Raw genomic sequence first — 56,663 nt, 5'->3', positions numbered from 1 at the left:
CGCTGGTGACAGCCCAGGCCGAGGGCAATCCCTTCCTCTCCTACGCCTTCCTGCATGCGCTGCACGAGAGCGGCAGCGCCAGTCCGGAATCCGGCTGGGAGCCACATTATCTGACGCTGTGGCAGGCCGATGGCGAGCAGGAGCAACTGGTGGCCGCCCTGCCCCTGTATCGCAAGTTTCACTCGTATGGCGAATACGTCTTCGACTGGGCCTGGGCCGAGGCTTACCAGCGGCATGGCGTGGACTACTACCCCAAGCTGCTCTCGGCCATCCCCTTCACGCCGGTACGCGGCGCGCGCCTGCTGGCCATCGACGAGACTGCCCGCGCGGCGCTGGTGAACGCATTACGGGCGCTGCAGGAGCGAAGTGAAGTTTCCTCCACGCATATCCTGTATCCCCCGCCGGAACAGGCGCAGCTGCTGGCGGACGACGGGTTCCTGCTGCGCAGCGGGGTGCAGTTCCACTGGCACAATGAAGGGTATGGCAATTTTGCGCAATTCGTCGATACGCTGGACCGCAAGAAGCGCAAGAACATCCTGGCCGAGCGCCGCAAGGTAGCCGAGCAAGGGGTGCGCTTCGTCTGGCTGCGCGGGGCCGAGATCACCGAGGCGCACTGGCGCTTCTTCAATCGCTGCTATCGGCACACCTATGCAGCGCACTACTCCACGCCTTACCTGAACCTGGATTTCTTCCGCCGTATCGGTGAGACCATGCCGCAGCATTTGCTGCTGACGGTGGCACTGCGGGACGATGAGCCAATCGCCTCTTCGCTGACGGTGCATGACGCCGATACGCTCTATGGTCGCTACTGGGGCGCGCTGGAACACGTGCCCTGCCTGCATTTCGAGACCGCGTATTACCAGCCGCTGGAATTCTGCATCGCCGAGAAGATCACCTGGTTCGAAGGCGGCGCCCAGGGTGAGCACAAGATGGCGCGCGGTTTCCTGCCGCAGAAAACCTGGTCGGCGCACTGGCTGGCGCATCCGGGGTTCTACGATGCGGTGGAGCACTTCCTGTCGCGGGAAAGCAATGGTATCGAAGGCTACATTTCCGAGCTGAACGAACATGATCCCTTCCGGGGTACGCCGCGCTGATTCGTCCTTCTCCCTCTGACATGAAAAAACCGGCCCGCGCATCACACGGACCGGTTTTCATCAAAACACCCAAACGATTTAAATCGTTTAAATCCTTTTAATTATTTATAGCCAACGCGATCCAGCATCTGCAACACCTTCTGCTGGTTGGCTCCCACCGCGCCCACATTGATGACTTCGGCCTTGAACGGCCCCATCTTCACCAGTGCCGGGTTCTCGGTCTTCACGCTCTTGACGGCAGGCCATTCGTTATTGCCTTCGGCGAAGTAACGCTGGGCCGAATCGCTGGCCAGGTATTCCAGGAACTGCACGGCTTCAGCCTTGTGCGGCGCGTTCTTGGCCACACCGCCACCGGCGATGTTGACGTGCGCACCGTAGCTCTTCTGGTTGGGCCAGACGATGCCGACCTTTTCCATCAGCGCCACGTCTTCCGGCTTGGTCGAACGCAGCAGGCGCGCCACATAGTAGGAGTTGGAAATGGCCACGCCGCACTCACCCGAACCGACCGCCTTGATCTGGTCAGTATCGCCACCGACCGGCTGGCGCGCCTGATTGGCGACCATGCCCTTCAACACGGCTTCGGTCTTGGCCGCGCCGTCATGCTCCAGCAGCGCGCCGAACAGCGACACGTTGTAGGGGTGCGAACCACTGCGGGTGCACAGCTTGCCCTTGTTCTTCGGATCGCCCAGGGCTTCATAGGTATCGACGTCTTCCGGCTTGACGCTGGCCTTGTTGTAGACGATCACGCGGGCGCGGGTGGAGAAGCCGAACCACTGCGTACCCTCGCCGCCTTCCTTGCTGTGCAGGTTGGCGGGAATGCGCTCATCGAGCAGCTTGGACTTGACCGGCTGGAACAGCCCTTCGCTCTGCGCCTTCCACAGACGGGCCGCATCCACCAGCAGGATCACATCGGCCGGGCTGGAAGCGCCTTCGCTCTTCAAGCGCGCCAGGATGCCGGCATCGTCACCGTCGACACGGTTGATCTTGATGCCGGTGGCCTTGGTGAAATCGGCGTAGAGGGCTTCGTCAGTCTGGTAGTGGCGCGCCGAATAGAGATTGATGACCTTCTCCTGCGCGAAGCTGGAAGCGGCAATGGCAGCCAGCACGGCGCCGACGGCGAGTTGACGGTGGAACATGGACCATCCTTTTCAAAAAGAGTGAACGACCGCCGTCATTGAAACGGCGTTTTCTTTTGGCGCGGAAGGCGGTCCGGGAAGGTGGGACTGGGCTGTCGCAGTGGGCAATCTCGGGATCGCCTCGTTGTGGACTCAAGGCGTAATGCCTGAGCGGTTCATGGACCGCTGACGACTATATCACAAACAAGAAGCATTATCATCTGCGCAAATCCATCCGGCGCAGCACGATACAAAACGCCCTTGCCGGCAGCCGCGCGGCAAGGGCGTGTTGGAGGCGATATGAAGCAATCAGATGAGCTTGACCGCAAAGTCCACACCGATGCCGGCCCACCATTCCTGCTCCTTCTGGAACCAGAAGGAAATGCTCGGATGTTCCCTGATGTAGTCGCGGCGGATCTCCAGGTCGATACGGCTCTTGAGCTTGACCCGCACCTTCTCCAGATCCAGCGTGATGTGTGCATGGCGGAACATCACCGCCAGCCGCAAGGCCAGCACCGCCTTGGCGAAATCGACATCGGCCAGCATCTCGCTGATCTTCTTGAGGTTGCCCTTCTGCCCGAGGATCAAGGTACTCATCAGACGCTGTTCGCGCGTGGTGAAACCGGGCAAGTCGGCATTGGCGATCATGTAGGCCGAATGCTTGTGGTAACCGGTGGGCGAAACGACCAGCCCGGTCTCGTGCAGCAGTGCGCTCCAGTAGAGATAGCGCGCGTAGGAATCGGTAGCGGGCTTGAGCAGTTGGAAGAAACCCAGCGCGGTATCGGCCACACCATGCGCACGGGCGGCATCGACGTGGAAGCGGCGGGCGAACTCTTCCACCGAACGGTCACGACGGTCGGCCTTGGTGGCGCGCAATTGCAGGTCCCACATCACGCCCATGCGCAGGCCGGCTTCCACCGGCGTGATCAGCGCAATGCCGAACTCCTGCATGAAGCCGATCAGTACCGCCAGCCCGCCCATGATCACGCCGGCGCGATCAGCCTTCATGCCATCGAGCGCGATCTGGCTGACGTGGCCAAAATCGATCAGGCGCTGCATCAGGTCGGCCAGGCTGGGCAGCGTGATACGGCCATCACCCATGTTGTTGCGACGGATGGTATCGGCGATGGCGCGCATGGTGCCGGAAGATCCGTAGACGTTGACACTGGTCGCATCAAAGCTGAAGAGATGCACCGCATCTTCCACATGCGAACGCGCCGAAATGATGGCGCGCTCGAAAGCGGCCGCCGTAATGGCGCCGTCGGGGAAGAAGGCCAGGCTCTGGTTGACTGTGCCGATGCCGAAGGATTCGACGTGACGGATATGTTCGCCCAGACCACGGATGACTTCAGTGGAACCGCCGCCAATGTCGATGACCATGCGTTCCTCGCCGCCATCGGCCAGCACCCCGGCCACGCCCATGTAGATCAGGCGCCCTTCTTCCTCACCGGAAATGATCTCGACCGGATAACCGATGGCGCGCTCCAGTTCGGGCAACAGTTCGGTGGCATTCCTGGCTACGCGCAAGGTATTGGTGGCCACTACCCGTACGGCCGTGAGCGGATAGTCACGCAGAATGGAGCGGAAACGGGTGAGCGAATCAATGGCACTCTGGCAGGCCTGCGGCGTCAGATTGCCGGTCTTGTCGATGCCCGCCGCCAAGCGGATGGGGTCACGGGCGCTCTTGATGACGCGTATGCCGTCGTCCTCGTACTTGCCGATATGCAAGCGAAAACTGTTGGAACCGAGATCTACCGCAGCAAACATTCATTTCCTTTCGCAAGGGCTGTACGCCGAACGGCACACAGCAATTGCTAAATAATTTAAACCGCATCCTGTCTCCCAGCCGACAAGATAATGGGCGCGCATTACACTTTGATGACAGCCTGCACCCTGTAAAATGGCGGGTCGGCGAAGTCGTGCTGCGTTGCAAATATTATTTTATACAATTTATCCCATTTCCCTTCCATGCCCGGCATTCTTTACCTGGTTCCCAACACGCTGGGAAGTACCGAACTCCTCACCGACGCTGGCGCCATGCACCCGCTGGAAGCCATCATCCCGCGCCAGGTGCAGGCCATCGCGGCGCGCCTGGATTATTTCGTGGCCGAAAACGCCAAGACCACGCGCGCCTTCCTCAAACTATTGGGGAGCAATACCCCGCTGGCCCAGCCCATCCAGGAAATCCAGATCAGCGAGCTCAACGTCAACACGCCCCCAGCCGCCCTGCCCGCCCTGCTGGCACCGCTACTGGCGGGCCGTGACGGCGGCCTGATCTCGGAAGCGGGCGTGCCGGCCGTGGCCGACCCCGGCGCCAACCTGGTGCGACTGGCGCATCAGCATGGCATCCAGGTGCGACCGCTGGTCGGTCCGTCTTCGCTCTTGCTGGCGGTGATGGCCAGCGGATTGAATGGCCAGAGCTTCGCCTTCAACGGCTATCTGCCCACCGATGCGGCAGCACGCACCAAGCGCATCGGCCAGCTGGAAGACCGTTCCCGCAAGGAGAAGCAGACCCAGCTGCTGATCGAAACGCCCTATCGCAACGGCGCCATGCTGGAGGCACTGGCGCAGTCCTGCCAGCCGGGCACGCTGATCTGCGTGGCCACCGATCTGTCGCTGCCTACCGAAGCGGTGCGCACGCAGACCGCCGCGCAATGGAAGGCGGCGCTGGCGGCGAACAAGGCACCGGACTTCCACAAGAAGCCCACGGTATTCCTGCTGCTGGCCGAATAAGCCCTCGCCCCGCCACAAAGACAAAGGCCGATTGCGTCAGCAACCGGCCTTTGTCATGGGGGCTGTGCAATGGCTTATCGCAAATGCGACAGCGGTGCCGACATCAGTGTCTTGGCAAACCCGGCACCGAAGGCCACGCCGAACTTCTTCAACACGCGTTCGGAGAGGTTCTCGGTCTGGGTGTAGTCCACCACGTCCTCGGCCTTGATGACGTCACGCGCCACGCTGTCGACCGTGCCATAGCCATCGGCCAGACCCAGCTCGACTGCCTTGGCACCGGTCCAGACCAGACCGGAGAAGGTGTCCGGGGTTTCCTTGAGGCGCGTGCCACGCCCCTGGCGCACCACGTCGATGAACTGCTGGTGGATCTCCTGCAGCATCGACAGCGCATAGTCACGCTGCTTCGGGCTTTGCGGGCTGAAGGGATCGAGGAAGCTCTTGTTCTCGCCCGCCGTGAGCAGGCGACGTTCCACGCCCAGCTTGTCCATCAGCCCGGTGAAGCCGAAACCGTCCATCAACACGCCCACCGAACCGATCAGGCTGGCCTTGTTGACGAAGATCTTGTCGGCGGCCACGGCGATGTAGTAGCCACCGGAGGCGCACATCTCCTCGACCACCACGTAGATAGGCTTCTTGGGGTACTCCTTGCGCAGGCGGGTGATCTCGTCGTTGATCATCCCGGCCTGCACGGGGCTGCCACCGGGGCTGTTGATCTTAAGGATCACGCCCACCGAATCGCTGGCGGCGAAGGCCTTGTCCAGCGCCGGAATGACCACCGCCGCCGAACCCTGGCCTTCGGACTCGATGGTGCCGCGGATTTCCACCAGCGCAGTATGCGGACCCAGCGGCTCGCTCTCGATCTTGTTGTAGGTAAAGGCCATCCAGCCGCCCAGCACGATCACCGCCAGGATGGCGATGCGGAAGAAAATGCCCCAGCGGCGGCGGGCGCGCTGTTCCTTGACGGCGAACAGGGCCAGCTTTTCCAGGACATCACGTTCCCAGCCGCTCTTCTTGTCCTCGCGCACGCTGGCGGGAATGGAGGAAGACGGCGACGGGGAAGACTGGGGAGGACGGTCTTGCGGGTTGTCAGATTGGTTGTTGCTCATAGGCTCACTCTAGGCAGCGCAGCCGCGCTGCACTGGTTTTCCGCGAAGCTCATGCCTCGACGGGCTGGACGATGTCATCCGGACGCCAGAACACCTGGCCGTCCCGTTCCACCGCCATGATCTTACGCAAATGCGCGCCGGTACAAGGTCCGCCTTCGCATTTTCCGGTATCGGGCGCATAAACCGCGCCATGTGTTGCGCACATGAGATACAGGCCGCTGGATTCGAAGAATTCGCCCTCGGCCCAGTCCAGTTCGATGGGTACATGCGCACAGCGATTCAAATAGCCATAGACCACTCCGCCGTAACGCACCACGAAGCCGGTGGTCTCATCCCCATGCAGCTGCACCGGGAAACGCTTGCCCAAACCGCCCTCCTGAAGGGCGCTGGAGGGGCAGATGAAGATTTCTTCTGGTGTCGTCACGGCCATGCGCCTCAGGCGTGCTCATTGAGCCACTGATGCAGCTCGCGGATGGAAGGGGCTGAATAAAGTGGCGACAACGCCTGCAACTGCTGCGGCGGATGCGCGCCAAACTCCACCGCCACGCCCCTGGCACCGGCATTGATGGCCATCTGCAGGTCATGGGTGGTGTCACCGATCATCAGGGTGCGGTGCATGTCCTGGCCCAGTTCGCGGGTCAGTTCCTGCAACATGGCCGGATGCGGCTTGGAGAAGGTCTCATCGGCGCAGCGGGTGGCGTCGAACTTGGAGAGCAGGCCGGTGGTATTCATGGCCCGGTTCAGCCCGACGCGGCTCTTGCCGGTGGCCACCGCCAGGAAGTAGCCCTGCTGTGACAGGTCGGCCAGCATCTCCGGCACGCCCTCGAAGAGCGTCAGATCCTTGTCCTGGCCAAGATAATGATGGCGATAACGCTCCACGATGCGCGGATAGTACTTCGGATCCACATCCGGAATGGCCGCCTGCATCGCATCCTGCAATCCCAGGCCGATCACGTAGGAGGCCGCGCTCTTGTCGGGAATGGGCAGACCCAGGTCGCGCGCAGCCGCCTGGATGCAGCGCACGATGGTGGAGGTGCTGTCCATCAGGGTGCCGTCCCAGTCGAAGACGATCAGGTCGAATTGCTTTCTTGCCATGTGTCGAGTTCTTTCTGCTGGCATGTCCTGGCGCTGCTTGCCGGATCGGCAATTGGCAGAGGGACATGCGATTGTGTCAATGCCGGGCAGAAAGTATCACATCCCGGACCGCTGCGTGCACCCCTTCACTGTTCTGTCCCGGCCAGCATGTTGTGAGGCAGCAGATCGCCCTCGGCACCGCCTTCGAGGCTGCGCAGGAAACGCGCGCATTCTTCGGGCAGCCCAGCCTTGAGAGTGACGGTCTCGCCGCTTTCCGGATGGCGGAAGCTGATGCGCCAGGCGTGCAGGAACATGCGCTTGAAGGCCACGCGGCTGCCCTCGGCCTTTTGCAGCGACTTGTTGAGGGTGAAGTCCCCGTACTTGTCGTCGCCCACGATGGGAAAACCGCTGGAAGAGAGATGCACCCGGATCTGATGGGTGCGACCGGTCTTCAGTTCAGCTTCCAGCAGGGCAAATTCACCGAAGCGGCGCAACAGCGAAAAGATCGTGTGCGAAGGCTGGCCGTCGGCCTGCACCCGCACGCGGCGCTCGCCATCGGGCGTGCTGTACTTGAACAGCGGCAACTTCACGTGCTGGCGGGCGTTCTTCCAGTCCCCCTGCACCAGCGTGAAATAACGCTTGTCGGTGGTGCCTTCGCGCATCTGGTCGTGCAGGTTGGTCAGGGCCGAACGCTTCTTGGCGATCAGCAGCACGCCCGAGGTATCGCGGTCCAGGCGGTGCACCAGTTCGAGGAACTTGGCCTGGGGGCGCGCCGCGCGCAACTGCTCGATCACGCCATAGCTCACGCCGGAGCCGCCGTGCACGGCCACCCCGGCCGGCTTGTCGATGACCAGCATGTGGCTGTCTTCCAGCAGGATGCGGAATTCGGCACCGGGCACGACCTGCTCTTGCTTTTCTGCAACTCGTATTGGCGGCACGCGCACCACGTCGCCTTCGGCCAGGCGGTAGGTCTGGTCGATGCGGCCCTTGTTGACGCGCACCTCGCCCGAACGCAGGACACGGTAGATATGGCTCTTGGGAACGCCCTTGCAGATGCGCAGCAGGAAATTGTCGATCCGCTGCCCCGCTTCCTCGTCGGAAATGGTCAGCAACTGCACCTGGGGAAGGTTCTGCGAGGCTGCTTCGCTCCGGGAGGCGGGCGCGGCTGCGGCGCTTTCAGAAGCCCCCCTAGAAAATCTCGCTAAGTCCTTCATTTTGAATATATAATCGATTGACGCCGATCAAAAAACGGCGTCAGTAGAATAAAAAAGGAACATTCTACACAAGAGGAGTCTTCGTCAGCCTCGCTCATTTGCAAAATAGACGAAGGGGGCCCCGAAAACCACGACGCGCGGCATCGCAGACGCAATAAAAGCGCTGCAACGGTTGACAATACAGCCGATCATGTCGCTTGCCTGGTCCACGTAAAGGCCTCGAAACGAGTACGCACCTTCCTTGCGCGATTCCAGTTTGCACCGCAGTTGCAATCGGACAGCGCGCCTGGAAGTGGAACAGAATTGTTTGGATCATCAGGATAAAAGTCTGGCAAGACTCGCATCCGGTGTTCCGGTTCAGGTCCGCAGCGCACAGCCCCCGGCAATATGCTGCAACATGCAGCATCATGCAGCGCAACCGGTGGCAGGCTCATCCGCCCGCCCCTCTTGCAGCGCATTGCCCGGGCCCTGCCGCAGTCCTGACCGAAGCACCGCGAGGCTTGCCGGTTGATGCAGCAGAACCCGATCGCCGTCGCCAACCCATCACCATGTTACGTTTGGCTCCACAGACCAGCTTACCGTCCGCAGTTGCCTGCGCGACCGCCTATGGCGGAGCGCGCGGCGCGGATACGGTGCTGCCCGGCGTTCCCGTCTGCCGCATCCGCGCCCCCTTGTGCTGGAGCGCCCGCTAAGGCGCACTGACACAATCAAGGCAATTGCCTCCCCAATCACTTCGTTCTCGCGTACATCCCCTGTACTTTTGGCCCGCTACCACATACGGACGGGCCATTTGAAGGATCTTCGGATCCCGGAGTGAAAACATGAAACGTATGTTGTTCAACGCCACGCAGCAGGAAGAACTGCGCGTAGCGATCGTTGACGGTCAGAAACTGATCGACATCGACATCGAAACCACCGGACGCGAGCAGCGCAAGTCCAACATCTACAAGGGCGTCATCACCCGCATCGAGCCCTCGCTGGAAGCCTGCTTCGTCAACTACGGCGAAGAACGCCACGGCTTCCTGCCCTTCAAGGAAGTGGCCCGTTCCTACTTCAAGGAAGGCATCGACGTCCGTAACGCCAGCATCAAGGAAGCGCTGCGCGAAGGCCAGGAAATCATCGTCCAGGTCGAGAAGGAAGAGCGCGGCAACAAGGGCGCGGCCCTCACCTCGTTCATCTCCCTGGCCGGCCGCTACCTGGTACTCATGCCCAACAACCCGCGCGGTGGTGGCGTGTCGCGCCGTGTCGAAGGCGAAGACCGCCAGGAACTGCGCGAAACCATGGACAAGCTGGACCTGCCCAATGGCATGTCCGTCATCGCCCGCACCGCCGGCATCGGCCGCAACGTCGATGAACTGCAGTGGGACCTGAACTACCTGATGCAGCTCTGGCGCGCCATCGAAGGCGCCGGCCAGACCGCCTCGGGCGCCTTCCTGATCTACCAGGAATCCTCGCTGGTCATCCGCGCCATCCGCGACTACTTCCAGCCCGACATCGGCGAAATCCTCATCGACACCGACGACATCCACGACCAGGCCCAGCAGTTCATGGCCCACGTGATGCCGGACATGGTCCACCGCGTCAAGCGCTACCGCGACGACGTCCCCCTGTTCTCGCGCTTCCAGATCGAACACCAGATCGAGACCGCCTACTCGCGTACGGTCCCGCTGCCCTCGGGCGGCGCCATCGTGATCGACCACACCGAAGCCCTGGTGTCGGTGGACGTGAACTCGGCGCGCGCCACCCGTGGCAGCGACATCGAGACCACCGCCTTCAACACCAACCTCGAAGCCGCCGATGAAGTGGCCCGCCAGTTGCGCCTGCGCGACCTGGGCGGCCTGATCGTGATCGACTTCATCGACATGGAGAACTCCAAGAACCAGCGCGAGGTGGAAGGCCGTCTCAAGGACGCCCTGCACCACGACCGCGCCCGCGTTCAGATGGGCAAGATCTCCCGCTTTGGTCTGATGGAACTGTCGCGCCAGCGCCTGCGTCCGTCGCTCTCCGAAGGCAGCCACGTGACCTGCCCGCGTTGCAACGGCACCGGTCACATCCGCGATACCGAATCCTCGGCCCTGCAGGTGCTGCGCATCATCCAGGAAGAGGCCATGAAGGAAAATTCAGCTGCCATCCACGTGCAAGCGCCCGTGGACGTGGCTGCCTTCCTGCTCAATGAAAAACGGGGCGAAATCCTGAAGATCGAGACGCGCCATCGCGTCACCGTCATCATGATCCCCAACAAGCACCTGGAAACCCCGCACTACAAGATGGAACGGATCAAGCACGACGATCCGCGCCTGGACGACGCCCAAGCCAGCTATACCATGGCCGAGCAAGCCGATACCGACATCGGCTACAGCCAGCGCCAGAAGGAAGAAGTGCGTCCGCGCCAGGAAGCCGTGGTCAAGGGCATCACCCCCGACCAGCCGGCCCCCATCGTCGAGCGCAAGGCCCCGGAACCGGTGGCCGCTGTCGTACCGCCGCCGACCCTGGCACCGGAGTCCGGTCTGCTGGGCAAGATCTTTGCCTTCTTCCGCAAGAAGCCGGTTGCACCGGTGGAAGCACCTGCTGCCGTCGAAGCCAAGGCCCCGGCCAAGCGTGAGGGTGAGCGCAATGGCCGCGGTGGTGATCGCAATGGCCGCAACCGCAACCGCGGTGAACGCGGTGAACGTGGCGAGCGCGTTGAACGTGGCGAGCGTGGCGAACGCAACGCAGAACAGCGCGCAGCACGTGGCCCGGCCGCCGTCGAACTGAAGGCCGGCGAAACGGCCGAAGCCAAGCAGGCCCGTCCGCCGCGTGGTCCGCGCGAACCGAGGGAAGGCCGCGAGCCGCGTGAAGCCCGCGAAGGCCGTGAGCCGCGCGAGGCCCGCGAAGGCCAGGAACCGAAGGAAGCCCGTCGCAACGAAGCGCGTGAAGTCCGCGAGCCGCGCGAAGGCCGCGAGCCGCGTGAAGGCCGTGAACCGCGTGCCCCGCGTGAACCGCGCGCACCGCGTGGTGAACGCAAGGACCCCAAGGCCGAGGAAGGTCTGCCGCTGGAAGCCGCACTGGCTGCCGGCGCAGCCACCACCGCAGGCGTGGCCGTGGCCCTGTCCGGTGACGAGCAGGCTGCCCAGGTGGATGCCGCACAAGTCGAAGGATCCGAAGGCGCTGAAGGCGTCGAGGGTACGCAAGCCGCTGAAGGCGCTACCGAGCCGCGTCGTCGTCGCCGTCGTGGTGGCCGCAACCGTCATCGTCGCGAACGCGATGAAAACGGCAACGTCATCGACAATGGCGAAGGTGAAGCCAACGAGACCGCCGAAGGCGTCGAAGCTGTCGAAGGCGTCGACACGGCGGTCGTGGCCAGTGCCGCCGCCGTCAGCATGAAGGTCGAGACCGTCGCTGCCGACACCCCGGCGACACCGGTGGAAGTCGCCCAGGCAGCAGTGGCGCAAGCCTCCTTCGCCGCCTCGCCAGTGCCGGAACAAGCCCAACCCGAAGTGGCTGCCCAGGTCGAAAGCGGTGTGAATTCCGTGGAAGCCGTGGCCGCTGCCGCTGCCGAAGCGACCCAGGCCGTGTTCGCAAACCAGCCGGTCATCGAACCGGCAGCACCGTCCATCGATGCCAGCTTCGCCCCGGCCCCGGCCTTCGAGCCGGTCCAGGCCCCCGTTGCGGCTCCGGCCGCATCGGAAGCCCCGGTCGAGGTGGTGCAAGCTGCTCCGGCTGCCCCGGCAGCTCCTGCGGTGCCGCAACAGATCAGCCTGCTCGATAGCGTCGAGGCCGTGGAAGCCAGCCCGGCGCCAGCGGTCGTCGAAACGGCACCGGTGGCAGCCACCCCTGCTGCCGCGCCTGCCGCCCATACCAGTTCCACCGGCAACGGCGCACAGTGGGACTCGCTGCAGCAGATGCTGTCGCAAGCCGGCCTGACCCTGGCCACGACCGATCCGGTCAAGCTGCGCGCCGCCCAGGAAGCCGCCGCCTCGTTCGTCCCGGCACCGCACGTGCCGCGCGAGCGCAAGCCGCTGCCGCCGCAATCGACCGAACCGTTGGTGCAGGTCGAAACCCGCCGCTGAGACAGGATGACAGGCGGTGTGCCGCAAGGCCCCGCCTGACACTGAAATAGCGGCAGTGAACAAGGGAGCTTCGGCTCCCTTTTTCATGTCTATTGCACCTGATGTGAAGCCTCAAGCACAAGGCCGCATCGGCAAACCAGAACCTATTTGCGAACAGTTGCCCGCTTCCGGCAACGATACAGTCAGCGCCCCCCGAAATGGCCGCACAAGCCGGATGCCAGCGGGGCCGCACGGGTGGCGGCCTTGCGCATGGAATTCAGTTGCAGCGATATACTATATGTACGATTGTGCATCTACGCGGCGACCTCAGGCGTGCTATCGTTACACACCTCTTATCGTCAGATCGTATGAACAAGCGCGTCATTCCCATCGTCGATGTCCGGCAAGCCCCGTCCGCCAGCCCCTCGGGACCTGGCGTGCCGGTTGCCGTGCAGCCCGTCGGCTGGCTGGCCGACAGCCTGGGGCGTCCACTGCATGATCTGCGCATCTCGGTAACTGACCGCTGCAATTTCCGCTGCGTGTACTGCATGCCCAAGGATGTCTTCGACAAGCAGTACCAGTTCCTGCCGCATTCCGACCTGTTGACCTTCGAGGAACTGACCCGCGTGGCGGCCCAGTTCGTGGCCCACGGCGTGCGCAAGATCCGCCTGACCGGTGGCGAGCCGCTGCTGCGCAAGAACATCGAGACCCTCATCGCCATGCTGGCCGCCCTGCGCACGCCGGACGGCGAGGAAATCGACCTCACCCTCACCACCAACGGCACCCTGTTGAAGCAAAAGGCCCAGGCGCTCAAGGCCGCTGGGCTCAAGCGCGTGACCGTGTCGCTGGATTCGCTGGATGACCAGAGCTTCCGCCGCATGAATGACGTCGATTTCCCGGTGGCGCGCGTGCTGGAGGGCATCGAAGCGGCGCACGCCGCCGGTCTCGGTCCGGTCAAGATCAACATGGTGGTCAAGAAGGGGGTCAACGACGACCAGATTTTGCCCATGGCGCGCCATTTCAAGGGAACACCGGCCATCCTGCGCTTCATCGAATACATGGACGTGGGCTCCTCCAACGGCTGGCGCATGGACGAGGTCCTGCCTTCGCACGACGTGGTGCGGCGCATCTCTGCCGAGATGCCGCTGGAAGTGGCCGACCCCAACTATACCGGCGAGACCGCCGAGCGCTGGCGCTATGTCGATGGCAGCGGCGAGATCGGCGTCATCTCCAGCGTGACCCAGGCCTTCTGCCAGGACTGCTCGCGGGCGCGCCTGTCCACCGAGGGCAAGGTCTACACCTGCCTGTTCGCCAGCCAGGGCCACGACCTGCGCAGCCTGGTGCGCAACGGCAGCAGCGATGCCGAGCTGGCCGGCGCCATCGCCGCCCTCTGGGGCCAGCGCGGCGACCGTTATTCCGAACTGCGCAGCGCCCTGCAAGCCGCACCGCTGCGCAAGGTCGAGATGTCCTACATCGGCGGCTGAGGTCGCGCCCTGCCCGCCTGCCACATCTGCATCATGTCTTCCCGCACCGATCTCTTCTCCGCCAGCCACATCACCGGCCTGGCGCTGGCCGGTGGCCGGGGCACGCGCATGGGCGGGGTGGACAAGGGCCTGCAAGTCCTGCACGGCAAGCCGCTGGTCCAGCACGTGCTGGAACGCCTGGCCCCGCAGGTCGGCACCCTGGCGATCAACGCCAATCGCTCCCAGCTGGATTACGCCCGTTTCGGCTATCCGGTCTGGCATGACCTGCAAGGGGGTTTCCCCGGCCCGCTGGCCGGCCTGCAATGCGGCCTGGCCCATTGCCACACGCCGCTGCTGGCGACCGTCCCGTGCGACTCGCCGCTGATCCCCTATGACCTGGTGGCGCACCTCTACGACGCCCTCACCGCCAGCGGCGCACAGGCTGCCATCGCGGTCACTGACGGCGTACACGGACGGCAGCGCCATCCGGTATGCTCGCTGCTTCAGACGACTACGCGCGCTTCGCTGGACGCCTTCCTGGCCGCCGGTGAACGCAAGATGGACCACTGGTTTGCCAGCCTGGATTGCATCGAAGTGGATTTCCCCGACGAGCGCGCCTTCAGCAACATCAATACCGGGCTGGATTTGCAACAGCTCGAAGCAGAACAATGACCGAGACCCACACCGCCACACTCCACGACATCGTCAGCTGCATCAGCGGCTATGATCCCAACGCCATGACGGTAGCGCGCGCGCAAGCCGTGATCCAGGAATTCATCACGCCCATCGAGGCCGTCGAAAAGCTGGCCATCCGCAGCGCCCTCTCGCGCGTACTGGCACGCGACATCGTTTCCCGCATCGACGTGCCGGCCCACGACAACTCGGCCATGGATGGCTATGCCCTGCGCGGCGAGGACGTGGCCGAGGGCAAGCAAGTGCGTCTGCAAATCATCGGTGCGGTGCATGCCGGCGAGCGCTTCACTGGCCACGTCGGTCCCGGCCAGTGCGTGCGCATCATGACCGGCGCGCCCATGCCGCCCGGCTGCGACACCGTGATCCCGCAGGAACTGACCACCGACGCCGACGAGCAAGGCGTGACCCTGCCCGCCGGTCGCGTGCGTCCCGGCGACAATCGCCGCCTGCGCGGTGAAGATCTGGCTCTGGGCAGCGTGGCGCTGCCGCGCGGCCGCGTGCTGCGGCCCTCCGACATCGGCCTGCTGGCCTCGCTGGGCCTGGCCGAAGTGCCGGTGCAGCGTCGTCTGCGCGTGGCCTTCTTTTCCACCGGCGACGAATTGCGCTCGGTGGGCGAGCCGCTCGATGCCGGCTGCGTCTATGACTCCAACCGCTACACCCTGCATGGCATGTTGACGCGCCTGGGTTGCGAGGTGCTGGATCTGGGCGTGGTGCCGGATGACCCGGCCGCGCTGGAAGCCGCCTTCCGCAGCGCCTGCGAAGAAGCCGATGCCGTCATCACCTCCGGGGGTGTCTCCGTGGGCGCGGCCGATTACACCAAGCAGATCATGGCCAGCCTGGGCGAGATGACGTTCTGGAAGATCGCCATGCGCCCCGGCCGCCCGCTGGCCTTCGGCCGCATCAGCTCGCGCGGGCGCAATGCCTATCTGTTCGGCCTGCCGGGAAATCCGGTGGCGGTACAGGTGAGTTTTTCCTTCTTCGTGCGCGATGCCCTGCTGCGCCTGGCCGGTGCCGAAGCCAATCCGCTGCCACGTCTGCGCGTCAAGTCCGCCACGGCCATCCGCAAGAAGGCCGGCCGCACCGAATACCAGCGCGGCATCCTGGCCCCTGATGAAGAGGGCCGATGGAACGTGCGCCTGACCGGCATGCAGGGCTCCGGCATCCTGCGCTCGATGTCGGATGCCAACTGCATCATCGAGCTGGAACATGCGCGCGGGGACGTGGCCGCAGGCGAAGAGGTGGCGGTGGTGCTGTTCGACGGGCTGGTGTGAGGGGTTTCAGGCCGATATGAAGAAAAAGGGACGGCAAGCCGTCCCTTCACCGCCCCCTCCTCCGGGGTGACTTCCGGGGATGAAGAATCAGACGCTTTCACCCTCCTCGCCCAGATCCAGCTCCCCCGTCCCCAACAGCTTCTGCGCATTCTCCACCGGCAAGGCTTCCACCGACTTCAACTTGCGCGTCATCTGGCGGGTGCGGGTCTCGGCCTGGTCGATGTTCTTGGCCACGCGTTCCAGTGCGCTCTTGGTCGAAGCCAGCACTTCACCGAACTTGCCGAACTCGGTCTTGACCGCGCCCAGCACCTGCCACACTTCCGAGGAGCGTTTTTCCAGCGCCAGCGTACGGAAGCCCATCTGCAGGCTGTTGAGCAAGGCCGACAAGGTCGACGGACCGGCAATGGTGACCCGGCAGGTCCGTTGCAATTCATCCGACAATCCCGGTCGACGCATGACCTCGGCATACAGCCCTTCGGTCGGCAAAAAGAGGATGGCGAAGTCCGTCGTCAGCGGCGGTGACAGGTATTTCTCGGCAATCGTCCTGGCCTCACTACGCACAGCTCGCTCCAGTTCGCGGCCGGCCGTGGCCACGCCCTCGGCATCGGCGCGCTCGGCTGCATCGACCAGGCGCTCGTACTGTTCCTTGGGGAATTTGGCATCGATGGGCATCCAGACCTGGCCCGCGTCTTCCTTGGCACCCGGCAGACGGATGGCGAATTCCACGCGCTCGCCGCTGGCCGGGACGGTCTCGACGTTCTTGGCGTACTGGTCGGGCGTCAACATCTGTTCCAGCAGGATTTCCAGCTGCACTTCACCCCAGGTGCCGCGCGTCTTGACATTGGTCAGCACGCGCTTCAGGTCGCCCACGCCGGTGGCCAGTTGCTGCATTTCGCCCAGACCCTGATGCACCTTGTCCAGCCGGTCCGAGACCAGCTTGAAGGATTCACCGAGTCGCTGCTCCAGCGTGGCATGCAGTTTTTCGTCCACGGTCTTGCGCATCTCTTCCAGCTTTTGCGCATTGTCGTTCTGCAGGTCCTTGATCTTGGCTTCGAGCGTAGCGCGCACCTCGGCCATGCGCTGGGCGTTCGATTCGGTCAGCGCCGACAGTTGCTGGTTCAGCGTATCGCCGAAGCGCTTGAGCGAGACCGCCTGCTCTTCGCGGTTCACCTGCGCCTGCAGGGTGATGGACTGGCGCATGCTTTCCAGTTGCTGCGCATTGCTTTCGTTGAGCTTGACCAGTTGCTGCGCGAACCCATCGATCTGCTGGTTCTGCAAACCCGCCACGCTCGTCAGTTGTGTCGCCAGCGTCTGCTGCAACTGGGCGAAGTTGGCGCCCAGTTCCTGGCGCGTGCTCTGGGCGCTGGCCTGCACCTGGCTGCGCAGCTCGCGCTCGATGCGTTCACCGGTGTCCTGCTGATGGCGCTGCAGGTCCTGCTTGACCTGCAGCAGCGCATCTTCGATCACCAGTGCGGTGTCATCGTCATGACGCTGGCCGGACCGCAGCAGGATCAACAATTGCAGGACGAGGCCGACCACGACCAGCCCGGCAAGGATCATTTCGAAAAGAGACATGTCACCAGTCCAGTGCGATTTACTCGGGCTTGTTGCGCATCCAGTCGGCCGTCTGGTAGAGCGCCGCCAGCAGGCGTTTCATCAGGTCTTCCGGCAGGCCCACGTCCTGCATGGCCCAAGTCATGCAGCGCAGCCACTGGTCACGCTCCGAGATGCCGATGGGGAAAGGCAGGTGGCGCGCGCGCAGGCGCGGATGGCCGAATTTTTCCATGTACAGGCTGGGACCACCGGTCCAGCCGGAGAGGAACATGTAGGTCTTGTCGCGCGAGCCATCCAGCGAGGGCGGATGCAGCGCGCGGATGCCGGCGAACTCCGGCTCCAGGTCCATCAGGTCATAGAAACGGTCGACCATCTCGCGCAGCTTCTCAGCGCCGCCGATGAGTTCGAACGTGGTCGGTTGGTTGGGATCTTCGATTTGCATAAGACCGCCATGATACCGCAGCCGGACTGCCGCGTCGGTGCAGTCCGGCGGCCCTCGCCGGCTTTCTTGATCTGCGTCGTATCCGGCCGGGATCAGGCTTCGCGCAAGGTCTGCAGCGGTGGACGGCGCAGCACGTGACGCAATCCGGCCCAGCCGCCCAAGGCCGAACAGCCCGCCCCCAGGCCCATGCCGGCCACCCACACCAGCGGACTGAAGCTCCACTCGAAATTGAAGATGTAATGCGCCAGCGCCCAACCGATACCCGCCGCACCGCTGGCCGCCAGCAGCCCGGCCAGCGAACCCACCAGCAGCACCTCGATGCGCTGGGCGCGTGAAAGCTCCTGGCGGGTCGCACCGAGGGCACGCAACAGGCCAGCTTCCCGTACACGTTCATCCTGGGACCCTGCCAGTGCAGCGTACAGTACCAGTACACCTGAGCACAAAGTGAACAGGAACAGGAACTCTACAGCAGCAATCACTTGACCGACCACTTCCTGGATCTGTCTCAGTACACTTCCTATGTCTACCACGGTCAGATTGGGGAAATCGCGGGCCAGTGTATTGCCCAGCGCTTCCTGCTGCGCTCTCAGGTGGACGGCGGTGATCCAGCTTTGCGGCGTATCGCGCATCAATGTCGGGTTGAGGATGACGAAGAAGTTCACCCGCAGCGAGCCCCACTCCAGCTTGCGCAGGCTGGTCACCGGCGCCTCCACCAGCTGGCCGGCGATATCGAATTGCAGGCGGTCCCCCAGCTTGATGCCCAGGGTCTGGGCCAGTCCGCGTTCCACCGAGGCTTCGGGATGGCTGTCGTCGTACCAGCGACCAGCCACGATGCCATTGCCCGGCGGGATGTTGGCCATGGTCGAGAGATTGAACTCCCGGTCCACCAGGCGCTTGGCCCGATCTTCCTGATAATCCGCCGCATTGACGGCATGACCATTGATCTGCACCAGGCGCCCGCGAATCATCGGATACAGCGCCACATCCTGTACCCCGCCCTGGCGCAGCGCCTGTTGCACGGCCTCGCGCTGGTCCGGCTGGATGTTGATGATGAAGCGGTTGGGGGCATCCGCAGGCGTGGCCTGGCGCCATGCGCCCACCAGATCGCCACGGATCACGGTCAGCAACAGCAAGGCCATGAGCCCCAGCCCCAGTGCCACCACCTGCATGACCGCCGCCGCCGGACGGCGTTGCAGACCGTCGATGGCAAAGCGCCAGCTCTGGCGATCCACCAGGCCGCGCAGCGAACGCAGGGCGCGCAGGCACAGCCAGGCCACCAGTGCGAACAGCGCGAAGCCGCCGAGGAAACCCGCGATGGTCAGCAAGCCCAGCTTGAGATCGCCCGCCTGCCACAGCAGCAATCCCGAGAACACCAGCGTGCCCAGCACATAGCTGGCCACGGTCAGCGCCTGCGGTGCGCCCTGGTCGCGGCGGATCACCCGGTTGTGCGGCACGTTGCGCAATTGCAGGATGGGCGGCAAGGCAAACCCGACCAGCAACAGCAGCCCGGTGGCCACGCCCTGCAAGGCAGGTGCCCAGCCCGGCGGCGGCAAGGCGGTCGGCAGGAAACTGCCCAGCCATTGCAGCAACGCAAAGTGCGCGGCAAAGCCGACCAGCATGCCGATGATGCTGGCCGCCAGCCCGATGAGAACGAATTCGGTGAGATACAGCCGGGTCACCTGGGCCTGGGTCAGGCCGAAACAGCGCAGCATCGCGCAGGCATCCAGATGGCGCAGCATGAAGCGACGCGCCGCCATGGCCACGGCCAGCGCCGCCAGCATGGCTGACAGCAGGCCGACCAGGGAGAGGAATTGTTCGGCGCGGTCCAGCGTGGCGCGCATTTCGGGGCGGCCGTTTTCCAGCGACTCCACGCGTACGCCGCGCAGCTTGTCGGCCTCGATCTGGCCTTCGATCTGCTGCTGGTAACGCTGCACGGCCTCGACGGGTCCGGCGATCAACAAGCGATATGTCACGCGCGAACCGACCTGCACCAGGTGCGTGGCGGCCAGATCGGCCTCATTGACCATCACGCGCGGCGCGAAGTTGACAAAGGCGCTGCCGCGATCCGGCTCGACCGAGATGACGGCGGCGATCTTCAACGGCAAATCACCCAGTTTCAAGGTATCGCCGAGCTTCACGTCGAGCTGCGACAGAATCTGCGGATCCACCCATACCGTACCGGCCTGCGGGATGCCATCGGCGGGCCGGTCGTGTCCGTCCTTGCCTTCCAGTCGCAGCTGGCCGCGCAAGGGATAGCCCGCCGTGACGGCCTTGATGGAGGACAGCACCGAGCGCGCCGCATCGCCCTCCCCGGCCTGGGCCATGCTGGGAAAGACCTGGGTCTGCGCCTGCAGCAGGCGCAGACCGCTGGCCTGCTGCAGCCAGGAGGATGGCAGTGGCTGGTCGGCCGCGATCAGCAGATCGGCCCCCAGCAGCTGGTGGGCATCGCGCGTCATCCCGGCGCGCATGCGATCGACGAAGAAACCGACCGAGGACAGCGCGGCCACCGCCACGATCAGGGCGATCAGCAGGAAGCGCAGTTCACCGGTGCGCCAGTCGCGCAGGGTCATGCGCAGTGCTTGTTGGAACATGCAGGGCCAGTCGTAAGAAATCAGGAATCAGGAATCAGGAATCAGGAATCGTGAAGCAGGAACGGCGAGTCCGCCATCACGAAAGACGCAGGCCGACATCAGCGCAGCCACACCGCCACCACGCCCACGGCCAGCAGTACGCAGGCCGCACCCAGCATGCGCAGGCGGCGCCGCATGCCATCCATGATGGCCACCAGTTGCGCATTCTGCTCGGCCAGGGTGTTGATCAGCTGGCTGGCGTCGAGCTGCTCGGCTTCCAGCTGGGCGATGCGCTGGGCCAACTGGCCGAGCTCGCCGCCCACCGGTGCGGCCGGTGCGGCATCGACTGCCGTCTTGGCCTTGCGCGTGCGCGACCACAGCTCACGCGCGCCCTTGACGATGCCCGGGGTGGCCTGGACCACATCCCCCCAGGGAATCAATTTGATGGCCGATAGCCAGCTCAATCCCATCTGCACTACTCCTGAAAAAGGGTTGGACAGGGAAAATCAGATACGACTTGTTGCAATTTCGTCGCAAAAACGGCCGAACCGCACTGCCCTGTCTTCTTCTAAGACAGGCAAAATGTCATTTTATCCCGACAAGCTGCAAGCACCCCGCCGGCCCTGCGATCTCTGGCCCGCGGCACCGCCTGTGCAGTCTCGCCGCCTGAGAAACTGGAGTTCCCACCGATGAAAGCCCCCCTGTCCCTGCTGGCCGCCGCCCTGTTGCTGTGTGCCGGCAGCGCCTTTGCCGCTGATTGCACCCAGGCCGCCACCCAGGCCGAGATGAACGCTTGTGCCTCGGAGACCTTGACCCATAACGACGCGGACCTCAATGCCACTTATATGGCCTATCGCGACAAACTCAACAAGGCACAGCAAAACAAGCTGCGCGAGGTGCAACTGGCCTGGCTGAAGTACCGCGACCTGTCCTGCCGCTTTGAAAGTTCGGCCAGTGCGGGCGGGTCCGCTACCGCACTGGCCCTGCAAACCTGCCTGGCCGAGAAGACCCGTCACCGTACCGATGAACTGAAGGCGCTGGCAGGCTGCAAGGAAGGCGATCTCAACTGCGTGCGCTAGTCAGGACATAAACTTTCATGCTGTAATGCTCCCGTCTGAAGAATCATACCGATCAGACCCACGAATCCACCTTGCCCCAGGGAGTCTTCCATGAAAAAAATGCTCTTCGCCATGACCTCGTTCGCGCTGGCTGCCCCGCTGCTGCTCAGTTCTCCCGCCATGGCGCAGAATGCCCAGCAGAACAAGATGAAGCAATGTAACGCCGATGCTGCCGGCAAGAAGGGCGACGAGCGCAAGGCTTTCATGTCCTCCTGCCTGAAGAAGGAACAGCCCAAGCCGGCCACCCAGCAGGACAAGATGAAGCAATGTAACGCCGACGCTGCCGGCAAGAAGGGCGATGAGCGCAAGGCTTTCATGTCGTCCTGCCTGAAGAAGAAGTAAGGCGTCCACCGTCATCCGGCCCGGCCCGATCGGGCCGATCAAGCCGATCAACAAAAAACCCGCAAGGCAGCTTGCGGGTTTTTTGTTGTCTGCGCGGCGCCGCGATCAGTGCTGGGCGCGCTTGAAGAAGAACAGGCCGGCGCCCACCAGCATGAGCACCCCGCCGAAGAAACGGTTCTGCGCCTTGATCGCCTTCTGGCTGCGGAAGAAGCGCTGCAGACGGCTGGCCGCGAAGGCATAGCCGTGCATGACCACCAGATCCACCGCCACCATGGTCACGGCCAGCACCAGCAATTGCAGCCACAGCGGGCGCTCGTGGTCGATGAACTGCGGCAGCACCGCCACCATGAAGACAATGCCCTTGGGGTTGGTGGCGTTGGTGAGGAAGCCCGTCATGCAGCGCTGCCACCAGTGCTGGCCGCGCTGGGCGCGGGCCACGGCATTGGCGGCGTCGATGGCTTCGCCTTCCTGCTCGGAAGGCACGTGCGCGCGCCACTGCGAAAAACCGAGATAGATCAGGTACAGGGCACCGGCAATCTTGACCACGTTGAAGGCGGTCTCGGAGGCCACCAGCAGCGAGCCCACACCGGCACCGGCGATGATGAGAACCACCACCAGCGCGATTTCCAGGCCGAGAATGGTGGCCGTGGTGCGGCGCAGGCCGTAATTGAGACCGTGGCTCATCGACAGCACGGCGCCCGAACCGGGCGAGATGGCAATGAGGCAGGCAGCGAAGAAAAAGGTGATCCAGGTTTGATAAGCCATGAAGAACTCGGTCGGAGGGCGCAGCGTGGAATGGGGAGTCGACCATTATAAGCAAAGCTGCAACGAATGCTTACAAATACACGATGAATTGAAACACTTTCACGTCGTCCTTCAGGTCGACGGCTCGTTATAGGAAGCAAGGCGACACGAAACGATGAAGCGATTACGCAAAATCAAGCGCCGAGCGTAACAACCACTTTCTAAAGGACATTGCCATGAAAACCAAATCCGTCATCGTCGCTTCCCTGCTGACCGCACTGGCCCTGCCGGTGTTCGCCCAGACCGGCAGCACTGCGCCGGCCGCGCCAGCAGCAGCCACGGCCAAGGCGGAAGCCGGCAAGACCGACACCGCACACAAGGCCAAGACCAGCCATCACGCCAAGCACAAGAAGTCGGCCAAGAAGTCCGAAGCCAAGACTGAAAAGAAGGACGCCGCCGATACGGCAGCCAAGACCAAGTAAGACTGTACCGGGCCACTCCCGGTACACCTGACAGACACGCAGCACACACCGTACACACAGTACTACTGACGCAAACAGACACTTGTCTCTGAAAGGACATCACCATGAAAACCAAGACCATCATCCTCGCTTCCCTGCTGTCGGCCCTGACCCTGCCGGTGTTCGCCCAGACCGGCGCAGCAGCGCCCGCCGCTGCCCCGGCCAAGGCCGAAGCCGCCAAGACCGAGACCGCACCGAAGGCCAAGGCGGAACATCACGCCAAGCACAAGAAGTCGGAAAAGAAGGCTGAAGGCAAGACTGCGAAGAAGGCAGAGAAAAAGGCCGAGAAGAAGGAAGCCGCCGGTACTGAAGCCAAGCCGGCAGCTGACGGCGCCGCCAAGTAAGCCGTCCGCAAGGAGCACCACCCCGGGCGCCAGTGTTCTCTGATGCCCGGACATGTCAGGGATGACAGGAGTATCGCCCCCGCACCATGAGGTACGGGGGCGATATTTTTTATATCATTTGGCGTTGTTGATCCAGGCAGCGTTTCGCATCGCCGGCTCGATTCAGTCCTGCTGCCAGCGCAAGGCGATGCGCTCCGATGCGGCAGCGGCGGCAATGTCGGCGAAATGCTCGCAGTCCATGCCCACCCCGGCCGCAAACAGCAAGGCTTCACCCGCCCATACCAGCGGCAGATAAGGGCGTTCCCAGGCCGGCACATCGGCGCTCTGGTACTGCTGCTTGAGGCTGCGCGCCGGACGGTTGGCGGCCAGCCTGATGCGTTCGCCACCGCTGCGCCCGCACACCAGCAAGGATTGGGCACGCAGCCAGTGCGCATCGAAACCGGGCCGCGCATCCCCTGGCGCAATCGGGTCGAAGTGCAGCGTGCCGTAGAAGGCCGGCACCTGCACCTGCGCCTGCCCGCTCCAGCGCAGCGACAAGGCCGCGCCCTCATCAGGCAGACGGCGGCGCGGTGCCAGGAACACGCGTTCGCGATAGCGATGCACTTCGCCATCGGGGTGGGAGACGCACAACTGGGCCTCCACATCGGCCTGCAGCAATTGCGTGCGCATCTCCTGCATCCACGCCGCCGAGGGCATGCGCATGCCGCGCAGCCCGAACCAGTGACGCATCAGATTGAGAAAGCGCTGCTCGCTCAAGGCGCGCAGTGCTGGCATGCGCAGATGATCGTCCTGGCGACATTGCGCCAGATCCTCTTGGGCCACTTCGCGCAGCAATACCTGCGCACCCTGCGCGTGTCCGGCGGCGCGTGCCAGACGTTGCTGATATCCGGGGAAGACCTGAGCGAGCGCGGGCATGACCTGATGACGCAAGGCATTGCGGGTGTAGCGCGGATCGCTGTTGGACTCATCCTCGATCCAGCTCAGCGACCAGGCACGAGCACACGCTTCCAGCTGCGCGCGCGCAAGTGCCAGGAAGGGCCGCGCAATCATGGTCTGCGGATCGCCCAGCAGCGCCGCAGCGGTACTGCATTGATCCATGCCCGACATCCCCGCCAGGCCACTGCCGCGCAGCAGTTGCAGCAGCACGGTTTCGGCCTGGTCGTCGAGATGATGGGCGGTGAGCAGCAGACGTGCGCCGTGCGACCGGCACAGCCGCCCCAATGCAGCGTAACGCGCCAGCCGCGCCGCTTCTTCCACGCCGCTGTCGGCTACCCGCTCCAGCTGCACACGCTCATGCGCGCAGGTGATGCCATGCCGCGCACAACGATCTTCGACATGGGCCAGCCAGGCATCCGCATGGGGCGAGAGCCCATGATGCACATGCAGCGCCACCAGTGATGCACCCTGCTCACGTTGCCACTGCGCGGCCACTTCCAGCAAGACCGTGGAATCGAGCCCGCCGCTGAAGGCCACGGCCAGCGTGTCCCGCGCGGGATCGAAACCGGCGGCAGCCAGCGTGGCCTGCAATGCCTGCAACGCCTGTGGCAGCTTGCCCGGGGAGGGAGAAAGAGAGGGATGATCGGACATGAGAAAAAGCGGTGCCGGAAAAGACAAACGCCAGCGAAGCAATCGCTGGCGCCTGCAATGACGTGAACGGAACGCGGACGATTACTCGGCCGAATTGAGTTCCTTGAACTTGCCATAGGCCATCAGCTTTTCGTGACGCGCAGCCAGCAGGTCCTTGGTCTTCATGCCCTGGAACTGGCGCAGCGAATCCGACAGCGCGCGCTTGAGCAGTCCGGCCATCTGCTTGGGATCGCGATGGGCGCCGCCCAGCGGCTCGTTGACGATCTTGTCGATGAGGCCAATGGCCTTCAGGCGATGCGCGGTCAGGCCCAGCGCCTCGGCCGCATCGGCGGCGCGGTCGGCGGTCTTCCAGAGGATGGAAGCGCAGCCTTCCGGCGAGATCACCGAATAGGTCGCATATTGCAGCATCAGCACCGAGTCGCCCACGGCGATGGCCAGCGCACCACCGGAACCGCCTTCACCGATGATGGTGGCAATGAGCGGCACCTTCAGTTCGGCCATCACGTAGAGATTGTGGCCGATGGCTTCGGACTGGCCGCGCTCTTCGGCATCGATGCCGGGGAAGGCACCGGGGGTGTCAACGAAGGTAAAAATCGGTAAACCGAACTTTTCGGCGACCTTCATCAGGCGCATGGCCTTGCGATAGCCTTCCGGCTTGGGCATGCCGAAGTTGCGCATGGCGCGTTCCTTGGTGTCGCGCCCCTTCTGGTGGCCGATCACCATGCAGGCCTGGCCGTTGAACCGGGCCAGACCGCCGACGATGGACTGGTCGTCCGCAAAGGTGCGGTCGCCGTGCAGTTCGTGGAAGTCGGTGAAGATCTCGCGCACGTAGTCCATGGTGTAGGGACGCTGCGGATGGCGCGCAATCTGGGAAACCTGCCAGGGCGTGAGCTTGGCGTAGATGTCCTTGGTCAGCTGCTGGCTCTTCTTGACCAGGCGCTCGATCTCTTCGGAGATGTCGACGGCCGAATCGTCCTGTACAAAACGCAACTCTTCAATCTTGGCATCCAGCTCGGCGATGGCCTGCTCGAAGCCCAGAAAAGTCGTTGTCGATTTACTCATTGTGTTCCTTTTTCAACAAGTCCGATCATGCGGCGAGAATCGCTGAAAACGCCGGCCCGGTGCGGGTTGCGGCTCGATGATCCCCGGATGTATCGGTTTGCCTTCAAATCTTGGGAGGTGCGGAGTATACACCAGCGCAGACCCTGCACGGCAGGTCTGCCCGCGCCCTCTTCCCCTTGGTTCAATAATCGGAGGGCACCGGATCGAGGCTGCGCCACAGATACCAGGTGGCCACGGTGCGCCACGGTTCCCAGTTCGCAGCGACTTCCCGCGCATCGCTGCGCGAGACCGGTTCTCCCGAGAAATAACTGACGCTGATGCCCTTGAGCAATCCCAGGTCATCCAGCGGCAGCACGTTCGGGCGCAGCAGATTAAATATCAAAAACATCTCGGCTGTCCAGCGGCCGATCCCGCGGATCTGGATCATCTCGGCAATGACGGCTTCGTCTTCCATCTCCGCCCATTTGTCGGGATGCACCGTCTTGGCCTTGAAATGCGCTGCCAGGTCGAGGATGTATTCGGCCTTGCGCTTGGACAGACCGCAAGTGGCCAGTCCATCGGCTCCGGTACGCATCACCTGGGCCGGCGTGCAGCGCGGACAGGCTTCCAGGAAGCGCTGCCAGACCGCATTGGCGGCCTTGGTCGAGATCTGCTGGCCGATCACCGAGCGCGCCAGCGTGGTGAAGGCGTCGCCGCGCACCGTCAGTTGCAGATCCCCGAACTGCGGGATGATCTTGCGCATGATGCGGTCACGCTTCATCAGCTCGGCCTTGGCCTCTTCCCAGTAGGCCGGCACGATCAGGCTGGGATCGGCTTCGCTGGCTTTTCGGTTGGTATTCAAATCAAGCTCTCCGCCATTCGGTCAGGCCGCCCGGTTTGTCTTCCAGAATGATGCCGGCCTCGGTCAGCACGGCGCGAAGTCGGTCGGCTTCGGCGAAGTCCTTGCCTGCCTTGGCTGCCTTGCGCGCTTCAATCAAGGCTTCGATCTCGGCCTGGCCCAGACCGTCGGCCGCCGCCACGCCACCCTTGAGGTACTCGTCCGGTGCGCGCTGCAACAGGCCGAGGATACCGGCCAGCGCCTTCAACTGGCGCGCCTGCACCGGCGAACGGTCACGGTTGACTTCATTGGCCAGCTCGAAGAGCACCGACACCGCCATTGGCGTGTTGAAGTCATCGTTCAGGGCCTCTGTGAACCTTTGTGCATGGGACTCGTCGGCCAGCAGGCCGCCCGCTTCCGGCGGTACATCCTTCAAGGCCGTGTACAGGCGGGTGAGCGCCTGGCGGGCATCGTCCAGATGCGCATCCGAGTAGTTCAGCGGGCTGCGGTAGTGGGCGCGCAAGATGAAGAAACGTAACACTTCCGGGTCGTACTTCTTGAGCACGTCGCGGATGGTAAAGAAGTTGCCCAGGGACTTGGACATCTTCTCGTTGTCGATGCGCACGAAGCCGTTGTGCATCCAGTAGTTCACGAAGGTGTGCTGGTGTGCCCCCTCGGACTGGGCGATCTCGTTTTCGTGGTGCGGGAACTGCAGGTCCTGGCCGCCGCCGTGGATGTCGAAGTGGTCGCCCAGCAGATCGCTGGACATGGCCGAGCACTCGATGTGCCAGCCCGGACGGCCGCAACCCCAGGGCGAATCCCACTTGGCCTCGTCCGGCTCGCTGGGCTTGGCGGCTTTCCAGAGCACGAAGTCCAGCGGATCGCGCTTGCCGGTGTTCACATCGACCCGTTCGCCGGCGCGCAGGTCGTCCAGCGACTTGCCGGAGAGCTTGCCGTAGCCGGGGAAGTCACGCACCGAATAGTTCACATCGCCATCGCTGGCCTTGTAGGCCAGGCCGTTCTTTTCCAGCTTGCCGATCAGGTCCAGCATCTTCGGCACGTATTTGGTCGCACGCGGCTCATGGTCGGGACGCTGCACGCCCAGGGCGGCGGCATCCTCGTTCATGGCATCGATGAAGCGATTGGTCAGCTGGGCGATGGTTTCGCCGTTCTCGGCGGCACGATGAATGATCTTGTCGTCGATATCGGTGATGTTGCGCACGTAGGTCACGGCATAGCCGCAGGCACGCAGCCAGCGCTGCACCATGTCGAACACCACCAGCACGCGCGCATGGCCGATATGGCAATAGTCATACACGGTCATGCCGCACACGTACAAGCGCACCTTGCCGGGTTCGATCGGGGAAAAGGTCTGCTTGTCACGCGCCAGCGTGTTGTAAATCTTGAGCTCGCTCATGGGATGGGAATTCTGGGGTTGGCGTTGCCGCAACAGGCGACGGGTTCATGCAGTTTGCGTAGGGCTGACACCGGCATGAAGCGCGGCGCTGGCAGGCCCCTGCCTGGGATTCATTGTTCTAGCAGCAATTGCAACATGAACGGATCACGGTAGCCAAACCTCTTTTTGTATTACTTGTTTGATATAAAATGCCAGCTTTCTTCGAATTTCTTCGAGTATAGCATCGATAAAACCATGGCCCCAGAATCACAAGAACAGACATCCATTCATGGTTTGCGCGGTTTGATCAGCAAGACTGCCCACAAGACGGCAGTGTTGTCCAGCCTGGTGGCTGCCCTCTTCGGGGTGCCCGCCACGCTTGCGCATGCCAGTGAAATGTCTGACATCAACAAGCTGATGCGGGCCGGACAGTATGCCGAAGCACTGACCAAGACCGATGCCGTACTGGCCAAACACCCGCGCGATGCGCAACTGCGTTTCACGAAGGGACTGATCTTAGCAGAACAAAACCGTTCTGCCGAGGCCATTGCCGTGTTCACCAAGCTGACCGAGGACTTCCCCGATCTGCCCGAACCGTACAACAACCTGGCCGTGCTGTACGCGGCCGATGGCCAGTACGACAAGGCGCGGGCTGCGCTGGACATGGCCATGCGCACCAACCCGACCTATGCGACGGCACTGGAGAACCTGGGCGACGTCTACGCGAAGATGGCCAGCCAGGCCTATGACAAGGCCTTGCAGATCGATCCGGGCGCCAACGTCCCGCAGCCCAAGCTGACGCTGTTGCGCTCGCTCAACGGCAACACCACCGGTGGCACGGTACCGCGCCTGGCCTCGTCCGCCTCCGCCCAGCGCGATGCCAAGGCCAAGGCCGACGCCAACGCCGCCGAGCAGCAGCAGCGCGCCAAGGCCCTGGCGGCCGAGAAGCTGGCCCAGCAGGCCGCCGCCGACCGCGCCGAGGCCGAGAAGACCGCCATCGCCAAGGCCACCAGCGAAAAGGAAAAGGCCGCAGCCGACAAGGCGGCAGCGGAAAGAGCCGCAGCCGAAAAGACCGCGGCCGACAAGGCTGCTGCGGAAAAGGCGGCCGCCGAGAAGGCCGCCGCCGAGCGCGCCAAGGCCGAGAAAGCCCGTGCCGAGCAACTGGCCGCCGAACAGGCGCGGGCTCAGAAGGCCGCGGCCGACAAGGCTGCCGCCGAACAGAAGCAGAAGGAACTGCAAGCCCGCAAGGACAAGGAACAAGCCGACAAGCTGGCCCGCGAGCAAGCCGCCCGCGCCGAGAAGGAAAAGGCCGCCCAGGCTGCCGCCGAAAAAGCCAAGGCGGACAAGCTGGCTGCGGCCGAGAAGGCAAAAGCCGAGAAACAGGCCGCGGCCGACAAGGCCAAGGCGGAGAAACTGGCCGCCGCCGACAAGGCGCGTGCCGACAAGGCCCATGCCGACAAGGAAAAGGCCAGCGCCGAACAGGACAAGGCCGCCGTGCTGGCCGCTCTGAGTGGCTGGGCCAAGGCCTGGAGCGACAAGGACGTGCGCGGCTATCTGGGCCATTATGCCGGCGACTTCGATACGCCCCGTGGCGCCTCCCGCAAGGAATGGGCCGAAGAGCGCCGCGCCCGCATCGAGGACAAGGGCCACATCAGCGTCAAGGTCAGCAATGCCTCGGTCACCATCAATGGCAACACCGCGACCGTGCGCTATCGCCAGATATATAATTCGGATCGGCTGACGGTGGACAGCCGCAAGACCCTGATCTTCGTCAAACAGGGCAATCGATGGCTGATCAAACAGGAACGATCGGGAGGGTAATTGGTGGCTAGCGCTTTGCAAGGGCGTCCCGCGCGCATGCTGGGACGCCTGTTGATGTTGTGCCTGGCAGGTCTGCCTGCCATGGGCAGCGTGGCATCCTCGTCGGCCCTTGCGCCGCCCGCCAATACGGTGGGCGCAGCGGCCATCAAGCCGGATCCGGAAGCCCTGCTCATCGATATCTACAAGGATCTTGGCGCCGACCGCCTGCACCAGGCGCAGGCCAAGGCCGACGCCTTGGTCGCGGCCTATCCGACCTTTCGACTGGGCCACCTGGTGCGCGGCGATCTGCTGCTCATGCACGCGCGTCCGGTGCGCAATTTCGGCGCCATGGCCGATGGCCCCAGCGACAAGCTCAAGGAACTGCGCGATGAAGCCATGGTGCGCATCCGCTCGCTGCAGGAAAAACCGGATCCCGCACTCATTCCCAAGTCCGTGCTGCAGCTGGGCGAGGACCAGAAGAACGTGCTGGTCGTCGATACCACCCGCTCGCGCCTGTATGTGTACGAGAACCAGGGTGGCGACCTGAAGTATGTGAGCGACTACTACATTTCGCAGGGGCGCCTGGGCGCCAACAAGACCAAGTCCGGCGACCAGCGCACCCCTATCGGGGTGTATTACATCAACAACCGCATCCCCGGCCCCAAGCTGCCGGACTTCTATGGCACGGGTGCGCTGCCGCTGTCCTATCCCAATGAATGGGACAAGCGCAATGGCCGCAGCGGCTACGGCATCTGGCTGCATGGCACGCCCTCGGACAACTTCAGCCGCCCGCCGCTGTCTTCGGACGGTTGCGTGGTACTGGCCAACCCGGACCTGCAGAGCCTGTATTCCACCGCCGAGGTCGGCAAGACGGTGGTGGTCATCAGTCAGCACGTGCAATTCGTCAACAAGGATGCACTGAGCAAGGAACGCGACGCCGCCTCGGCCATGCTGGAACAATGGAGCCAGTCGCTGGAAGATGCCGATGCCGAGAAGGTACTGTCGTATTACTCGCCGGAATTCCGCTCGGCCCAGGGCGAGAACCTGGCCACCTGGTTCGGTCGCCAGCAGAAGAGTCTGAACGGCGCGCGCTATACCAGTGTCAAACTGCGCGATGTCAGCCTGTTCCGCTATCCCGGCGCACCGGAAGACATGATCGTCAGCACTTTCACCCAGGAAAGTGCGGTCGGCAAGAGCAAGAACGCGATCCGCAAGCGCCAGTACTGGGTGCGTGAAGGATCGCAATGGAAAATCATTTACGAAGGCAACGCATGATCCTCTCCCGTCGTCATCTGCTGCGCATGGCAGCAGCGTTTTCCCTGTCGGCCACGCTGGCCGCGCCGGTCCTGGCCGCCAATGCCCCGCGTGTGCTGCTCAAGACCAGCATGGGTGACATCACCCTGGAACTCAATCCCGAAAAGGCCCCGGTCTCGGTCGACAATTTCATCAAGTACGTCAAGAAGGGCCAGTACAACGGCACCGTGTTCCACCGCGTCATCAACGGCTTCATGATCCAGGGCGGAGGCTACGACCAGAACATGCGTGAGAAGCCCACCGAGGCCCCCATCAAGAACGAGGCCAATAACGGTTTGAAGAACGAGGTTTATACTGTGGCGATGGCGCGCACGTCGGCACCGCATTCGGCCACGGCCCAGTTCTTCATCAATGTGGCGGACAACCGCTTCCTGAACTACCCCGGCCAGGACGGCTGGGGCTATGCCGTCTTCGGCAAGGTCATCGCCGGCACTGACGTGGTCGACAAGATCAAGCAGGTGCGCACCGGCGCCGGCGATGTGCCGGCCACTCCCGTGGTGATCGAGTCGGCCACCCTGCTCAAGTAAGGCCGGCGTCTCGTCGCGCAGCCAAGGCGGGCCCAAGTCGCCCGCCGGTTTTTTTATTTCCCCCACCAGCAAAGGAATTCATCATGGCAGTTCTGCTCACCACCAACCACGGCGCAATCAAGATCGAACTGGATGCGGAAAAAGCCCCCAAGACCGTTGAGAACTTCCTGGCCTACGTCAACGCCGGTCACTACAATGGCACCATCTTCCACCGCGTCATCGACGGTTTCATGATCCAGGGCGGCGGCTTCGAACCCGGCATGAAGCAGAAGGAAACCCGCGAGCCGATCGAGAACGAAGCCAAGAACGGCTTGAAGAACGAGCCCTACACCCTGGCCATGGCACGCACTGCCGCCCCGCACTCGGCCTCGGCGCAGTTCTTCATCAACGTCAAGAACAACAGCTTCCTGGACTACCCGGGCCAGGACGGCTGGGGCTACTGCGTCTTCGGCAAGGTCGTCGAAGGCACTGAAGTGGTCGACAAGATCAAGGGCGTCAAGACCACCCGCGCCGGCATGTTCGCCGACGTCCCGGCGGAAGATGTGGTGATCGAGAAGGCAGAAGTGGTCTGAGCCTGACCCCGACCGCTGACTTCATCGACCATGACTGATTTCCAGTTCATGCAGAAAGCGCAACCGACGGTTGCGCTTTTTGTTTCCGACCTCCATTTGCAGGCCGCCCTGCCCCGCACCACCGAGGCTTTCCTGGCCTTCCTGCAAAGCCATGCGGTACAGACGCAGCAACTGTACTTGTTAGGTGACGTGTTCGAGTACTGGGCCGGTGACGACGACCGTACTGCTCCCTACAACCAACTGATTGCTGATGCACTGAGAACTGTACAGGGCCACGGCGTGCAACTGTACTGGATGGCGGGGAACCGCGATTTCCTGGTCGGACAGGATTTTGCCGATGCCGCCGGGCTGACGCTGCTGCCGGACCCGCACGTCATCACCGTGGCAGGCCGCACCCTGGCGCTGGCACACGGCGACGCGCAATGCACCGATGACCAGGCCTACATGGCCTTTCGCGCGCAGGTGCGCCAGCCGGCCTACCAGCAGCAGTTCCTGGCCATGCCGCTGGCGCAGCGCAAGGCCATCATCGAAGGCATCCGCAAGAACAGCCAGGACGCCAACCAGAGCAAGGACATGGCGATCATGGATGTGAACGCCGGCGCCATCGATGCGCTCTTCGCGCAGACCGGCACCGACGTGCTGATCCACGGGCACACGCACCGCCCTGCCCTGCATCGACTCGGTGATGGCAAGCTGCGCTATGTCTTGCCGGATTGGGAATATGACGTGGAGACGCCGCGTGGCGGCTGGATCAGCATGACAGCCGATGGCGTACTGCATCGGCATGGCGTGGACGGAGGCGAGATCACCTGATCCCGCGTGCACTTCATCGCAGCCGGATTGTACCGGCTGCGCTTTCCTCATCAATCGACCAGCCGGTTCAGTTGCGCGGCGTCGAATTGCCCAGCCTCTTCCAGGCGTCGACAGCCTATCCCCGCACCCTGCAAGGCGGCCAGCACGGCTTCCAGTTGCTGCTCCTGGGCGGCGACTTGATTGATGAGTCCGTGCAATGCCTTGGAAAGCGGATCATCGCCATTGGGCATCACCCCGTAGGCTGCGAACAGGCGGGCTGCCGCCTGTTCACGCGCGGTCGGCGCGGCATTGCGCTCGACGATGCGCGCCGGGTTGCCTACCGCCGTCGCTCCCGCCGGCACTTCCTTGGTGACCACCGCATTGGAGCCGACCTTGGCGCCATCTCCCACCGTAAAGCCGCCCAGCACCTTGGCTCCGGCACCGATGATGACGCCGCGTCCCAAGGTGGGATGACGCTTGGCGCCCTTGGCCAGCGACGTCCCGCCCAGGGTCACACCCTGGTAGATGGTGGAATCGTCGCCGACAATGGCGGTCTCGCCGATCACCACGCCCATGCCATGGTCGATGAAGACACGGCGGCCGATGGTTGCGCCCGGATGGATCTCGATGCCGGTGAGCGTGCGGCCAATCTGCGAGATGAAGCGGCCCAGCCATTTCAGATCGGCCTGCCAGCAAGCCTGGGCCCAGCGATGCAGGATCACCGCGTGCAGACCGGGATAACAGGTCAGCACCTCCCAGCTGTTGCGCGCGGCGGGATCGCGCTCGCGGATGCTGGCGATGTCTTCTCTGAGTCGGCTGAACATGGTGTGTTTCCTGAAACGTTGAAAGAAAAAGTGCTGCAAAAAAAATCGCCGGACGCAAAGTCCGGCGATGGTGTCATGCGGGGATGACCGGACTTACCTGGGCAAGCGCTGGCGTCGCGCCTCGTACAGACAGACGCCGGAAGCCACGGAGACGTTGAGGCTCTCGACCGAACCGAACATGGGGATGTTGACCAGCACGTCGCAGGTCTCACGGGTGAGACGGCGCATGCCTTCGCCTTCGGAGCCCATCACCAGTGCGGTGGGGCCGGTGAAGTCGCCTTCGTACAGCCCCTTCTCGGCATCATCCGTGGTACCGATGATCCACACGCCGCGCTCCTTCAGGTCGCGCATGGTGCGCGCCAGGTTGGTGACGGTGATGTAGGGCACGGTGTCGGAGGCGCCGCTGGAGACCTTCATGGCCGTGGCATTGAGCCCCACGGCGCGGTCTTTGGGAGCGATCACGGCATGCGCGCCGGCACCGTCGGCCACGCGCAGGCAGGCACCCAGGTTGTGCGGATCGGTGATGCCGTCGAGGATCAGCAGCAGCGGCGGACCGACCACGGCGTCCAGCAGTTCATCGAGGGTGCGCGCCAGCGACAGCGCGGCGGCCTTGGCCACCACGCCCTGGTGACGGCGCGTGCCGACCATGGCGGCCAGGCGCTGGTCGTCGGCCTGGATGATGCGCACATTGGCTTCCTTGGCGGCATGCAGCAAATCCAGCATGCGGCGGTCGCGGCGCTCGGCATCCACGTAGATCTCTTCCACCGAGGAAGCCTCGTGGCGGATGCGGGAGGTCACGGCATGGAAGCCGAAAATCATTTTGCTCTTCATAGATCCTGCTTGTGTCTTTCGTCTTGCTTGGGGCATCTGCCCATCGTTCCATCAAACCCGGCCTGTGCGGTACCCAAGACCGGGGACATGCTCATCGCTTCTTCTTGCCCTTGCTGTAAGCCTTGGCGGCCGCGCGCTTGCGGTCAGCGTCGCCAGGACGTGCCGCGCTGGTGCGCGCCGCACCGGCCTTGGCCTTGGCGCCGCCCTTGGGCTTGCTGCCGGCGGCGGCGGCCTGCTTGGCCGCCACGCCCTTCTTGCCGCGCGCGGCGGGCTGTGCGGCGTCCTGGGCCTGCCTGCTGCCACCGGACTTGCCACGCGCAGCGTTTTCGGCGCGCTTGGCTTCGTTCTTGATCAGCGTGCGGATACCCGGTTCGTTGACCAGGGCCAGATCGATCTTGCGCGCATCCAGATCCACCCGGCTGACCTGCACGGTGACGCGGTCGGTCAACTGGTAGCGGATGCCGGTACGTTCGCCGCGCAGTTCGTGGCGCGCCTCGTCGTACTGGAAGTAATCGGCGCCCAGTTCGGTGACGTGCACCAGTCCCTCGATATACAGCGCATCGAGCTGCACGAAGATGCCGAAGGTGGCCACACCGGCGATGGTGCCGGTGAACTCCTCGCCCAGCTTGTCGCGGATGAAGTAGCACTTGAGCCAGGCTTCCACGTCCCGCGAGGCCTCGTCGGCACGGCGCTCGTTGGCCGAGCAGTGCAAGCCCAGCGCTTCCCAGATCGCCAGCGCGCTTTCGCCGCGCGGCTTCTTGCCGGCCGCCTTGTCGGTGGCGCGCTGCAGTGCCTGCGCCTTGCGCGCCGCCGGTGAGATCGAGGTGTTGAGCGCACTGCTGTCGATGCCCTTGGGCTCGTAGCGCTTGCCTTGCAGCACGGCCTTGATGGCACGGTGCGTCAGCAGATCGGGGTAGCGGCGGATCGGACTGGTGAAGTGCGCATAGGACTCATAGGACAGGCCGAAGTGACCGATGTTGTCGGGGCTGTAGACCGCCTGCTGCATCGAGCGCAGCAGCATGGTCTGGATCAGCACTGCATCCGGACGCGCCTTGACCTTGGGCATGAGCTCGGCATAGTCCGACGCGCTGGGGGTGTCGCCACCGCCCAGGGTCAGGCCGACCTGCTTGAGGAAGGTACGCAACTGGGTCAGCTTTTCCTTGGTCGGGCCGGCGTGGATGCGATAGAGCGCCGGGTGATCGTGGCGCTTGAGGAGGTCGGCCGCACAGACGTTGGCGGCCAGCATGCACTCTTCGATCAGGCGGTGTGCATCGTTGCGGGTGCGCGGCAGGATCTTCTCGATCTTGCCGGCGGCGTTGCAGACGATGTAGGTCTCGGTGGTCTCGAAGTCAATGGCACCGCGCGCCTGGCGGGACGTCAGCAGCGCCTGGAAGACTTCGTAGAGGTGCGTCAGGTGCGGTACCAGACCGATGCGGCGCGCCGCTTCAGGGCCCTTGGTGTTGGCCAGGATGGAAGCCACTTCGGTATAGGTCAGGCGCGCTGCCGAGTGGATCACGGCCGGATAGAACTGATAGGCCTTGATCTCGCCCTTGGCGGTGATGACGGCATCGCACACCAGGGTCAGGCGGTCGACGTCCGGGTTCAGCGAGCACAGGCCGTTGGAGAGTTTTTCCGGCAGCATCGGGATGACCCGGCGCGGGAAATACACCGAGGTGCTGCGCTCCAGCGCATCCGCGTCGAGGGCGTCATTGGGCTTGACGTAGTGGCTCACGTCGGCAATCGCCACGATCAGGCGATAGCCCTTGGTGCGGCCGATCTTGACCGGTTCGCAGTAGACTGCATCGTCGAAGTCACGCGCGTCTTCGCCATCGATGGTGACCAGCGGCACGTCGCGCAGGTCGACGCGATCCTTGAGGTCGGCGGCCTTGACTTCGCTGGGCAGCTTGGAAGACAGCTTCTTGGCGGCTTCCGAGAATTCGTGCGGTACGCCGTACTTGCGCACGGCGATTTCGATTTCCATGCCGGGGTCGTCGATGTCACCGAGGATCTCGACGATCTTGCCCACCGGTTGCGTGTAGCGGGACGGATGCTCGGTCAGCTCCACGCTCACTACCTGTCCGGCCTTGGCCTTGCCCGGGGGGCCGGCCAGCAGCACATCGTGGCCGATGCGCTTGTCTTCGGGGGCGACCACCCAGACGCCGTTCTCATTCAACAGGCGGCCGATCACGTGGGTATTGGCGCGCTCGACCACTTCGACGATGGTGCCTTCGGGACGGCCGCGGCGGTCGGTGCCGGTGATGCGAGCCTGCACGCGGTCGCCGTGCATGACCTTCTGCATTTCCTTCTCGGGAAGGAAGAGGTCATCGGTCCCTTCATCGGGCAGCAGGAAACCGAAGCCATCGCGATGGGCCGAGACGCGGCCCAGGATGAAATCGGGCGAGTGGGTCAGCTTGTAGTTGCCGGCGCGGTCCGGCTTGATCTGGCCGTCGCGTTCCATGGCGTTGAGGCGGCGCGTCAGGCCATCCATTTCTTCAGGCTTGACGCCAAGCGCAGCGGCCAGTGCGGCAACGTTTTGCGCGCCCGAGGAAGTACGCAGGATGCCGAGGATCTCTTCCCGGCTGGGAATGGAATAGGGGAATTGGCTCAAAAGTTTCGTTTCGCGCAATTGTTATAAATGCCGAGGCGAAGACTGCCCAGGCGAACGGAAGTCCTTAGTGTAACGGAGTTGCGCCCATTTACCTAACCGCAATACGGGGGTAAAAAGCCGGGTCGGCATCGTATTGCAACGAAATTTGCGTCATGGGGATGAAAATGTTGTTGACAGCAGCTTCAGACCGACTATAATCACGGTCTTCGCTTTACAGCGCAGCCCACGTGGCGGAATTGGTAGACGCGCATGGTTCAGGTCCATGTGCCGCGAGGTGTGGGGGTTCGAGTCCCTCCGTGGGCACCAAAATAGAAAAGGTCGATTGATGAAAATCAATCGGCCTTTTGTATTTTGGGGACCGCGAGCAAAGCGCCTGCGCGCTTTGCGGGAGGAACGAGAAAGTCCGGCCTTGCAAGGCCGGACGGGGTCGCGGGACGTGACCGAGTGCCTCAGTGCGCAGCAAAATGGAAAAGGTCGATTGACGCAAGTCAGTCGGCCTTTTGTATTTTGGGGACCGCGAGCAAAGCGCCCGCCCTCCCCCCATCTTCATTACGAATCCAAGCAGTCCGCGTCAAAGCAGGTTCATCGCCATCTCAGGCAAATTGGCGGGTGCGAAATCTTTTATCATGCGCAAGGTCTGCCCATGGCAGCGGCACGCTCTTCGCGTCCGCTCATCCCGCGACACACCGCCAACTCTGATCGCCACGCAATGCCCCAATTCGACAAGTCCCTGGTCTGGTTCCGCCGTGACCTGCGCCACACCGATCATGCCGCCCTCTACTATGCGCTCTCGCAGAGCCGCTCCGTGTGGTGCGTGTTCGTCTTCGATACCGACATCCTCGATGCACTCAAGGCCGAGGGCGTGGTGCAGGATCGCCGTGTCGATTTCCTGCTGGCCAGCGTGGCCGAACTGGACCAGGCCCTGCAGAAAGCGGGCGGCGGACTGATCGTGCTGCATGGACCGGCCGCCAGCTGCATCACCAACCTGGCTGCCGAACTGGAGGTGCAGGCAGTCTTCACCAACAGCGACTACGAACCCGCCGCAGTAGAACGCGATGCGGCGGTCGCCCAGGCCCTGAAGAAACAAGGCGCACAACTGCTCAGCTACAAGGATCAGGTGATCTTTGAAAAGGATGAAGTGCTGACGCAGTCGGCCAGGCCCTTCTCCGTCTTCACGCCCTACAAGAACGCGTGGATGGCCAGGCTGACCGCGGCGGGCGGCGACTTCTACCTCAAGCCCTACCCGGTCGAAAAATACTTCAAGGTGCTGGCCAGGCCAGCCGCCAAGACGCCCCACGGACTGCCCTCGCACGAGGCACTGGGCTTCAGACCCAGCAATCTGGACGAACTGAAGATTCCAACCGGCATGTCCGGTGCCGAGGCCCTGCTGGAGGACTTCCTGGGCCGTATCGGCGCCTATGGGACGGCGCGCGATTTCCCGGCAGTGAAGGGTCCTTCCTATCTGTCGATCCACCTGCGCTTCGGCACCGTCTCCATCCGTACCCTCGCGCGTGCGGCGATGCAGGCGATGCACGCGGGACAGGGCGCCGCCGGCGCCGCCGTGTGGCTCTCGGAACTGACCTGGCGCGACTTCTACTTCATGATCCTGCATCATCATCCGCGCGTGACCGACCAGGCTTTCAAGCCCGAGTACGACGCCATCCGATGGGAGCAAGGCCAGCACGCCGAGGAACTGTTCGCCGCCTGGTGCGAAGGCCGCACCGGCTATCCGCTGGTCGACGCCGCCATGGCCCAGATCAACCAGACCGGCTACATGCACAACCGTCTGCGCATGGTGGTGGCCAGCTTCCTGACCAAGGACCTGGGCATCGACTGGCGCCGCGGCGAAAAATATTTTGCACGCCACCTCAACGACTTCGACCTGTCCGCCAACAATGGCGGCTGGCAGTGGGCCTCGTCCTCAGGCTGCGATGCCCAGCCCTACTTCCGCATCTTCAATCCGGTCACACAGTCCGAGAAATTCGATCCGGATGGAAAGTTCATCCGTCGCTATCTGCCGCAACTGGCCAGGCTCTCCGACAAGCGCATCCACGCGCCCTGGACGGCCACACCCGATGAACGCCTCTCGGCCGGGGTGACGCTGGGGCAGAACTATCCGCGTCCCATCGTCGATCACGCCGAGGCGCGCGAACGCACGCTGGCACGCTATGCGGTGGTCAAGAAGTCCGAACCGGCAGAGTAAGGGGGATAAAAAAAACGGACTGCACCCAGTCCGTTCCTGACCGCCATCGCAACAGGGCCGCCAGGCAGCCGAGCCGCCGTTCATTCCGACATCACCGGCTCCACCTTCTTGTCCTGGTCGAAGCGGATCGGCGGCACCCGGCGCACCATCCACAGTCCGACCAACGCGGCCACGATGGCAATGGCGATCCCCATGTGAATGGCGCCCACCAGTGCCTCGCGCGCGGCTTCCAGCAGGGCCGAGCCGTCATGTCCGGCCTGCATCAGCCGGGCCAGCAGCACCGACTGGATGTCATGATTGACCAGCACTTCGGGGTCACTGAAGTCCTTGAGCCATTGTGCCGCGTGATCCCCTTCCAATGCCTTCTGCACGCCCGCGCCATACATCTGGCTGACCAGCGTGCCGGTGATGGCCGTACCCAGCATCCCGCCGATCATGCGCAGCGATTGCAGCAAAGCCGTGGCGATGCCCAGATGTTCGCGCGCGGCGGCCTGCTGGGCAAACACGGTGAGATTGGGCAGCACCAGTCCCAGTCCGAAACCACCGGCCAGCATCACCACCAGCAGGAAGGTATTGCCGGTGTTACGGTCACACAGCACCACGCCCAGACAGGATGCGGCGATGAGCGCAAAGCCGAGATTCATCATCAGGTTGGGATTGGGAATGCGCGTGATGATGCGACCATTGACGATGCTGGCCACGGTGATGCAGGCCACCAGCGGTGTAATGAGCAGGCCCGCCTCGCGCGGACTCAGGCCGAATCCGCCCTGGAACAGCAGCGGTGCGTACATCAGCAAGGAGAACATCGCAAAACCCGCCAGCACCGACAACACGAACAGACTGGCCAGTGCCTTGTCGCGCATCATCTCGAAGGGCAGGATCGGTTGCGCAGCGCGCTGCTCCCACTTCCACAGGGCATAGAAGGCCGCCACCGAGACTGCCAGCAAGACCATCATGCCGCCGGTGATGCCGCGCTTGGGCAGCAGTTCCACCAGCAATTGCAGGCTGCCCAGCGAGAGCGAAATCAACAGCGCACCGGGCCAGTCCAGCCGCATCTTGCCGGCGTGCTGCATGTGGCGGATATGCGGCACAAAGCGCCAGACAAAATACAGCGACAGCACGCCGATGGGCAGGTTGCAGTAGAACACCCAGCGCCAGCCCAGCCCCTGGGTGAGGAAGCCACCGAGCGAAGGACCGACTGCAGTGGCGATGCCGAAGGAGACCGACAGGATGATCTGCCAGCGCAAGCGCACGCGCGGATCGGGGAACAGGTCGGCCACGGAAGCGAAACAGGTCCCCACCAGCATGCCGCCACCGATACCCTGCAAACCGCGCGCGATGACCAGGAAGAGCATGCTGTTGGCCATCCCGCACAAGGCGGAAGCGCCGACGAAGACGATGATGGAAGCAATCACGAATGGCTTGCGGCCGAAGTAATCGCCCAGCCGCCCGAAGATGGGCACGGTGATGACCGAGGTCAGCAGATAGGCCGTCGCGACCCAGGCATAGAGTTCGAAGCCCTTCAGTTCGGCCACGATGGTCGGCAGCGCGGTGCCGACGATGGTCTGGTCCAGGGCCACCAGCATGATGACGAAGCAGATGCCCAGAGTGGCCAGCAGGGATTCGCGAAAAGGCAGGACTTGGCCGCTGGAGTGAGCGGCATCGGTGTGTAGGGCCATGTTGCGGGGAGCGGATGTCCGAAGTTGCGCGTATGCGCCAAACCATCATTTTAGCGCTGCCCGGCCGGGCCTGCCGTGTGCCCTACAAGAGCAGTTCGTAACGCTGCTCGTTGAGCTTGACGCCCCAATGCGAGCCGATGCGCTCTTCGGTGAGGACGAAGCCGTGGCGCTGATAGAGCTTGTGGGCCGCGTGCAGCCCCTCGAAGGTCCACAGGTAGATCGAGGGGAAATCACATTGCGCGCAGAAGCGGACCGCTTCGCTCAGCAGGGCATCGCCCACGCCGCGTCCGCGCAGTTTTTCGGAAGCGATGAACCAGCGCAGCCAGGCCCCCTGCTGCTGCGCATGCTGGCCGTCGATGGTCAGCGAACCCTCGACGCGACCATGCACGGTGGCGGTCCAGAATCCGTCGCGACTGTCATCGTAGCGGCTCATGAAGGCCGCCAGTTCAGTGGCGATGCGCGCTTCGAAGTACACCCCGAAGCTCCAGTTCTCGGTGTAGTAGGCCGCGTGCAGTTCGGCTACACGCCCGATGGCGCCTGGCAGATAGCCGCGCCGGATGTGGATGTCGTCCATGGCTTGCCTCCCCGGGTGGGCAGCGCTGGCCGTGGCGCCGCCGGTCTCCCGGCGGCGTGCGGCACGATCAGTCGCCAGCGATGGTCATGTTTTCCAGCAGGATGGAACCCGTTTCCTTGGTGCCGCGAATGAGCGTGTCATTGCCCACGGCCACGATCTGGCGCAGCATGTCCTTCATGTTGCCAGCGATGGTGATTTCTTCCACCGGATACTGGATCACGCCATTCTCGACCCAGTAACCCGAGGCACCACGCGAATAGTCGCCCGTCACGTAGTTCACGCCCTGCCCCATCAGCTCGGTCACCAGGAGGCCGCTGCCCATCTTCTTCAACATGCCCTTGAAGGTATCGGCCTTGGTGGTCAGGTCCGAGCGCAGCGTGAGGTTGTGCGAGCCCCCCGAGTTGCCGGTGGTCTGCATGCCCAGCTTGCGGGCCGAATAGGTCGACAGGAAGTAGCCCTGCACCACGCCATCCTTGATCACCTCACGCCTGACGGTACGCACGCCTTCTTCGTCGAAGGGAGCCGAACCGACACCGCCGACCACGTGCGGATCTTCCAGGATCTGGATGTGCTCGGGGAAGACCTGCTGGCCCAGCGAATCAAGCAGGAAGGTCGACTTGCGGTACAGCGCACCGCCCGACACCGCCTGCACGAAGGCACCCAGAAGACCCGCCGCCAGCGGGGCTTCGAACAGCACCGGGCACTTGCGGGTCGTGAGCTTGCGCGCGTTCAGGCGCGCCAGCGCGCGCTCGGCGGCGTAGCGGCCGATGGCTTCTGGCTGGGCCAGTTTCTTCGGATCGCGCTTGGAGGAATACCAGTCATCGCGCTGCATGCCCGCGCCCTTGCCGGCGATGGGCGCCACCGAGATGGTGTGGCGCGAGAACGGGTAGCCGCCCATGAAGCCACGACTGTTGGCCGCGATGAAATGCGAGTGCTGCACGTAGACGCCGGCCCCCTCGCTGTTGGTGATGCGCGGGTCGGTCTCGAGGGCGGCAGTTTCGCAGCGTTGGGCCAGTGCAACGGCTTCTTCGGCGGAAATGTTCCATGGCGAAAACAGTTTCAGGTCGCGCGGGGCCATTTCCAGCATCTCGGCGTCGGGCAAGCCGGCGCAGTCATCGATGGCGGTGAAGCGGGCGATGTTGTAGGCCGCCTCGACGGTTTCCTTCAACGCCTGCTGCGAAAAGTCCGAGGTGCTGGCGTTGCCGCGCCGCACCTGGCGGCCTTCTCCGAGGAACACCGTCACGCCGATGCCCTTGTCCTTGTTCTGCTCGATGGTCTCGATCTTGCCCTTGCGCACCGCTACCGACAGACCACTGCCCTCGCTGATGTCGACGGCGGCGTCCGAGGCGCCCTTGTCCCGGGCATAACGCAGGACATCCTGCGCCAACTGCTTCAACTGGTCCTGACTGTGCGTGAATGGGGTATCGCTCATGAGCCTGTTTTCTCTGAAATGCGGGTAAAACGGTTATCATAGCAGCCGTTAAGCTTTATTTCTCGACCTCACGATATGCCCAATGCCAACCGCGGTGCTGTCGGATTCCAATCCAGCGAATTCGAACAGGAATACGACCGCCCCTCCAAGTCCCAGCTCAAGCGCGAGATGGATGCCCTGCAAAAGCTGGGTGAATCGCTGGTCAACGAACCGCGTGACCGCGTCAAGCGCGTGCCCATGCCCGAAGACGTGCGCGACGCCATCCTCGAATGCCAGCAGATCAAGGACCACGAAGGCCGTCGCCGCCAGATGCAGTACGTGGGCAAGAAGATGCGCACCCTGGAACCCGATGAACTGGCCATCATCCAGAAGACCATCGACAGCTGGCACGGTGCCTCCAAGGCGGAAACCGCTGCCATGCACGCCCTCGAACGCCGCCGTGAAAAGCTGCTGGCCGACGACCAGGCGCTGACCGAACTGCTGAACCGCCATCCCGAAGTCGATGTGCAGCACATGCGCACGCTCATCCGCAATGCCCGCAAGGAGCAGGCGGAAAACAAGCCGCCCAAGGCTTACCGCGAAATCTTCCAGATCCTCAAGCAGTTGCAGGCCCAGGCCGCACGCGCCAAGAGCGAAGCCGCCGAGGATGAGGCCCACGAGCAGGATGACGATGAGCGCTGAGGCCGTGACGCCCGTCGCCCGTGAGGTGCTGCGGGTCGGACTGGTCTCCGTCTCCGACCGCGCCTCCGGCGGCGTCTACCAGGACCAGGGCATCCCTGCCCTGCAGGAATGGCTGGGCAAAGCGCTCACCAGCACCTTCGAAGTCGAGACCCGCCTGATCCCCGATGAACGTGCACAGATCGAACAGACCCTGGTGGAACTGGTCGATGTGGCCCGTTGCGACCTGGTGCTGACCACCGGTGGCACCGGCCCGTCGCGCCGCGATGTCACGCCCGAAGCCACGCTGGCCGTCGGTACCAGGGAAATGCCGGGCTTCGGCGAACAGATGCGCCAGATCAGCCTGCAGTTCGTGCCTACGGCCATCCTCTCGCGCCAGGTCGCCGTCATCCGCGAGACCGACGACCATGCCGCGCTGGTGCTGAACCTGCCCGGCCAGCCCAAGTCCATCCGCGAGACGCTGGAAGGCTTGAAGGACGAGGACGGCAAGGTCAAGGTACCCGGCATCTTCGCCGCCATCCCCTACTGCATCGACCTCATCGGTGGCCCCTACATCGAGACCGATGACACCGTCTGCAAGGCCTTCCGCCCCAAGTCAGCGATCCGGCCCGCCAGCAGGTAAGCCATCTGCGGGCCGCACTGCGATGCGCGCCCGCCCTCCCTCCTTCAGTTCGGACACTTCCCCTCATCCGGTCCGCCGCACAGCGTGGCTGCATTGAGCAGATCCAGGTACTGTTGCAGACCGGCCGGCGAGATCCGGTAGGGATATTGCCGGAAACTGTTTTCGGTCGGCGGACGCCAGCTGAACTGCACCACGAACAGTTGCTGCTTGCCCTGATACACCGCCAGTACAGTTCCCTCGCCATAGGGCGCAACTGGACCGGTACGGTCGCAGAAGCCACCACTGACAGAGACCGGAATGTTGTTGGTACTGCCGTCCTTCTGCGCCATGGCCACGAAGCGGCCCGGGCAGTTGCGCTGGGCACCCTGCATCACCTCACTCAGGGCCACCTGCGCCACGCTCAGGTTGCGCGCCTGGATGTTGGCCAGCAGGCCGGCTGCAGGAAAGCCGCGGCGCTGTACGCCCATGTAGCCCTCGCGCCAGGAATCGTGGGCTTCGTTGGGCGGCAGGAAATCGACCACGTAATTGCCGTCGGGATCGCCATCCATGTAGGCCAGGCGCCAGCCGGGTGGCGGCGAGATCATGAGGTTTTCGCCGCGTGGCTGGAACAGCCGGCCCTCGGCCTCGGCGTGACCGGCCAACGGTGCGAAGGCCAGTGCAGCGGCCAGTAGCGAAGACAATAGCGACGACGCCGACAGGCGGCGCGATGGAATGCGGATCATGGGTTTTCCTTGTACGGCACCGCCATGAGGGCGGCGTTCATCGTATGATGTCAGCCCATTGCAGCACAGACGCTCTGCATGACAAGGGGCAAGGCCGTATTGTGCTCCCGCGCAAGGACAGACACAAATGCCGCGCCCTGCCCTTCCCTACAACGACCGCAACAGGAACCGCACATCCATGTCCGCTCCCCTCGAGACGATACAGATCGATACCGCTCCCAACCCCACCGCCTCCGTCATCTGGCTGCACGGCCTGGGTGCCGATGGCTCGGACTTCGTGCCCATCGTGCGCGAGCTGGACCTGTCCGGCTGTCCGGCGATCCGCTTCATCTTCCCCACTGCGCCGACCATGCCGGTGACCATCAACGGCGGTTACGTCATGCGCGCCTGGTACGACATCTTCGCGCCCGACCTGGTGCGTCGTGAAGACGAACCCGGCCTGCGTGCCTCGCAAGCCGCCATCGAAGCACTGATCGCCCAGGAGCGGGCGCGTGGCATCCCCGCCGAGCGCATCGTGCTGGCCGGTTTCTCGCAAGGCTGCGCCATGACGCTGCAGACCGGCCTGCGCCATCCTGAGCGACTGGCCGGCCTGATGTGCCTGTCCGGCTATCTGCCGCTGGCCTCCACCATCGAGGCCGAGCGGCACACCGCCAATCACGATACGCCGATCTTCATGGCCCACGGCACCATGGACCCGGTGGTGGTGCTGGAGCGCGCGCTCAAGTCACGCGAGCTGCTCACGCAACTGGGCCACAAGGTGGAGTGGCACGACTATCCGATGCAGCACTCGGTGTGTGGCGAGGAAGTCGAGGATATCGGCACATGGCTGACCAAGGTGCTGACCTGAGTCCGATTACCCGGCGCCTGCAACTACACTGGCAATGACAACGCCCCCGCACGATGCACGCGTGCGGGGGCGTTGTCGTTTCTCCTGCGCCAATGCTGGCACAGGAAAGTCTTGCGATTACTTCAGGTGGAACTTCAGTTCCTCGCCAGCCTGGCGCATCGCGGTCTGCACGGCGGGCACCTTGGCCAGCACGTTCAACAGACCGAAGTCGTGGATCATGCCGTCATAGCGCACCGTGGTCACGGCCACGCCAGCGGCTTGCAGCTTGCGGCCGTATTCTTCGCCTTCGTCACGCAGCACATCCTTTTCGGCGGTCTGGATCAGGGTCGGCGGCAGGCCGGCCAGTTGGGCCGGGGTGGCGTTGAGCGGCGAGGCGGTGATTTCCTTGCGTTTGGCGGCATCGGTGGTGTAGCTGTCCCAGAACCACTTCATCATGTTCTTGGTGAGGAAGTAGCCATTGGCGAACTGGTTGTAGGAGGCCGTTTCGAAGTTGGCATCGGTCACCGGCCACAGCAGCACTTCCGAACGCAGGGCGGGGCCGCCCTTTTCCTTGGCCATCAGCGCCACGACGGCGGCCATGTTGCCCCCGACGCTGTTGCCGGCCACGGCCAGGCGCTTGCCGTCGACCTTGATTTCACGGCCATGCTCGGCCACCCATTTCGTGGCAGCGTAAGCCTGATTGATGGCCACGCCGTAACCGGCTTCCGGCGAGGGGGTGTAGTTCACGAACACGGCCACCGCACCGGAGTTGGCCACCAGGTCACGCACCAGGCGCTCGTGGGTCGGGAAATCGCCCAGCACCCAGCCGCCACCATGGAAGAACATGAAGGCCGGCAAGGTCTTGGTCACACCGGCCGGACGCACGATGGTCAGCTTGATCTGCTGGCCGTCCGCGGTGATGGTCTTTTCCGAGACGTCGGCCTTGGGCAGGTCCAGCTTCACGCTGGCTTGCGCACCGACCAGGACGGCGCGCGCATCCTGCGGCGAGAGCTGCTCCAGGGGCTTGCCACCGCCGGCTTCCAGCGCCTGCAGGAAGGCTTGGGTGGTCGGTTCCACGCCGGCGTCACCGGCAGCGTAGGCGTTGCCAACAACCAGGCCGATGGCGGCGACGGTAGCGAGTTGCTTGAACGAGGTCATGATCTTCTTCCTTTTCTCTGATGATCGGATCGGTGAGGTTCACCGGGTAGGTGCTGCGAGGGAACTGCTTTCGTATTGCGTGGTACTGCGGTACTGCCCTGGCGTACGACGCCAGAAAATCGCGCCTTGCGGCAATAAACATAAAACACTATTAAATAGCAAACTACTTATTTGATGCTATTGGCTCTGCGTATAACGGTGCATTCAGGCGATGCCACCTGACCTGCATGCCGGGAGCGAAGGTTTTCCCGCATCGCTCCAGTCACAATAAACTAATAAACTATTTAATAGCGCACTATATATTAAATTTTCAAAAAGGGACTCGGCTTGGCCACCTCATCCCTTCAAACCACCCTGCTCACTCGCCCGTATTCTTGTGCAGGCGGGCACGCAGGGCCATCAGCTCTTCCTTCATCGCCGTCAGCTCGGCGGCGCTCGACTCGGTGGCGCGCAAGACTTCGCGCGGCAGATCGGCTGCCTGTTCACGCAGCTTGTCGCCCTCGGCGGTGAGCGAGATGACCACCTGCCGCTCATCGCTGGCGGCGCGTTCCCGGCTCACCAGGCCCTGCGCCTGCATGCGCTTGAGCAGCGGCGTGAGCGTGGCCGAATCCAGCACCAGGCGCTCACCGATCTCGGAGACGGTCAACTCATCCTGCTCCCACAACACCATCAGCACCAGGTACTGCGAATAGGTGATGCCCATGTTGCGCAAGAGCTTGCGATAGAGCTTGCTCATCGACAGCGAGGTCGAGTACAGCGCAAAACACAACTGGGCATCCAGCAGCGGGGCCGACTTGCGTTTGTCTGTTTTCGAATTCATGCAGCGCAGTTTAGCGAGGCCAAAATTAAATAGCAAGCGATTTAATTAAAAATGGATGGACAGCCGTCGCGGCCGCGCCACGTCCCGTCTTGGGGCCAGCCACTCCGCCCGTGTGCACCTTCACTGGGCATGCCTGCCCCGCAAGGTAGGGGCGCGCCCGCCATCGGGGCAGAAGCAAGGCGTGCCCCCCCATCCTCAAGAAGGTCCCAGTCCATCACTTTCCCAACCGGCGATACACCCTTGCCAACTGACGCGAAGCTGACGCGATGGCACGCTTCCTGCATGTCTTCTTTGTTGTATACATTGACGTATCCGTCCTTGCCTTCACCGTTTCCATCGCCTAAGCTGGCCCGATGGCCGCGGCAGGCGGGCTTGCCGCCCAGGCCGGTTGCGCTCCATCCGTGATGACTTCTGAAAGGAAAAACGAATGAACCAGCGTGTCTCCCGTTTCCTGCTGTCCGCGATGTCCTCGGCCGTGCTGGCCACCTGCGCCCTGCCCGCGCTGGCGGTGACGCTCAACATCTCCCTGGATGCCGATCCCGGCAAGCTCGACCCGACGCAGTCATCCATGCTCAACGAGCGTATCGTCTACCAGAGCATCTTCGACAAGCTGCTGGACCTGGATGGGGAAGGCAAGATCGTTCCCATGCTGGCCGAGCGCTGGACCGTCTCCGACGATCAGAAGACCTACACGCTCTACCTGCGCAAAGGCGTCAAGTTCCAGGACGGTACGCCCTTCGATGCCAAGGCGGTGGAGTTCAATCTGCTGCGCGGCCAGGAGAAGACCTCCCTGCGCCGCAACGAGCTCAAGTACATCAGCAAGATCACGGTGGTGGACGAGCACACCATCAAGCTGGATCTGTCCACGCCCTTCGCCCCTTTCCTGTCCGTTCTCACCGACCGTTCGGGCATGATGTCGTCACCGGCCGCCGTGAAGAAATACGGCGAGGACTACGTCAACCATCCGGTCGGCACCGGCCCCTTCATCTATGAAGGCCGGCTCAAAGGCGCCACCATCACCTTGAAGAAGAATCCCGACTACTGGCGCGCCGGCCTGCCCAAGGTGGATGAAGTGGTCTACAAGATCATGCCGGACGTCAATGTGGCCTTCAACAACCTGCGCAGCGGCCAGGTCGACATCAGCAACCGCTTCCCCTACAAGGAAATCACCAACGTCCCGGCCAATGCCAGCTACACGGTACTGAACAAGCCGTCGCTGGGCTTCCGCGGTTTCTACATGAATACCGCCAAGCCCCCGTTCGACAAGAAGGAAGTGCGTGAAACCGTCGACATCCTGATCAACCGCAACGCCATCGCCAAGGTGGTCTACAACAATGCGGTGGCACCGGGCCACTCCCCCTTCTCCAAGGCGCAGTTCGCCAACGGTCCCAGCGATGTGCCGCCCAAGGTGGATGTGGCCCGCGCCAAGGCCCTGCTCAAGGCCGCCGGCAAGGAAGGTGGTTTCAGCTTCAAGCTGACCCTGCCGACCACGCCCGATGAATTGCAGGTCGGCCAGATGATCCAGGGCATGCTGCGCCCGGCCGGCATCACCGTCACACTGGAGAAGACCGAACTGGCGACCCAGATCGAGGCCGGCAAGACCGGCAACTTCGAGGGCCTCTTCGTGGGCTGGAGCGGACGTCCCGATCCGGACCAGAACATCTATGACTTCGTCACCACCAATGGCTCTCTGAACTACTCCCACTTCGGCGCCAAGGAAGTGGACGACCTGCTGCAGCAGGCCCGGGTGGAAGGCGACCAGGCCAAGCGCAAGACGCTCTACGAGCAGGCCATGGCGATACTGGTCAAGGAAGTGCCCTACATCTACATCGTGCATGACAACGTGCTCTTCGGCATCGCCAAATCGGTCAAGGGCTTCCAGTACGTGCCCGATGGTGTGATCCGGACCGCCACCGTCTCCAAGTAAGTCATGGCCAGCTCGCTCAAGCCGCTGGCGTTGCCGCGCCTGCCCAAGCTGGTCCGGCGACTGCTGCTGTCGGTCCCCACCCTGCTGCTGGTGAGCATGGTGGTGTTTTCCCTGCTGGCGGTGCTGCCGGGCGATCCGGTGGCCGCCATCCTCGGCATGGAAGCCACGCCGGAAGCGGCAGCCGCCCTGCGCCTGAAACTGGGGCTGGATGATCCGCTGCTGGTGCAGTACGGGCACTGGCTGTGGGCGGTGCTGCATGGCGACCTGGGGCGGTCCTTCATCGACAACACCCCGGTGGCCGATGCCCTCTGGCAACGCCTGCCGGTGACCATCGAGCTGGCCATCGGCAGCTTCCTGGTGGCCGTGCTCATTGCGGTGCCGGCCGGCATCCTGTCGGCGGCACGTCCGCGCGGCTGGGCCAATGCCATCGGTACCTTGATTGCATTGTTCGGCATGTCGGTGCCGCACTTCTGGCTGGGCATGCTGTTCATCATTCTGTTTGCGGTCAAGCTGGGCTGGCTGCCCGCCTCGGGCTTCGTGCCGCTGTCGGTGGACTGGCATGCCAACCTGATCGCCATGATCATGCCCATGGTCGTGACCGGCCTGCGCGAATCGGCCATCCTCATGCGCATGGTGCGCAGCAGCCTCCTGGAAGTGCTCAACGAGGATTACATCCGCACCGCCTTCTCCAAGGGCCTGCGCGACTGGCAGGTAGTGCTGGGCCATGCGTTGCGCAATGCCATGATCCCGGTGGTCACCGCCAGCGGGCTGATGGTCTCGGGCATGCTGGGCGGGCTGGTGATCACCGAGAGCATCTTCGGCATTCCCGGCATGGGCAAGATGATCGTCGATGCCATCTTCCAGCGCGACTACGTCACGGTACAGGCCGGTGTACTGGCCGCAACCGTCATGGTGGTCATCGTCAACCTGTGCGTGGATCTGCTCTACAGCGTGATCGACCCGCGCATCGCCCGCTGACTGTCTGCTGCACGCCCCCAACCATGACGTCTCCCGACATGAACCCTCCCTCTCCTGCACAGGCCCTGCCAGCGCTGCCGCGCTGGCGCACCCTGCGCCGCTTCAGCCGCAACCGTCTGGCGGTGATCGGTGCGGTGATCATCACCGTACTGGTCCTGTTGGCGATATGTGCACCGGTACTGGCCCGGTACGATCCGATTTTTGACCAGGACTACGGCAATCTACTGTCTGGTCCCAGTGCCGCGCACTGGCTCGGCACCGATGACCTGGGCCGCGACATCTACACGCGCATGCTCTACGGTTCGCGCATCTCGCTGCAGGCAGCGCTGATCTCGGTCGGGCTGGCCTTTTCACTGGGCGTGCCCATCGGCATCGTCAGCGGTTACTATCGCGGCGCCGTCGATGCCATCGTCATGCGCGTGGTCGATGCCCTGCAAGCCTTTCCCTCGCTGATCCTGGCGCTGGCCCTGGCGGCGGCGCTGGGTGGCGGCTTCTACAATGCCATGGTGGCGGTGGGCATCGGCTTCACCTCTTCCTTCGTGCGCCTGGCGCGCGGCCAGGCCATGACCATCCGCAATCTCGACTACGTGATGGCGGCGCGCTCCATCGGTGCCGGGCACCTGCGCATCATGTGGCGCTACATCCTGCCCAATTCACTGGCGCCATTGGTGATCCAGGCCACCTTCGCCATGGGCACGGCCATCATCGCCGAAGCCGGGCTCTCCTATCTCGGCCTGGGCGCCAAGCCGGAAGACCCGAGCTGGGGGTCCATGCTGCATATCGCCCAGGGCTACCTGAACACCACGCCGATGCTGGCCATGTGGCCGGGGCTGGCGATCTTCCTGGTGGTGCTGGGGTTCAACCTGCTGGGCGACGGCATCCGCGAAGTGTTCGACCCCAAACTGAGCCGCTGAGGAACACCCATGCTCACCATCGAGAATCTCAAGATCGAATTTCTCAACCACGGCCGCCGCGTTGCACCGGTTGACGGCGTATCCTTTTCTCTGGGCCAGGATGAAACCGTGGGTCTGCTGGGGGAATCCGGCTGCGGCAAGAGCGTCACCGCGCTGTCCATCCTGCGCCTGTTCCCCATGGCCAGCCAGGCCAGGTTGTCGGGGGCCATCCGCTTCGGCGAGCGCGATCTGCTGCAGGCCGATGAGGCCACCCTGCGCGGCATCCGTGGCAAGGAGATCGCCATGATCTTCCAGGAGCCGATGACCTCGCTGAACCCGCTGCATCGCATCGGCGACCAGCTGGGCGAAATGCTGCGCATCCACACCCCGTTGCCGCGCCAGGAGATCCACGCCAAGGTCATTGGCATGCTCGAACGTGTGGGCCTGTCCCGTGCCGCGCAGCTGGTGGACGAATATCCGCACAGCCTCTCGGGCGGCATGCGTCAGCGCGTCATGATCGCCATGGCCCTGCTGTGCCAGCCCCGGCTGCTGGTCTGCGACGAACCCACCACGGCGCTGGATGTGACCATCCAGGCGCAGATCCTGGACCTGATGCGCGACCTCAAGCGCGAGCAGAAAACCTCCATCCTGATGATCACCCACGACCTCGGCGTGGTGGCCGAGATGTGCCAGCGCGTGGTGGTGATGTATGCCGGCCAGGTGGTCGAACAGAGCAGCGCGGAGGACCTGTTCGACCGTCCCGCCCACCCTTACACGCACGCCTTGATGCGCGCCCGCCCCGCCCTGGACGCCACGCCCGGCGCGCCGCTGACGGCCATTCCCGGCAGCGTGCCGCCGCCCGGCACCGTCACGCAAGGCTGCCGCTTCGCCGCCCGCTGTAGCCGCGCCCAGGACATCTGCCGCCAGGAGATGCCAGTGCTGGAAGATCTGGGCAATGGTCACAACGTGCGCTGCTGGTATCCGCATTGAAGGCGAGAACATGACCCCACTTCCTCCCCTGCTCGAAGTCCACGGACTGAAAAAACATTTCGCCGCCGGTGGCAGCATCGTCAAGGCAGTCGACGACGTCTCCTTCAGCATCGCCGAAGGCCGGACCCTGGGCCTGGTCGGCGAATCCGGCTGCGGCAAGTCCACCACCGGGCGCAGCGTGCTGCGCCTGATCGAACCCAGCGAAGGCAGCGTGCGCTTCATGGGCCAGGAACTGACCCTGCTGCCCGAAGGCCAGCTGCGCGCCATGCGGCGGCATATGCAGATGGTGTTCCAGGACCCGTACGCCTCACTGAACCCGCGCATGACCATCGGCGAAGTGCTGGAAGAACCGCTGATCGTGCACAAGCTGCACGACCGCGCCACCCGCAAGCGCAAGGTGGCCGAGGCGCTGGAGATGGTCGGCCTGAACCCGGCCTACGCGGCGCGCCATCCGCATGAATTCTCCGGCGGCCAGCGCCAGCGCGTGGGCATCGCCCGCGCCATCATCACGCGGCCCAAGCTGGTGGTGGCCGATGAAGCCGTGTCGGCGCTGGACGTATCGATCCAGGCGCAGATTCTCAATCTGCTGCGCGAGCTGCAACAGGAACTGGGCCTGACTTACCTGTTCGTCTCGCACGACCTGGCCGTGATCCGCCACGTCAGCGACAGCATCGGCGTGATGTACCTCGGTCGCATGGTGGAATCGGGCACATGTGAAGAGGTCTACACCCAGCCGCGCCATCCCTACACCCAGGCGCTGCTCTCGGCCATTCCACGTGAACATCCGCGCGAAAAACGCGAACGCATCGTCCTGCAGGGCAGCATTCCCAATCCGGCAGCGCCGCCCACAGGCTGTCATTTCCATCCGCGCTGCCCGTCCTGCATGGAGGTATGCAGGACCGAGACGCCACCGGCAGTAAAGATCAGCCCCACCCATACCGTGGCCTGCCATCTGAGCCGGCCTGAGTTGACGCTGCGCCCGACATGAGGCGCGAGCGCCCCGCTAAAATACGCCCCTGAACCAAGAACGAGAGACTGCCATGCCCGCCTTCCCCGACTTCAGCAGCAACCACTATCCCTATTTCTCGCGCCGCAGCGCCGTCTATGCCCGTCGTGGCATGGTGGCGACCTCGCAGCCGCTGGCCGCGCAAGCGGGCCTGGAAGTCCTGCAGCGCGGTGGCAATGCCATCGATGCGGCCATCGCCGCCGCGGCTGCGCTGACGGTGGTGGAACCTACCGCCAACGGCATCGGCGGCGATGCCTTTGCGCTGGTCTGGCATGGCGGCAAGCTGCATGGACTCAACGCCAGCGGCCCGGCGCCACAGTCGATTTGCGCCGACAAGCTCACCGGTGCCGGCCTGAAGGACGTCCCGAAATATGGTGCCCTGCCCGTCACGGTGCCAGGTACGCCAAGCGCCTGGGCTGCCATGGCCAGGCGCTTCGGCAAGCTGGCCCTGACCGATTCCATGGCCGGTGCCGTCACGCTGGCGCGTGAGGGCTTCCCGGTCTCGCCGATGGTGGCGCATGCGTGGCAGGTGGCGCAGCAGAACTTCAGGCGCGAATTCAAGGAAGCGCATTTCCAGCCCTGGTTCGACACCTTCTGCATCGATGGGCAAGCCCCGCAAGCCGGCCAGCTGTGGCGCTCGGCGGGTCATGCCGCCACCCTGCAGGCGATTGCCGAAGACAACGCCGAGAGCTTCTATCGCGGTGCCCTGGCAGAAAAGATTGCCGGCTTCGTGCAGCAGGCCGGAGGATATATGCAGGCCTCCGACCTGGCGGCCTTCCAGCCGGAGTGGGTGGACCCCATCGGGGTGAACTATCGCGGCTATGACGTCTGGGAAATTCCGCCCAACGGCCACGGCATGGTGGCCCTGATGGCGCTGAACCTGCTGAAGGCCTACGACTTCAGCGAACGCGACACCCTGACCACTTATCACCGCCAGATCGAAGCCATCAAGCTGGCCTATGCCGATGGCCTGGCCCACATCGCCGATCCGGCGCACATGAAGGTGACGGTGGAGCAATTGCTGTCGGACGCCTATGCCGACGAGCGCCGCAAGCTGATCGGTCCGCGCGCCACGCTGCCGGTGGCGGGCGACCCTTCGCGCGGCGGTACGGTGTACCTGTGCACGGCCGATGCCGAGGGCAACATGGTGTCCTTCATCCAGAGCAACTACATGGGCTTCGGCTCGGGCCTGGTGGTGCCAGGCACGGGCATCGCGCTCCACAATCGCGGCAACAATTTCACGCTGGAAGCCGGGCATCCCAATGTGCTGGCACCGGGCAAGCGACCGTATCACACCATCATTCCCGGCTTCATGACACGCAATGGCCAGGCCGTCGGCCCCTTCGGCGTGATGGGCGGCTTCATGCAGCCGCAGGGCCATGTGCAGATGGTGATGAACACCGTCGACTTCGGCCTCAATCCACAAGCCGCGCTGGACGCACCGCGCTGGGAATGGGAGAAAGGAAACAAGGTCAGCATCGAGCACACCACGGCCGAACATCTCTTCCGTGGCCTGGGCGGGCTGGGACACGAAGTGTCGTGGTCGGGCAACCAGCTCGGTTTCGGTCGCGGCCAGATCATCTGGCGCAATGACGAAGGCGTGCTCTGCGGCGGGACCGAACCGCGTACCGATGGCAGTGTGGCGGCATGGTAAGAAAGTCTCCATCGTGAAAAGCCTGGCTGCCTCCACCACCGAACCCGCTGCTGCCGCCCTCGTCCCCGACGCCGAGGGCGAGGAGGCACAGGTGCGCAATGGTTCCCTGCCCGAATATGTCTATGCGCAACTGCGCCAGGACATCTTCGACATGCGCCTATTGCCCGGTGACCAGATCACCGAGACCGAGATTGCGGCGTATTTCAAGGTCTCGCGTACGCCGGTGCGGCAGGCGCTGCAACGCCTGCAGAACGATGGCCTGATGCAGGGCTACGTGCGCGGTGGCTGGGAGGTGGTGCCGATCGACTTCAAGCGCTTTGCCGATCTCTACGAAATGCGCAAGCTCATCGAGACCCACGCCGTGCGCCGCCTGTGCACGCAGGCAGGTGACCAGAGCGTGCTGGCCGGTCTGCGCAGCACCTGGTGCGTGGCCGCCGGCTTGCGCGAACTGGATGGCCCCAAGGCCGCGCAGCTCGATGAGGTCTTTCACCAGACGCTGGTGCGGGCGGCCGGCAACCAGGAGATGGCCGAAACCTTCGACCGTCTCACCGATCGCATCCGCATCGTGCGGCGGCTGGATTTTCTCTATGGCGATTGCCTGCATTCGACCTACGAGGAACATGCCGCCATCCTCGACTGCATCGCCGCAGCAGACGCCGATGCAGCGATGCGTCTGATGGGTGAGCACATCGATGGCAGCCATGCCGATGTCAATCAGATCACCCTGCACCGCCTGCACAGTGCGCGGGCCACGGCCACTACCAAGCCGCCTGCGTATGTGTCGGTGCGGGTGCGGCGGTCTTTCTAGAACCCATTTCATAAATAGGCGTGAGATGCGTTCTGTCCAGAAAGGGCGCTGGCAAGGCGTGCGACGCGTCGTGTGGCGGTGCCACACGCAAGGAGCGCAACGCGGCCAGCGCCCTTTCTGGACAGAACCCGGAGGGA

General features: G+C 63.6%; 50 protein-coding genes and 1 tRNA gene (1 of these 51 running past the window's edge). 27 read left to right on the top strand and 24 right to left on the bottom strand.

From position 1 onward, the window contains the following. Window positions 1-1,094: the 3' portion of a GNAT family N-acetyltransferase gene (locus tag HWE01_RS18380; protein ID WP_241822519.1), read on the top strand. 61 nt of this gene lie to the left of the window's left edge; 1,094 of the gene's 1,155 nt are visible here — the last part of the coding sequence; the start codon falls outside the window, past its left edge; it ends in the stop codon at window positions 1,092-1,094. Between the two features lie 101 nt (window positions 1,095-1,195). Here the strand turns inward: HWE01_RS18380 and HWE01_RS18375 are convergent, their stop codons facing one another. After that, entirely contained in the window at window positions 1,196-2,230 is a 1,035-nt protein-coding gene (locus tag HWE01_RS18375; protein WP_241822518.1) for an extracellular solute-binding protein, read from the bottom strand. 288 nt (window positions 2,231-2,518) lie between these two features. Next, complete coding sequence (locus HWE01_RS18370) at window positions 2,519-3,976, bottom strand: Ppx/GppA phosphatase family protein (RefSeq protein ID WP_008327900.1); 1,458 nt, start codon at window positions 3,974-3,976, stop codon at window positions 2,519-2,521. A 201-nt stretch (window positions 3,977-4,177) separates the two neighbouring features. Here HWE01_RS18370 and HWE01_RS18365 point away from each other — a divergent pair, with 201 nt between their 5' ends. Further along, the gene (locus tag HWE01_RS18365) at window positions 4,178-4,942 is read left to right on the top strand and encodes an SAM-dependent methyltransferase (RefSeq protein WP_241822517.1); all 765 of its coding nucleotides are present in this window, start codon (window positions 4,178-4,180) and stop codon (window positions 4,940-4,942) included. A gap of 74 nt (window positions 4,943-5,016) precedes the next feature. On the opposite strand, the gene HWE01_RS18360 is transcribed toward HWE01_RS18365, so the two are convergent. From HWE01_RS18360 to rluC, 4 genes are all read right to left on the bottom strand, one after another. Next, on the bottom strand, window positions 5,017-6,048 hold the full coding sequence (locus HWE01_RS18360; RefSeq protein WP_008327898.1) for a S49 family peptidase: 1,032 nt from the start codon (window positions 6,046-6,048) through the stop codon (window positions 5,017-5,019). Window positions 6,049-6,097: 49 nt separating this feature from the next. Beyond that, the gene (locus HWE01_RS18355; protein ID WP_008327897.1) at window positions 6,098-6,478 is read right to left on the bottom strand and encodes a Rieske (2Fe-2S) protein; all 381 of its coding nucleotides are present in this window, start codon (window positions 6,476-6,478) and stop codon (window positions 6,098-6,100) included. A gap of 5 nt (window positions 6,479-6,483) precedes the next feature. Then, the gene (locus tag HWE01_RS18350) at window positions 6,484-7,143 is read right to left on the bottom strand and encodes an HAD-IIIA family hydrolase (RefSeq protein ID WP_008327891.1); all 660 of its coding nucleotides are present in this window, start codon (window positions 7,141-7,143) and stop codon (window positions 6,484-6,486) included. 125 nt (window positions 7,144-7,268) lie between these two features. Beyond that, window positions 7,269-8,336: a 23S rRNA pseudouridine(955/2504/2580) synthase RluC gene (gene rluC, locus HWE01_RS18345; protein WP_034350188.1), complete on the bottom strand. Its 1,068-nt coding sequence runs from the start codon at window positions 8,334-8,336 to the stop codon at window positions 7,269-7,271. 821 nt (window positions 8,337-9,157) lie between these two features. Here rluC and HWE01_RS18340 point away from each other — a divergent pair. The 4 genes from HWE01_RS18340 to moeA all read left to right on the top strand — a co-directional run bounded on the left by HWE01_RS18340 (window position 9,158) and on the right by moeA (window position 15,791). Further along, window positions 9,158-12,385: an Rne/Rng family ribonuclease gene (locus HWE01_RS18340; protein WP_241822516.1), complete on the top strand. Its 3,228-nt coding sequence runs from the start codon at window positions 9,158-9,160 to the stop codon at window positions 12,383-12,385. A 347-nt stretch (window positions 12,386-12,732) separates the two neighbouring features. After that, on the top strand, window positions 12,733-13,848 hold the full coding sequence (gene moaA, locus HWE01_RS18335; protein WP_008327885.1) for a GTP 3',8-cyclase MoaA: 1,116 nt from the start codon (window positions 12,733-12,735) through the stop codon (window positions 13,846-13,848). A gap of 33 nt (window positions 13,849-13,881) precedes the next feature. Further along, on the top strand, window positions 13,882-14,499 hold the full coding sequence (mobA, locus tag HWE01_RS18330; protein WP_241822515.1) for a molybdenum cofactor guanylyltransferase MobA: 618 nt from the start codon (window positions 13,882-13,884) through the stop codon (window positions 14,497-14,499). After that, window positions 14,496-15,791 carry a molybdopterin molybdotransferase MoeA gene (gene moeA / locus HWE01_RS18325; RefSeq protein ID WP_241822514.1) on the top strand — a complete coding sequence of 432 codons (1,296 nt, stop codon included), beginning with the start codon at window positions 14,496-14,498 and terminating at the stop codon, window positions 15,789-15,791. The genes mobA and moeA overlap by 4 nt, the downstream gene beginning before the upstream one ends. Before the next feature lie 87 nt (window positions 15,792-15,878). Here the strand turns inward: moeA and HWE01_RS18320 are convergent, their stop codons facing one another. The 4 genes from HWE01_RS18320 to HWE01_RS18305 form a co-directional block, all read right to left on the bottom strand. Further along, entirely contained in the window at window positions 15,879-17,366 is a 1,488-nt protein-coding gene (locus HWE01_RS18320) for a DNA recombination protein RmuC (RefSeq protein WP_241822513.1), read from the bottom strand. A gap of 19 nt (window positions 17,367-17,385) precedes the next feature. Then, complete coding sequence (locus HWE01_RS18315; protein ID WP_008327879.1) at window positions 17,386-17,787, bottom strand: group II truncated hemoglobin; 402 nt, start codon at window positions 17,785-17,787, stop codon at window positions 17,386-17,388. 92 nt (window positions 17,788-17,879) lie between these two features. Beyond that, on the bottom strand, window positions 17,880-20,378 hold the full coding sequence (locus HWE01_RS18310; RefSeq protein ID WP_241822512.1) for an ABC transporter permease: 2,499 nt from the start codon (window positions 20,376-20,378) through the stop codon (window positions 17,880-17,882). Window positions 20,379-20,476: 98 nt separating this feature from the next. Then, window positions 20,477-20,827 (bottom strand): hypothetical protein, encoded by a 351-nt coding sequence (locus tag HWE01_RS18305; protein WP_008327868.1) that lies wholly within the window; start codon window positions 20,825-20,827, stop codon window positions 20,477-20,479. A gap of 219 nt (window positions 20,828-21,046) precedes the next feature. Between HWE01_RS18305 and HWE01_RS18300 the strand changes: the two genes are divergently transcribed. Beyond that, window positions 21,047-21,436 (top strand): lysozyme inhibitor LprI family protein, encoded by a 390-nt coding sequence (locus HWE01_RS18300; protein WP_241822511.1) that lies wholly within the window; start codon window positions 21,047-21,049, stop codon window positions 21,434-21,436. 90 nt (window positions 21,437-21,526) lie between these two features. Next, a complete protein-coding gene (locus HWE01_RS18295) occupies window positions 21,527-21,817 on the top strand; it encodes a PsiF family protein (RefSeq protein ID WP_008327861.1) in 291 nt (96 codons plus the stop codon). Between the two features lie 105 nt (window positions 21,818-21,922). On the opposite strand, the gene HWE01_RS18290 is transcribed toward HWE01_RS18295, so the two are convergent. Continuing rightward, window positions 21,923-22,582, bottom strand: coding sequence for a LysE family transporter (locus HWE01_RS18290; RefSeq protein ID WP_175342373.1), 660 nt, complete (start codon window positions 22,580-22,582; stop codon window positions 21,923-21,925). 215 nt (window positions 22,583-22,797) lie between these two features. On the opposite strand from HWE01_RS18290, the gene HWE01_RS18285 reads away from it, so the two are divergent. Both HWE01_RS18285 and HWE01_RS18280 read left to right on the top strand, forming a co-directional pair. Next, on the top strand, window positions 22,798-23,043 hold the full coding sequence (locus tag HWE01_RS18285) for a hypothetical protein (RefSeq protein ID WP_008327851.1): 246 nt from the start codon (window positions 22,798-22,800) through the stop codon (window positions 23,041-23,043). 104 nt (window positions 23,044-23,147) lie between these two features. After that, entirely contained in the window at window positions 23,148-23,426 is a 279-nt protein-coding gene (locus HWE01_RS18280; RefSeq protein ID WP_008327850.1) for a hypothetical protein, read from the top strand. A gap of 162 nt (window positions 23,427-23,588) precedes the next feature. Here the strand turns inward: HWE01_RS18280 and tilS are convergent, their stop codons facing one another. The 4 genes from tilS to cysS all read right to left on the bottom strand — a co-directional run bounded on the left by tilS (window position 23,589) and on the right by cysS (window position 28,309). Continuing rightward, on the bottom strand, window positions 23,589-25,013 hold the full coding sequence (tilS, locus tag HWE01_RS18275) for a tRNA lysidine(34) synthetase TilS (protein WP_241822510.1): 1,425 nt from the start codon (window positions 25,011-25,013) through the stop codon (window positions 23,589-23,591). 81 nt (window positions 25,014-25,094) lie between these two features. After that, window positions 25,095-26,075: an acetyl-CoA carboxylase carboxyltransferase subunit alpha gene (locus HWE01_RS18270; RefSeq protein ID WP_008327848.1), complete on the bottom strand. Its 981-nt coding sequence runs from the start codon at window positions 26,073-26,075 to the stop codon at window positions 25,095-25,097. A 181-nt stretch (window positions 26,076-26,256) separates the two neighbouring features. Next, the gene (locus HWE01_RS18265; protein ID WP_008327845.1) at window positions 26,257-26,916 is read right to left on the bottom strand and encodes a DNA-3-methyladenine glycosylase family protein; all 660 of its coding nucleotides are present in this window, start codon (window positions 26,914-26,916) and stop codon (window positions 26,257-26,259) included. A gap of 1 nt (window position 26,917) precedes the next feature. Continuing rightward, window positions 26,918-28,309, bottom strand: a complete 1,392-nt coding sequence (gene cysS / locus HWE01_RS18260) for a cysteine--tRNA ligase (RefSeq protein WP_008327831.1) — start codon at window positions 28,307-28,309, stop codon at window positions 26,918-26,920. A gap of 234 nt (window positions 28,310-28,543) precedes the next feature. Between cysS and HWE01_RS18255 the strand changes: the two genes are divergently transcribed. The 5 genes from HWE01_RS18255 to HWE01_RS18235 all read left to right on the top strand — a co-directional run bounded on the left by HWE01_RS18255 (window position 28,544) and on the right by HWE01_RS18235 (window position 33,314). After that, window positions 28,544-30,109 (top strand): YybH family protein, encoded by a 1,566-nt coding sequence (locus HWE01_RS18255; protein ID WP_349641005.1) that lies wholly within the window; start codon window positions 28,544-28,546, stop codon window positions 30,107-30,109. Between the two features lie 36 nt (window positions 30,110-30,145). Further along, on the top strand, window positions 30,146-31,363 hold the full coding sequence (locus HWE01_RS18250; RefSeq protein ID WP_241822539.1) for a L,D-transpeptidase family protein: 1,218 nt from the start codon (window positions 30,146-30,148) through the stop codon (window positions 31,361-31,363). Further along, window positions 31,360-31,929 (top strand): peptidylprolyl isomerase, encoded by a 570-nt coding sequence (locus HWE01_RS18245; RefSeq protein ID WP_008327827.1) that lies wholly within the window; start codon window positions 31,360-31,362, stop codon window positions 31,927-31,929. The genes HWE01_RS18250 and HWE01_RS18245 overlap by 4 nt, the downstream gene beginning before the upstream one ends. 83 nt (window positions 31,930-32,012) lie before the next feature. Further along, complete coding sequence (locus HWE01_RS18240; protein ID WP_121039405.1) at window positions 32,013-32,501, top strand: peptidylprolyl isomerase; 489 nt, start codon at window positions 32,013-32,015, stop codon at window positions 32,499-32,501. A 30-nt stretch (window positions 32,502-32,531) separates the two neighbouring features. Beyond that, window positions 32,532-33,314 (top strand): UDP-2,3-diacylglucosamine diphosphatase, encoded by a 783-nt coding sequence (locus HWE01_RS18235; protein ID WP_241822508.1) that lies wholly within the window; start codon window positions 32,532-32,534, stop codon window positions 33,312-33,314. Between the two features lie 50 nt (window positions 33,315-33,364). Here HWE01_RS18235 and cysE read toward each other — a convergent pair whose 3' ends face one another. The 3 genes from cysE to rnr form a co-directional block, all read right to left on the bottom strand. Further along, window positions 33,365-34,117, bottom strand: a complete 753-nt coding sequence (gene cysE / locus HWE01_RS18230; protein ID WP_175342368.1) for a serine O-acetyltransferase — start codon at window positions 34,115-34,117, stop codon at window positions 33,365-33,367. Between the two features lie 93 nt (window positions 34,118-34,210). Continuing rightward, entirely contained in the window at window positions 34,211-34,948 is a 738-nt protein-coding gene (rlmB, locus tag HWE01_RS18225) for a 23S rRNA (guanosine(2251)-2'-O)-methyltransferase RlmB (RefSeq protein ID WP_008327819.1), read from the bottom strand. 91 nt (window positions 34,949-35,039) lie between these two features. Next, the gene (gene rnr, locus HWE01_RS18220) at window positions 35,040-37,556 is read right to left on the bottom strand and encodes a ribonuclease R (protein WP_241822507.1); all 2,517 of its coding nucleotides are present in this window, start codon (window positions 37,554-37,556) and stop codon (window positions 35,040-35,042) included. A 221-nt stretch (window positions 37,557-37,777) separates the two neighbouring features. Between rnr and HWE01_RS18215 the strand changes: the two genes are divergently transcribed. Further along, window positions 37,778-37,862: transfer RNA gene (locus HWE01_RS18215), tRNA-Leu, on the top strand. Window positions 37,863-38,265: 403 nt separating this feature from the next. Beyond that, window positions 38,266-39,759: a cryptochrome/photolyase family protein gene (locus tag HWE01_RS18210; protein ID WP_241822506.1), complete on the top strand. Its 1,494-nt coding sequence runs from the start codon at window positions 38,266-38,268 to the stop codon at window positions 39,757-39,759. Between the two features lie 80 nt (window positions 39,760-39,839). Here the strand turns inward: HWE01_RS18210 and HWE01_RS18205 are convergent, their stop codons facing one another. The 3 genes from HWE01_RS18205 to pmbA form a co-directional block, all read right to left on the bottom strand. Then, window positions 39,840-41,438 carry an MDR family MFS transporter gene (locus HWE01_RS18205; RefSeq protein WP_175345048.1) on the bottom strand — a complete coding sequence of 533 codons (1,599 nt, stop codon included), beginning with the start codon at window positions 41,436-41,438 and terminating at the stop codon, window positions 39,840-39,842. 82 nt (window positions 41,439-41,520) lie between these two features. Next, the gene (locus HWE01_RS18200) at window positions 41,521-42,012 is read right to left on the bottom strand and encodes a GNAT family N-acetyltransferase (protein ID WP_008327800.1); all 492 of its coding nucleotides are present in this window, start codon (window positions 42,010-42,012) and stop codon (window positions 41,521-41,523) included. 67 nt (window positions 42,013-42,079) lie between these two features. Beyond that, window positions 42,080-43,444: a metalloprotease PmbA gene (gene pmbA / locus HWE01_RS18195; protein ID WP_241822505.1), complete on the bottom strand. Its 1,365-nt coding sequence runs from the start codon at window positions 43,442-43,444 to the stop codon at window positions 42,080-42,082. Window positions 43,445-43,519: 75 nt separating this feature from the next. Here pmbA and yjgA point away from each other — a divergent pair, with 75 nt between their 5' ends. Together yjgA and mog are read left to right on the top strand one after the other, a co-directional pair. Continuing rightward, window positions 43,520-44,125: a ribosome biogenesis factor YjgA gene (yjgA, locus tag HWE01_RS18190; RefSeq protein ID WP_008327798.1), complete on the top strand. Its 606-nt coding sequence runs from the start codon at window positions 43,520-43,522 to the stop codon at window positions 44,123-44,125. Continuing rightward, on the top strand, window positions 44,115-44,744 hold the full coding sequence (gene mog, locus HWE01_RS18185; protein WP_034350180.1) for a molybdopterin adenylyltransferase: 630 nt from the start codon (window positions 44,115-44,117) through the stop codon (window positions 44,742-44,744). Before yjgA ends, mog begins: the two co-directional genes overlap by 11 nt. Window positions 44,745-44,788: 44 nt before the next feature. Here the strand turns inward: mog and HWE01_RS18180 are convergent, their stop codons facing one another. After that, the gene (locus HWE01_RS18180; RefSeq protein WP_008327796.1) at window positions 44,789-45,466 is read right to left on the bottom strand and encodes a hypothetical protein; all 678 of its coding nucleotides are present in this window, start codon (window positions 45,464-45,466) and stop codon (window positions 44,789-44,791) included. Between the two features lie 178 nt (window positions 45,467-45,644). Between HWE01_RS18180 and HWE01_RS18175 the strand changes: the two genes are divergently transcribed. Beyond that, entirely contained in the window at window positions 45,645-46,313 is a 669-nt protein-coding gene (locus HWE01_RS18175; protein ID WP_241822504.1) for an alpha/beta hydrolase, read from the top strand. A 117-nt stretch (window positions 46,314-46,430) separates the two neighbouring features. On the opposite strand, the gene HWE01_RS18170 is transcribed toward HWE01_RS18175, so the two are convergent. Together HWE01_RS18170 and HWE01_RS18165 are read right to left on the bottom strand one after the other, a co-directional pair. Continuing rightward, window positions 46,431-47,450 (bottom strand): alpha/beta hydrolase, encoded by a 1,020-nt coding sequence (locus tag HWE01_RS18170; RefSeq protein ID WP_008327794.1) that lies wholly within the window; start codon window positions 47,448-47,450, stop codon window positions 46,431-46,433. A 358-nt stretch (window positions 47,451-47,808) separates the two neighbouring features. Then, window positions 47,809-48,270 (bottom strand): MarR family winged helix-turn-helix transcriptional regulator, encoded by a 462-nt coding sequence (locus tag HWE01_RS18165; protein WP_008327793.1) that lies wholly within the window; start codon window positions 48,268-48,270, stop codon window positions 47,809-47,811. 427 nt (window positions 48,271-48,697) lie between these two features. Between HWE01_RS18165 and HWE01_RS18160 the strand changes: the two genes are divergently transcribed. From HWE01_RS18160 to HWE01_RS18130, 7 genes are read left to right on the top strand one after another with little or no spacing between them, the layout of a single operon-like run. Further along, a complete protein-coding gene (locus HWE01_RS18160; RefSeq protein WP_241822503.1) occupies window positions 48,698-50,197 on the top strand; it encodes an ABC transporter substrate-binding protein in 1,500 nt (499 codons plus the stop codon). 3 nt (window positions 50,198-50,200) lie between these two features. Further along, window positions 50,201-51,175, top strand: a complete 975-nt coding sequence (locus HWE01_RS18155; RefSeq protein ID WP_008327791.1) for an ABC transporter permease — start codon at window positions 50,201-50,203, stop codon at window positions 51,173-51,175. Between the two features lie 38 nt (window positions 51,176-51,213). Continuing rightward, window positions 51,214-52,089, top strand: a complete 876-nt coding sequence (locus HWE01_RS18150) for an ABC transporter permease (RefSeq protein WP_008327790.1) — start codon at window positions 51,214-51,216, stop codon at window positions 52,087-52,089. A gap of 9 nt (window positions 52,090-52,098) precedes the next feature. After that, the gene (locus HWE01_RS18145) at window positions 52,099-53,058 is read left to right on the top strand and encodes an ABC transporter ATP-binding protein (RefSeq protein WP_241822501.1); all 960 of its coding nucleotides are present in this window, start codon (window positions 52,099-52,101) and stop codon (window positions 53,056-53,058) included. 10 nt (window positions 53,059-53,068) lie between these two features. Beyond that, a complete protein-coding gene (locus tag HWE01_RS18140) occupies window positions 53,069-54,046 on the top strand; it encodes an ABC transporter ATP-binding protein (protein WP_008327788.1) in 978 nt (325 codons plus the stop codon). A 52-nt stretch (window positions 54,047-54,098) separates the two neighbouring features. Beyond that, a complete protein-coding gene (locus HWE01_RS18135) occupies window positions 54,099-55,718 on the top strand; it encodes a gamma-glutamyltransferase family protein (RefSeq protein ID WP_241822500.1) in 1,620 nt (539 codons plus the stop codon). Between the two features lie 13 nt (window positions 55,719-55,731). Then, the gene (locus HWE01_RS18130; protein ID WP_008327786.1) at window positions 55,732-56,526 is read left to right on the top strand and encodes a GntR family transcriptional regulator; all 795 of its coding nucleotides are present in this window, start codon (window positions 55,732-55,734) and stop codon (window positions 56,524-56,526) included. The last annotated feature ends 137 nt before the right edge of the window (window positions 56,527-56,663 follow it).

Source organism: Herbaspirillum sp. C7C8, assembly GCF_022627875.1.
Taxonomy (GTDB): Bacteria; Pseudomonadota; Gammaproteobacteria; order Burkholderiales; family Burkholderiaceae_D; genus Herbaspirillum.
This window is presented reverse-complemented; position numbering and strand designations above follow the sequence as displayed.

Bases quoted from the DNA above. Each gene is read 5' to 3' on its own strand.
- HWE01_RS18135 (WP_241822500.1), top strand. From the start codon at position 54,099: ATGCCCGCCTTCCCCGACTTCAGCAGCAACCACTATCCCTATTTCTCG.
- HWE01_RS18340 (WP_241822516.1), top strand. From the start codon at position 9,158: ATGAAACGTATGTTGTTCAACGCCACGCAGCAGGAAGAACTGCGCGTA.
- HWE01_RS18155 (WP_008327791.1), top strand. From the start codon at position 50,201: ATGGCCAGCTCGCTCAAGCCGCTGGCGTTGCCGCGCCTGCCCAAGCTG.
- HWE01_RS18350 (WP_008327891.1), bottom strand. From the start codon at position 7,143: ATGGCAAGAAAGCAATTCGACCTGATCGTCTTCGACTGGGACGGCACC.
- HWE01_RS18360 (WP_008327898.1), bottom strand. From the start codon at position 6,048: ATGAGCAACAACCAATCTGACAACCCGCAAGACCGTCCTCCCCAGTCT.
- cysE (WP_175342368.1), bottom strand. From the start codon at position 34,117: ATGTTCAGCCGACTCAGAGAAGACATCGCCAGCATCCGCGAGCGCGAT.
- HWE01_RS18165 (WP_008327793.1), bottom strand. From the start codon at position 48,270: ATGAATTCGAAAACAGACAAACGCAAGTCGGCCCCGCTGCTGGATGCC.
- HWE01_RS18365 (WP_241822517.1), top strand. From the start codon at position 4,178: ATGCCCGGCATTCTTTACCTGGTTCCCAACACGCTGGGAAGTACCGAA.
- HWE01_RS18175 (WP_241822504.1), top strand. From the start codon at position 45,645: ATGTCCGCTCCCCTCGAGACGATACAGATCGATACCGCTCCCAACCCC.
- rlmB (WP_008327819.1), bottom strand. From the start codon at position 34,948: ATGAAGAGCAAAATGATTTTCGGCTTCCATGCCGTGACCTCCCGCATC.
- HWE01_RS18375 (WP_241822518.1), bottom strand. From the start codon at position 2,230: ATGTTCCACCGTCAACTCGCCGTCGGCGCCGTGCTGGCTGCCATTGCC.
- HWE01_RS18145 (WP_241822501.1), top strand. From the start codon at position 52,099: ATGCTCACCATCGAGAATCTCAAGATCGAATTTCTCAACCACGGCCGC.
- HWE01_RS18295 (WP_008327861.1), top strand. From the start codon at position 21,527: ATGAAAAAAATGCTCTTCGCCATGACCTCGTTCGCGCTGGCTGCCCCG.
- HWE01_RS18255 (WP_349641005.1), top strand. From the start codon at position 28,544: ATGGCCCCAGAATCACAAGAACAGACATCCATTCATGGTTTGCGCGGT.
- HWE01_RS18235 (WP_241822508.1), top strand. From the start codon at position 32,532: ATGACTGATTTCCAGTTCATGCAGAAAGCGCAACCGACGGTTGCGCTT.
- HWE01_RS18355 (WP_008327897.1), bottom strand. From the start codon at position 6,478: ATGGCCGTGACGACACCAGAAGAAATCTTCATCTGCCCCTCCAGCGCC.
- HWE01_RS18245 (WP_008327827.1), top strand. From the start codon at position 31,360: ATGATCCTCTCCCGTCGTCATCTGCTGCGCATGGCAGCAGCGTTTTCC.
- HWE01_RS18205 (WP_175345048.1), bottom strand. From the start codon at position 41,438: ATGGCCCTACACACCGATGCCGCTCACTCCAGCGGCCAAGTCCTGCCT.
- HWE01_RS18310 (WP_241822512.1), bottom strand. From the start codon at position 20,378: ATGTTCCAACAAGCACTGCGCATGACCCTGCGCGACTGGCGCACCGGT.
- pmbA (WP_241822505.1), bottom strand. From the start codon at position 43,444: ATGAGCGATACCCCATTCACGCACAGTCAGGACCAGTTGAAGCAGTTG.
- moaA (WP_008327885.1), top strand. From the start codon at position 12,733: ATGAACAAGCGCGTCATTCCCATCGTCGATGTCCGGCAAGCCCCGTCC.
- HWE01_RS18285 (WP_008327851.1), top strand. From the start codon at position 22,798: ATGAAAACCAAATCCGTCATCGTCGCTTCCCTGCTGACCGCACTGGCC.
- HWE01_RS18270 (WP_008327848.1), bottom strand. From the start codon at position 26,075: ATGAGTAAATCGACAACGACTTTTCTGGGCTTCGAGCAGGCCATCGCC.
- HWE01_RS18305 (WP_008327868.1), bottom strand. From the start codon at position 20,827: ATGGGATTGAGCTGGCTATCGGCCATCAAATTGATTCCCTGGGGGGAT.
- HWE01_RS18300 (WP_241822511.1), top strand. From the start codon at position 21,047: ATGAAAGCCCCCCTGTCCCTGCTGGCCGCCGCCCTGTTGCTGTGTGCC.
- HWE01_RS18315 (WP_008327879.1), bottom strand. From the start codon at position 17,787: ATGCAAATCGAAGATCCCAACCAACCGACCACGTTCGAACTCATCGGC.
- HWE01_RS18170 (WP_008327794.1), bottom strand. From the start codon at position 47,450: ATGACCTCGTTCAAGCAACTCGCTACCGTCGCCGCCATCGGCCTGGTT.
- HWE01_RS18210 (WP_241822506.1), top strand. From the start codon at position 38,266: ATGCCCCAATTCGACAAGTCCCTGGTCTGGTTCCGCCGTGACCTGCGC.
- HWE01_RS18240 (WP_121039405.1), top strand. From the start codon at position 32,013: ATGGCAGTTCTGCTCACCACCAACCACGGCGCAATCAAGATCGAACTG.
- tilS (WP_241822510.1), bottom strand. From the start codon at position 25,013: ATGTCCGATCATCCCTCTCTTTCTCCCTCCCCGGGCAAGCTGCCACAG.
- HWE01_RS18280 (WP_008327850.1), top strand. From the start codon at position 23,148: ATGAAAACCAAGACCATCATCCTCGCTTCCCTGCTGTCGGCCCTGACC.
- HWE01_RS18200 (WP_008327800.1), bottom strand. From the start codon at position 42,012: ATGGACGACATCCACATCCGGCGCGGCTATCTGCCAGGCGCCATCGGG.
- HWE01_RS18180 (WP_008327796.1), bottom strand. From the start codon at position 45,466: ATGATCCGCATTCCATCGCGCCGCCTGTCGGCGTCGTCGCTATTGTCT.
- mog (WP_034350180.1), top strand. From the start codon at position 44,115: ATGAGCGCTGAGGCCGTGACGCCCGTCGCCCGTGAGGTGCTGCGGGTC.
- moeA (WP_241822514.1), top strand. From the start codon at position 14,496: ATGACCGAGACCCACACCGCCACACTCCACGACATCGTCAGCTGCATC.
- HWE01_RS18160 (WP_241822503.1), top strand. From the start codon at position 48,698: ATGAACCAGCGTGTCTCCCGTTTCCTGCTGTCCGCGATGTCCTCGGCC.
- yjgA (WP_008327798.1), top strand. From the start codon at position 43,520: ATGCCCAATGCCAACCGCGGTGCTGTCGGATTCCAATCCAGCGAATTC.
- HWE01_RS18320 (WP_241822513.1), bottom strand. From the start codon at position 17,366: ATGTCTCTTTTCGAAATGATCCTTGCCGGGCTGGTCGTGGTCGGCCTC.
- rluC (WP_034350188.1), bottom strand. From the start codon at position 8,336: ATGAAGGACTTAGCGAGATTTTCTAGGGGGGCTTCTGAAAGCGCCGCA.
- HWE01_RS18150 (WP_008327790.1), top strand. From the start codon at position 51,214: ATGAACCCTCCCTCTCCTGCACAGGCCCTGCCAGCGCTGCCGCGCTGG.
- mobA (WP_241822515.1), top strand. From the start codon at position 13,882: ATGTCTTCCCGCACCGATCTCTTCTCCGCCAGCCACATCACCGGCCTG.
- HWE01_RS18370 (WP_008327900.1), bottom strand. From the start codon at position 3,976: ATGTTTGCTGCGGTAGATCTCGGTTCCAACAGTTTTCGCTTGCATATC.
- HWE01_RS18140 (WP_008327788.1), top strand. From the start codon at position 53,069: ATGACCCCACTTCCTCCCCTGCTCGAAGTCCACGGACTGAAAAAACAT.
- HWE01_RS18250 (WP_241822539.1), top strand. From the start codon at position 30,146: ATGCTGGGACGCCTGTTGATGTTGTGCCTGGCAGGTCTGCCTGCCATG.
- cysS (WP_008327831.1), bottom strand. From the start codon at position 28,309: ATGAGCGAGCTCAAGATTTACAACACGCTGGCGCGTGACAAGCAGACC.
- HWE01_RS18290 (WP_175342373.1), bottom strand. From the start codon at position 22,582: ATGGCTTATCAAACCTGGATCACCTTTTTCTTCGCTGCCTGCCTCATT.